56 protein-coding genes, 5 tRNA genes and 4 pseudogenes (1 of these 65 running past the window's edge) are annotated in these 57516 nt (G+C 39.0%); 28 read left to right on the forward strand and 37 right to left on the reverse strand.

The window, feature by feature from the left end:
• Positions 1-40: 40 nt before the first annotated feature.
• From F3H00_RS00925 to F3H00_RS00945, 6 genes are all read right to left on the reverse strand, one after another.
• Positions 41-1303 carry a tyrosine-type recombinase/integrase gene (locus F3H00_RS00925; RefSeq protein WP_149703653.1) on the reverse strand — a complete coding sequence of 421 codons (1263 nt, stop codon included), beginning with the start codon at positions 1301-1303 and terminating at the stop codon, positions 41-43.
• A 157-nt stretch (positions 1304-1460) separates the two neighbouring features.
• A tRNA-Ser gene (locus F3H00_RS00930) sits at positions 1461-1550 on the reverse strand.
• 58 nt (positions 1551-1608) lie between these two features.
• Complete coding sequence (locus tag F3H00_RS10265; protein ID WP_167496266.1) at positions 1609-1764, reverse strand: hypothetical protein; 156 nt, start codon at positions 1762-1764, stop codon at positions 1609-1611.
• A 32-nt stretch (positions 1765-1796) separates the two neighbouring features.
• Positions 1797-1870: transfer RNA gene (locus F3H00_RS00935), tRNA-Cys, on the reverse strand.
• 6 nt (positions 1871-1876) lie between these two features.
• Positions 1877-1963: transfer RNA gene (locus tag F3H00_RS00940), tRNA-Leu, on the reverse strand.
• A gap of 8 nt (positions 1964-1971) precedes the next feature.
• Positions 1972-2046, reverse strand: a tRNA-Gly gene (locus F3H00_RS00945).
• Positions 2047-2152: 106 nt separating this feature from the next.
• On the opposite strand from F3H00_RS00945, the gene F3H00_RS00950 reads away from it, so the two are divergent.
• The 9 genes and pseudogenes from F3H00_RS00950 to F3H00_RS00990 all read left to right on the forward strand — a co-directional run bounded on the left by F3H00_RS00950 (position 2153) and on the right by F3H00_RS00990 (position 8023).
• Positions 2153-2228, forward strand: a tRNA-Ala gene (locus F3H00_RS00950).
• 190 nt (positions 2229-2418) lie between these two features.
• The gene (locus F3H00_RS00955) at positions 2419-3639 is read left to right on the forward strand and encodes a tyrosine-type recombinase/integrase (protein ID WP_148799522.1); all 1221 of its coding nucleotides are present in this window, start codon (positions 2419-2421) and stop codon (positions 3637-3639) included.
• A gap of 7 nt (positions 3640-3646) precedes the next feature.
• Positions 3647-4309 (forward strand): hypothetical protein, encoded by a 663-nt coding sequence (locus tag F3H00_RS00960; RefSeq protein WP_148799520.1) that lies wholly within the window; start codon positions 3647-3649, stop codon positions 4307-4309.
• 261 nt (positions 4310-4570) lie between these two features.
• The gene (locus F3H00_RS00965; protein WP_103593408.1) at positions 4571-4780 is read left to right on the forward strand and encodes a helix-turn-helix transcriptional regulator; all 210 of its coding nucleotides are present in this window, start codon (positions 4571-4573) and stop codon (positions 4778-4780) included.
• Positions 4777-5046 (forward strand): hypothetical protein, encoded by a 270-nt coding sequence (locus F3H00_RS00970; protein WP_148799518.1) that lies wholly within the window; start codon positions 4777-4779, stop codon positions 5044-5046. Before F3H00_RS00965 ends, F3H00_RS00970 begins: the two co-directional genes overlap by 4 nt.
• A gap of 4 nt (positions 5047-5050) precedes the next feature.
• A complete protein-coding gene (locus tag F3H00_RS00975) occupies positions 5051-5311 on the forward strand; it encodes a hypothetical protein (RefSeq protein ID WP_148799515.1) in 261 nt (86 codons plus the stop codon).
• Between the two features lie 237 nt (positions 5312-5548).
• Positions 5549-6307, forward strand: a complete 759-nt coding sequence (locus tag F3H00_RS00985) for an aspartate carbamoyltransferase (RefSeq protein ID WP_148799511.1) — start codon at positions 5549-5551, stop codon at positions 6305-6307.
• A 644-nt stretch (positions 6308-6951) separates the two neighbouring features.
• Positions 6952-7056: pseudogene (locus F3H00_RS10450) on the forward strand (hypothetical protein); the annotation flags it as partial.
• Between the two features lie 100 nt (positions 7057-7156).
• Positions 7157-8023: a TIGR01777 family oxidoreductase gene (locus F3H00_RS00990; protein ID WP_148799507.1), complete on the forward strand. Its 867-nt coding sequence runs from the start codon at positions 7157-7159 to the stop codon at positions 8021-8023.
• A 14-nt stretch (positions 8024-8037) separates the two neighbouring features.
• Here F3H00_RS00990 and F3H00_RS00995 read toward each other — a convergent pair.
• Positions 8038-8187: pseudogene (locus F3H00_RS00995) on the reverse strand (IS1595 family transposase); the annotation flags it as partial.
• 252 nt (positions 8188-8439) lie between these two features.
• Positions 8440-8658 carry a helix-turn-helix domain-containing protein gene (locus F3H00_RS01000; protein WP_021092485.1) on the reverse strand — a complete coding sequence of 73 codons (219 nt, stop codon included), beginning with the start codon at positions 8656-8658 and terminating at the stop codon, positions 8440-8442.
• A 140-nt stretch (positions 8659-8798) separates the two neighbouring features.
• Between F3H00_RS01000 and F3H00_RS01005 the strand changes: the two genes are divergently transcribed.
• From F3H00_RS01005 to F3H00_RS01050, 10 genes are all read left to right on the forward strand, one after another.
• The gene (locus tag F3H00_RS01005) at positions 8799-9035 is read left to right on the forward strand and encodes a hypothetical protein (RefSeq protein ID WP_148799505.1); all 237 of its coding nucleotides are present in this window, start codon (positions 8799-8801) and stop codon (positions 9033-9035) included.
• A complete protein-coding gene (locus tag F3H00_RS01010; protein ID WP_148799503.1) occupies positions 9032-9370 on the forward strand; it encodes a hypothetical protein in 339 nt (112 codons plus the stop codon). The genes F3H00_RS01005 and F3H00_RS01010 overlap by 4 nt, the downstream gene beginning before the upstream one ends.
• 100 nt (positions 9371-9470) lie before the next feature.
• The gene (locus F3H00_RS10455) at positions 9471-9836 is read left to right on the forward strand and encodes a hypothetical protein (RefSeq protein ID WP_223155215.1); all 366 of its coding nucleotides are present in this window, start codon (positions 9471-9473) and stop codon (positions 9834-9836) included.
• Between the two features lie 251 nt (positions 9837-10087).
• Positions 10088-10321, forward strand: a complete 234-nt coding sequence (locus F3H00_RS01020) for a hypothetical protein (RefSeq protein ID WP_148799501.1) — start codon at positions 10088-10090, stop codon at positions 10319-10321.
• A complete protein-coding gene (locus tag F3H00_RS01025) occupies positions 10302-10580 on the forward strand; it encodes a type II toxin-antitoxin system RelE/ParE family toxin (protein WP_148799499.1) in 279 nt (92 codons plus the stop codon). Before F3H00_RS01020 ends, F3H00_RS01025 begins: the two co-directional genes overlap by 20 nt.
• A gap of 543 nt (positions 10581-11123) precedes the next feature.
• Complete coding sequence (locus tag F3H00_RS01030; RefSeq protein WP_148799497.1) at positions 11124-12248, forward strand: PepSY-associated TM helix domain-containing protein; 1125 nt, start codon at positions 11124-11126, stop codon at positions 12246-12248.
• Between the two features lie 71 nt (positions 12249-12319).
• Positions 12320-13342 carry a ribonucleotide-diphosphate reductase subunit beta gene (locus tag F3H00_RS01035; RefSeq protein WP_148799495.1) on the forward strand — a complete coding sequence of 341 codons (1023 nt, stop codon included), beginning with the start codon at positions 12320-12322 and terminating at the stop codon, positions 13340-13342.
• Positions 13332-13823 (forward strand): hypothetical protein, encoded by a 492-nt coding sequence (locus F3H00_RS01040; protein ID WP_148799493.1) that lies wholly within the window; start codon positions 13332-13334, stop codon positions 13821-13823. The genes F3H00_RS01035 and F3H00_RS01040 overlap by 11 nt, the downstream gene beginning before the upstream one ends.
• Entirely contained in the window at positions 13824-14591 is a 768-nt protein-coding gene (locus F3H00_RS01045) for a carbon-nitrogen hydrolase family protein (RefSeq protein ID WP_148799491.1), read from the forward strand.
• A 60-nt stretch (positions 14592-14651) separates the two neighbouring features.
• Positions 14652-15284 carry a protein-L-isoaspartate(D-aspartate) O-methyltransferase gene (locus F3H00_RS01050; protein WP_148799489.1) on the forward strand — a complete coding sequence of 211 codons (633 nt, stop codon included), beginning with the start codon at positions 14652-14654 and terminating at the stop codon, positions 15282-15284.
• A gap of 36 nt (positions 15285-15320) precedes the next feature.
• Here F3H00_RS01050 and F3H00_RS01055 read toward each other — a convergent pair whose 3' ends face one another.
• The 6 genes from F3H00_RS01055 to pyrG form a co-directional block, all read right to left on the reverse strand.
• Complete coding sequence (locus F3H00_RS01055; RefSeq protein ID WP_072595254.1) at positions 15321-15905, reverse strand: hypothetical protein; 585 nt, start codon at positions 15903-15905, stop codon at positions 15321-15323.
• 222 nt (positions 15906-16127) lie between these two features.
• The gene (locus tag F3H00_RS01060) at positions 16128-18080 is read right to left on the reverse strand and encodes a TonB-dependent receptor domain-containing protein (protein WP_187424092.1); all 1953 of its coding nucleotides are present in this window, start codon (positions 18078-18080) and stop codon (positions 16128-16130) included.
• A gap of 226 nt (positions 18081-18306) precedes the next feature.
• On the reverse strand, positions 18307-19881 hold the full coding sequence (gene recJ / locus F3H00_RS01065) for a single-stranded-DNA-specific exonuclease RecJ (RefSeq protein WP_148799485.1): 1575 nt from the start codon (positions 19879-19881) through the stop codon (positions 18307-18309).
• Positions 19871-19993 (reverse strand): hypothetical protein, encoded by a 123-nt coding sequence (locus tag F3H00_RS10680; RefSeq protein ID WP_262367357.1) that lies wholly within the window; start codon positions 19991-19993, stop codon positions 19871-19873. The genes recJ and F3H00_RS10680 overlap by 11 nt, the downstream gene beginning before the upstream one ends.
• A 240-nt stretch (positions 19994-20233) precedes the next feature.
• Positions 20234-20785: an NAD(P)H-dependent oxidoreductase gene (locus F3H00_RS01070; protein WP_148799483.1), complete on the reverse strand. Its 552-nt coding sequence runs from the start codon at positions 20783-20785 to the stop codon at positions 20234-20236.
• A 106-nt stretch (positions 20786-20891) separates the two neighbouring features.
• Positions 20892-22526: a CTP synthase gene (gene pyrG / locus F3H00_RS01075; protein WP_087578046.1), complete on the reverse strand. Its 1635-nt coding sequence runs from the start codon at positions 22524-22526 to the stop codon at positions 20892-20894.
• 125 nt (positions 22527-22651) lie between these two features.
• On the opposite strand from pyrG, the gene F3H00_RS01080 reads away from it, so the two are divergent.
• The 4 genes from F3H00_RS01080 to F3H00_RS01095 all read left to right on the forward strand — a co-directional run bounded on the left by F3H00_RS01080 (position 22652) and on the right by F3H00_RS01095 (position 27556).
• Positions 22652-22867 (forward strand): DUF4492 domain-containing protein, encoded by a 216-nt coding sequence (locus tag F3H00_RS01080; protein ID WP_072595258.1) that lies wholly within the window; start codon positions 22652-22654, stop codon positions 22865-22867.
• Position 22868: 1 nt separating this feature from the next.
• Positions 22869-24404: a cytochrome ubiquinol oxidase subunit I gene (locus tag F3H00_RS01085; RefSeq protein WP_148799481.1), complete on the forward strand. Its 1536-nt coding sequence runs from the start codon at positions 22869-22871 to the stop codon at positions 24402-24404.
• Complete coding sequence (locus tag F3H00_RS01090; protein ID WP_148799479.1) at positions 24397-25521, forward strand: cytochrome d ubiquinol oxidase subunit II; 1125 nt, start codon at positions 24397-24399, stop codon at positions 25519-25521. The genes F3H00_RS01085 and F3H00_RS01090 overlap by 8 nt, the downstream gene beginning before the upstream one ends.
• Before the next feature lie 265 nt (positions 25522-25786).
• The gene (locus F3H00_RS01095; RefSeq protein ID WP_148799477.1) at positions 25787-27556 is read left to right on the forward strand and encodes an aryl-sulfate sulfotransferase; all 1770 of its coding nucleotides are present in this window, start codon (positions 25787-25789) and stop codon (positions 27554-27556) included.
• Positions 27557-27591: 35 nt separating this feature from the next.
• Here the strand turns inward: F3H00_RS01095 and F3H00_RS01100 are convergent, their stop codons facing one another.
• Entirely contained in the window at positions 27592-27942 is a 351-nt protein-coding gene (locus F3H00_RS01100; RefSeq protein ID WP_107811940.1) for a hypothetical protein, read from the reverse strand.
• Between the two features lie 62 nt (positions 27943-28004).
• A complete protein-coding gene (locus F3H00_RS10270) occupies positions 28005-28145 on the reverse strand; it encodes a hypothetical protein (protein WP_187424091.1) in 141 nt (46 codons plus the stop codon).
• 319 nt (positions 28146-28464) lie between these two features.
• Here F3H00_RS10270 and ilvD point away from each other — a divergent pair, with 319 nt between their 5' ends.
• Both ilvD and F3H00_RS01110 read left to right on the forward strand, forming a co-directional pair.
• Positions 28465-30138, forward strand: a complete 1674-nt coding sequence (gene ilvD / locus F3H00_RS01105; RefSeq protein ID WP_148799475.1) for a dihydroxy-acid dehydratase — start codon at positions 28465-28467, stop codon at positions 30136-30138.
• A gap of 81 nt (positions 30139-30219) precedes the next feature.
• Complete coding sequence (locus F3H00_RS01110) at positions 30220-31788, forward strand: DNA recombination protein RmuC (RefSeq protein ID WP_149703654.1); 1569 nt, start codon at positions 30220-30222, stop codon at positions 31786-31788.
• 31 nt (positions 31789-31819) lie between these two features.
• Here the strand turns inward: F3H00_RS01110 and F3H00_RS01115 are convergent, their stop codons facing one another.
• The 17 genes and pseudogenes from F3H00_RS01115 to purB all read right to left on the reverse strand — a co-directional run bounded on the left by F3H00_RS01115 (position 31820) and on the right by purB (position 48674).
• Positions 31820-32110 carry a DUF5339 domain-containing protein gene (locus tag F3H00_RS01115; protein WP_148799471.1) on the reverse strand — a complete coding sequence of 97 codons (291 nt, stop codon included), beginning with the start codon at positions 32108-32110 and terminating at the stop codon, positions 31820-31822.
• A gap of 101 nt (positions 32111-32211) precedes the next feature.
• Positions 32212-32856: a ferritin family protein gene (locus F3H00_RS01120; protein ID WP_103600576.1), complete on the reverse strand. Its 645-nt coding sequence runs from the start codon at positions 32854-32856 to the stop codon at positions 32212-32214.
• A 93-nt stretch (positions 32857-32949) separates the two neighbouring features.
• Positions 32950-33174, reverse strand: coding sequence for a DUF2798 domain-containing protein (locus F3H00_RS01125; protein WP_148799469.1), 225 nt, complete (start codon positions 33172-33174; stop codon positions 32950-32952).
• A complete protein-coding gene (locus F3H00_RS01130; protein WP_148799467.1) occupies positions 33171-33731 on the reverse strand; it encodes an NAD(P)H-dependent oxidoreductase in 561 nt (186 codons plus the stop codon). The genes F3H00_RS01125 and F3H00_RS01130 overlap by 4 nt, the downstream gene beginning before the upstream one ends.
• Before the next feature lie 15 nt (positions 33732-33746).
• Positions 33747-35009, reverse strand: a pseudogene (locus tag F3H00_RS01135) (tannase/feruloyl esterase family alpha/beta hydrolase); the annotation flags it as partial.
• Between the two features lie 12 nt (positions 35010-35021).
• Entirely contained in the window at positions 35022-35318 is a 297-nt protein-coding gene (locus tag F3H00_RS10460; RefSeq protein WP_223155216.1) for a hypothetical protein, read from the reverse strand.
• 8 nt (positions 35319-35326) lie between these two features.
• Positions 35327-36007, reverse strand: a complete 681-nt coding sequence (locus tag F3H00_RS01140) for a putative quinol monooxygenase (protein ID WP_148799465.1) — start codon at positions 36005-36007, stop codon at positions 35327-35329.
• A gap of 15 nt (positions 36008-36022) precedes the next feature.
• Positions 36023-37459 (reverse strand): subtype B tannase, encoded by a 1437-nt coding sequence (locus tag F3H00_RS01145; RefSeq protein WP_148799463.1) that lies wholly within the window; start codon positions 37457-37459, stop codon positions 36023-36025.
• Between the two features lie 70 nt (positions 37460-37529).
• Entirely contained in the window at positions 37530-38300 is a 771-nt protein-coding gene (locus F3H00_RS01150) for an SDR family NAD(P)-dependent oxidoreductase (RefSeq protein ID WP_148799461.1), read from the reverse strand.
• Entirely contained in the window at positions 38297-38938 is a 642-nt protein-coding gene (locus F3H00_RS01155; protein WP_148799459.1) for an NAD(P)H-binding protein, read from the reverse strand. The genes F3H00_RS01150 and F3H00_RS01155 overlap by 4 nt, the downstream gene beginning before the upstream one ends.
• Before the next feature lie 29 nt (positions 38939-38967).
• A complete protein-coding gene (locus tag F3H00_RS01160; RefSeq protein ID WP_148799457.1) occupies positions 38968-40113 on the reverse strand; it encodes an iron-containing alcohol dehydrogenase in 1146 nt (381 codons plus the stop codon).
• Between the two features lie 74 nt (positions 40114-40187).
• A complete protein-coding gene (locus F3H00_RS01165) occupies positions 40188-40862 on the reverse strand; it encodes an anaerobic ribonucleoside-triphosphate reductase activating protein (protein ID WP_148799455.1) in 675 nt (224 codons plus the stop codon).
• 85 nt (positions 40863-40947) lie between these two features.
• Positions 40948-43230, reverse strand: a pseudogene (locus F3H00_RS01175) (ribonucleoside triphosphate reductase).
• A gap of 238 nt (positions 43231-43468) precedes the next feature.
• Entirely contained in the window at positions 43469-44305 is an 837-nt protein-coding gene (locus F3H00_RS01180) for a hypothetical protein (RefSeq protein WP_148799451.1), read from the reverse strand.
• Positions 44306-44377: 72 nt separating this feature from the next.
• A complete protein-coding gene (locus F3H00_RS01185) occupies positions 44378-46753 on the reverse strand; it encodes a ribonucleoside-diphosphate reductase subunit alpha (RefSeq protein ID WP_148799450.1) in 2376 nt (791 codons plus the stop codon).
• 21 nt (positions 46754-46774) lie between these two features.
• Positions 46775-47347 carry a hypothetical protein gene (locus F3H00_RS01190; RefSeq protein ID WP_148799448.1) on the reverse strand — a complete coding sequence of 191 codons (573 nt, stop codon included), beginning with the start codon at positions 47345-47347 and terminating at the stop codon, positions 46775-46777.
• Positions 47337-48674 carry an adenylosuccinate lyase gene (purB, locus tag F3H00_RS01195; protein WP_148799446.1) on the reverse strand — a complete coding sequence of 446 codons (1338 nt, stop codon included), beginning with the start codon at positions 48672-48674 and terminating at the stop codon, positions 47337-47339. Before purB ends, F3H00_RS01190 begins: the two co-directional genes overlap by 11 nt.
• A gap of 185 nt (positions 48675-48859) precedes the next feature.
• On the opposite strand from purB, the gene F3H00_RS01200 reads away from it, so the two are divergent.
• Entirely contained in the window at positions 48860-49774 is a 915-nt protein-coding gene (locus tag F3H00_RS01200; protein WP_148799444.1) for a pseudouridine synthase family protein, read from the forward strand.
• 271 nt (positions 49775-50045) lie between these two features.
• On the opposite strand, the gene rlmN is transcribed toward F3H00_RS01200, so the two are convergent.
• Genes rlmN through F3H00_RS01220 form a run of 4 tightly spaced genes read right to left on the reverse strand, consistent with a single transcriptional unit; the run spans position 50046 to position 55895 of the window.
• Complete coding sequence (gene rlmN, locus F3H00_RS01205; RefSeq protein WP_148799442.1) at positions 50046-51182, reverse strand: dual-specificity RNA methyltransferase RlmN; 1137 nt, start codon at positions 51180-51182, stop codon at positions 50046-50048.
• Positions 51179-51859 (reverse strand): purine-nucleoside phosphorylase, encoded by a 681-nt coding sequence (locus F3H00_RS01210; RefSeq protein WP_148799441.1) that lies wholly within the window; start codon positions 51857-51859, stop codon positions 51179-51181. Before F3H00_RS01210 ends, rlmN begins: the two co-directional genes overlap by 4 nt.
• Positions 51859-52614: an imidazole glycerol phosphate synthase subunit HisF gene (gene hisF / locus F3H00_RS01215; protein ID WP_148799439.1), complete on the reverse strand. Its 756-nt coding sequence runs from the start codon at positions 52612-52614 to the stop codon at positions 51859-51861. Before hisF ends, F3H00_RS01210 begins: the two co-directional genes overlap by 1 nt.
• Entirely contained in the window at positions 52611-55895 is a 3285-nt protein-coding gene (locus F3H00_RS01220) for a DEAD/DEAH box helicase (RefSeq protein ID WP_148799437.1), read from the reverse strand. The genes hisF and F3H00_RS01220 overlap by 4 nt, the downstream gene beginning before the upstream one ends.
• Before the next feature lie 106 nt (positions 55896-56001).
• On the opposite strand from F3H00_RS01220, the gene rsmA reads away from it, so the two are divergent.
• Together rsmA and F3H00_RS01230 are read left to right on the forward strand one after the other, a co-directional pair.
• Positions 56002-56844, forward strand: coding sequence for a 16S rRNA (adenine(1518)-N(6)/adenine(1519)-N(6))-dimethyltransferase RsmA (gene rsmA / locus F3H00_RS01225; RefSeq protein ID WP_148799711.1), 843 nt, complete (start codon positions 56002-56004; stop codon positions 56842-56844).
• Positions 56810-57516 carry the beginning of a ribonuclease J gene (locus F3H00_RS01230; protein ID WP_188115303.1) on the forward strand. 1423 nt of this gene lie beyond the right edge of the window, so only the first 707 of its 2130 coding nucleotides appear in the window; its start codon is at positions 56810-56812; the stop codon falls past the right edge of the window. Before rsmA ends, F3H00_RS01230 begins: the two co-directional genes overlap by 35 nt.

Consider the following 57516-nt stretch of genomic DNA (forward strand, 5'->3'; position numbering starts at 1 on the left):
TATACATAACTAGCTAAAGATATTCAATAGAATTTCATCGCTAGAGACTGGAAAATATATTTAGACCATTCATAGCTTTTAACTTTGCTTTTAGCGAGATATCCTTGGCGTATACGTCTGTCGCTAGATCGGTAGCGTGCCCGAGTAGTACCGAGGTAACATCCGTAAAACCATTTTCTAAGGAGTAATTTTTAATAGCGGACGCAAAATTTGCCCTTAGCCTATGAAAGCTTACGTTGGAGTCCGGCAAAACGGCATGAATATGTTTGTTAAGCCTTTTTCCAAGATAATTACAATCGCTTTTACCTTTTTTTATTTTCGTTAACCACTTCATATCGCTTAGACGATATATATTTTTATGTATCGGCAGCTCTCTGAATTTAACATCTCCGCCTTTTTGCTTGGCAGTTTGAACTTTGATAATTTTAATACCGTCTCGCTCGCTTACGCTACTTTCATCTAAGCTCCAAATTTCGCTAAGCCTAAGTCCAGTGTGCAAGGCAAACGCCATATAATCTTTAAGCTCTTTTTTATCCGTCTTAAAAATCTTAATCAGTTCGTCCATGCTAAAATTATCCTTCGGCGATTTTTGATCTTTGGAAATTTTAAACGAGCTTAAAAGCTTAAACGGGTTTTGAGATATAAGGCCTATTTTGATAGCATAGTCAAACATTCTACTTGCGTAGCACGTGTAGTTATTGATGGTCTTTTTGTTAAGCCTTTTATTATTTAAGAGATGTAATTGAAAATCCTCGCAGTCTTGGTAAGAAATTTGGGTTATCTGCTTGTGCTTAAAATAAATGTCAAGTGCTTTGGCTACCCTCTGATAGTATCCGGTATTTTTACTATTTGACTTCTTACTTTCGTTTTGAGCGTATCTGGATGCTATATCCGTAAATTTTATCGATTTTCGTGTTTTCTTTGCCCTATCGTTTTCTTGACATTCTTTTCTATCGATAAACATATCGTTGTCGGCTTTGGTAATCCCATAAATGCCCGATATAACTTTTTCAAATATTTCTTTATATTCGGTCGTCGGTAGTCGATGCGATTTGTTTTTAATATTTTTTTGAATGTTGCGTATCTTGTATCTTAACGGTAAATCAATAAATTTTTTGGTTTGAACAGAATTACGTCTGTTATCGGCTTCGTTTTTTATTTTTAAAGCGATGGCTTTGGCCTCAAACTCATTGTCCGTAAATAGGCAATATTTGACGGTGATAATTTTATCATTTTTCAAGGCCTTATCGAAATAGTAGTAGCTTGGTCTATTTTTGATTCGAGTTATTAATTTAGAAGTCATTGCAAACTCCTAATCTAATAAGCAAACGATGTAACAGAAATCCAAATTCGGTGTAACAAAATAAAATCGTCCGAAATTTGAGACGAAAATATGGTGATATAGGCTACTTAAAAATGCTGAAATACAGATATCTGAAGATATATTTTAAGAGTGGTTGTGGCCGGGAGATAGGGATTCGAACCCCAGGAGGCTTTCACACCTCAACGGTTTTCAAGACCGCCGCTTTCGACCGCTCAGCCATCTCCCGAATTAAAGATTTGTGATTATAACCAACTTTGCTTAAAATTTACTATAATCTATAAAATTTACTCTGTTTTTTCTTTAATATATGTAGCTCCATCATTTATCTTTTCTTTGGTCCATTCTTTAGCATTATGAGTATCTTCTTTTACACCATGCCAAGTATTTGAACAACCAGCTACAAAAAAAGCTATACAAGCTGCTAAAAATAAATTTCTCACTGTTATTCCTTCGAGTAGTTATTTTTGAAGTTTGGAGGCGACACCCGGATTCGAACCGGGGATCAAAGCTTTGCAGGCTCATGCCTTACCACTTGGCCATGTCGCCATATCGTGGTGCCCGAGACCGGACTTGAACCGGTACGGTAAAAACTACCGAGGGATTTTAAGTCCCTTGCGTCTACCATTCCGCCACTCGGGCTAAGTTAATGGAGCGGGAAACGAGATTCGAACTCGCGACCCCAACCTTGGCAAGGTTGTGCTCTACCCCTGAGCTATTCCCGCGTTAAAGTTTGTAATATTATCCAAAAATTGCTTAAAATTTTATTTTACTAAAACTAATTTCAAAATATTGTAAGGCATAAAAAGATAAAATATCAAAATCCACTTTGGGGTTATAGCTCAGCTGGGAGAGCGCTTGAATGGCATTCAAGAGGTCGGCGGTTCGATCCCGCTTAACTCCACCAACAGACGTTTTCAGGGGTTTTCAAACCTTGTCAAAAAAAGCTTTTCAAAACCCAAGTTTACGGCTTTTACTACTTTTTAAGCTCTCATCTCTTATCATTGCATTTCATCTAATATCACTCTTTTGAGTGTATATCTGAGTGTAAAAAAATATTTTTCTAACTTTTTACACTCAAAATTAAGGGTTACGAAATGGCAAGCTTTGCGAACGATTTAGCACTAAAAAAATTTACACTTAAAAATAAAATTCGTGAGTGGATAAAAGATGACGGAGTGAAATTTTTATATGTGCTTGCATATAAAACCAAAAAAGAAACTACCAAGACCTTTTATTTCAAATATCAAGAGAGCGACGAGAAGCGAACGACAAAACAGATCAGGCTAGGCAAATATCCAAGCATTACGCTAGCAGAAGCAAGAACAAAAGCTTTGGAGCTTGAAAGGCTAAGAAATAGGGGCGAAGATTTACAGCTAGCCACAGCAAAGCAAAAGGCTATCACGTTTAAAGATGTAGCCGATGAGTGGATAGAAAAAGAGCAGAGCAAAAGCCTCGTATCGACTAAGAAGCAAATAGGGCGTGTAAAAAATCATCTCATCTTTTATTTAGGCAGTAAAGAGATAACCGCTCTAAAGCGTAGAGATTATATGCAAGTAATCGAGCAGATACAAGCACAAGAAATCAAAAAGGGCATAACACACGAAACATCAGAGCGAACATTTAGGCTACTTCGCAAAATCTTAGATTTGGCAGTAAATAAGGGCTACATCGAACACAATCCAACACGAGATATTATTTTTAATGATACTTTTAAGACCTCATCAAATAACCACTACAAGGCAATAACCGAGCCAAGCAAGCTAAAAGAGCTATTAAGAGCAATGCAGGACTATCAAGGCTCGTTTTGCACGCAGCAGGCGTTAATATTTGGCGTGCATACCTTTTTACGTAGTGCAAACGTGAGAGAACTAAAATGGCAATACGTGGATTTTGAGAATAATTTAATCACGTTTCCAGCCGAAGCGATGAAGTTAAGAGAAGTTTTTTATATGCCTATCAGTAAGCAAGTAAAGAAGCTTTTAAAAACAATGCTGGAGCATAAAAGGGGCGATTTTGTCTTTCCTAGTGGCATAAGTGCGACAAGACCGCTAAGTGATAGCACCCTCAACCAGGCGATTAAGCGGTTAGGCTTTGGAGATGAGATGGTATTTCACGGCTTACGCACGACAGCAAGCACCCTACTAAATGAAAACATCAAAAATCACGGCTTTAGTAGCGACGTGATAGAGCTTTGCCTAGACCATAAAGAGCGAACGAGTGTAAAAGCAATTTACGATCGAAGCCAAAGGCTGGACGAGCGCGCCGAGCTTATGCAATGGTGGAGCGATTATTTAGATAGTTTAGAAAAAGAGTAAAAGAACAATGACAGAGAACAAAATTGACTTAAATGAATTATTAGAAATGGAGAGGAATAAAATAATGTTAAAAGATGAGTTATTAAATTTTTTGTCGCGATATGCAAATAGATACCCACAATTTCAAAGCGAGACTAGCATTTATGAGTTAAAAGAAAGTTTAATTTTTTTAAAAAATTTTAATACTGAGGGCAATTCTTACGTAGATTATTCCGCCAAATTTACCATAAATAAATACATTCAAGATTTAGAAGCCATAGCCAAGAAAAAAGAACGCAAACAAACAAGAAATGAACGCCTACTTAAAAAAATCGAAAAAGCTATTAATACATTATATGATATAAAAGAGGATTTTTTTATGGGTGAAGATATTGACGAAGAGGACCAAAAGGCTATGTATCCTGATGAGATAAAAATGCGTAAAAACATAGATGATTTAATATACGCACTTTACTTAAAAATTGATTGTTATGAAAAAGATGAAAATATTACGCCTACAATAGCAAACAAAAAATTTGATAAAGCTTTTTTTGAACTTCTAAACGAAAGAAAAAAGAATAATATTAGTCCCATAGAGTTAGCCAAAGCAATAACACAATTAAGGGTTACTATAAGAAATATTTTTAACAATAAGCCAAATATACGGATAAAATCCGACAGAGAAGCATAAAAAACACCTCTAAAAATTTCTTACATCAAAAGCAATGTAAGAAATTTATTTTTTACATTAAAACTAATGAAATTTTTTAAAAATCTACATTAAAAAATAAACATCTTTTATTTTTCTAACATCGATTTTAACGCCACTTTTACACTAGCTATTAACATTTTTATTTATTAATATTCTTACATCAAATCAACTTAAGCATATCAAGCTTGCAAGCATTCAGGCTTAACCATTTGAGAAAAATTACATATAAAAGGATTAAAAATGCAAAACAAAGCCCTACTAAATTCAAAAGAAACAGCGGAGTTTTTAGGCATAGGAGTATCAACACTTTACAGATACAAGAAATCAAGCGACTTCCCAAAACCTATCATTTACACAAATCAAACTATCCGCTTTAAACGTGATGACCTCGAAGCCTTTATGTATAAAAAGCAAGGCGGAGCGACACCAGAGCAAGGGGGCGAAAGATGAAGCCCCTAAAACCAAGATACGATAAGTTAAGCGAAGAGGATTTTTATTTAGGCTTTATGCTAATAGTAAAAGAGCGAATACCAAGCCTAGCCGAAGCCATAAGCAACGACGAGATAAGCGAACAAACAAAGCAGGCGTTAGATGTAGCCCTTAGCTTTTACGATACATCGCTACAGCTAGCAAGAGAGATTAATGGACTAGAGGACGAAATACGACGGCTAAATTTTAAGCCGTCGAGTAATGCACCTCAACGCAAGAAAGGTTAATAAGATGAAACTTCAAATTACAACAGCAGGCAAAGGCGGAGCGATAATCGCTATCGAGCCTCAAAAGATAAAAGAATTTACTAGCCATTTAAGAGCTTATGGCGTTTCGAGTGTGAAAGAAGCACCACAAGGGCTAATAAATATGGCTTACGACCTATTTTACATCAACAAAAACCTAAGAAAGCAAGTAAGAGAACTAACGGAGCAAGGATACAACGATGAATACAAGCAAGCACAAAACAACGATATTAAAGCTAATAGCTAAATATGGCAAAGTTACCGCCTCCGAATGCTTACACATAAGCAACGCTAATCAGTATTTAGGCAGATTAAAAAGCGAGGGAGTATTAAAAGACGAATGGATGAAAAAAGAGGGTAACCCTCAGCGTTTTAAAGAGTGGAGCATTAAAAACACACCAGAAGCGAGGGCAAAAGCTAATAAATATTTAAAATAAAAATAAAAAGGGTGGAGCTGTTAGCCACCCTTAACAAGGTTACAAACGTGGATATTTTAGCAGAAGTTGAGAGCATTATCAACCCAGCCGAGATTAAAATTTACATTGACACGATAAGGGCTACATTTTACAAAAAAGCTATCATTCAAAAGACCCATAAAAAAATCGACCTTTTAAAGTCAATCGCTCGAAAGTATGGCAAAAAATGGCTAAAGCTGGATAAGCAAACAGCAAAAGCCGTCAAGATAGAACGCCGTTATGAGTTTCGAGATTATGAGATAGTTAATATTTATATGCTTAGCGATTTGCCTATTTTCTACGCTACATTAAAAAACGCAGGCAATGAGCCACAAAAGGCGTTATTTGAAGTTTATGGACTTAGGCAATATAACAAGACACCTCCACCCAAAGAATTAATAGCGGAGCTCCTAGGCGTGATAAATAACGTTTCATCGCTTGACCTTTGTTTTGATAAGGATAGCCCCTTTAACCTTGACCCTTTTTGTGATGAGGTTATTAGCTTTGAAAATACCAAGTATCTAAAAAACAACGATGTATTAACCAGGGTGTATTTTTATGACAAAGCAAAAAAGAATAATCTAAATTTGCCTATCTACCGAGCCGAAGCCGTAGTAAGCATAAATCCCAAAAGCAAAGATAACCCCTTGCCACTCAAACAAAGGCTAAATTTGCAACTCCCATACGCCCTAGATGAGTTTAAATCCATACTGGATAAGACCACTAAAGAGCAAGACACGATCAAACCCTACAAGTCAAAAGAGAACAAAAGAGAGCTAAGAGCATAACCAGCCGAGATTTTGGCTCGTTACCTCAACACACGGATATTTTTATGCGTTAGCCTAATTTTTGGCTTACGTAGCAAAGCCCCCTAAATGTGAGCTTTGTCCGTCCCCTTAAAATTAAGGACACGAGCCGACCCCTAAAAATAGGCTATCCGTCAAACTAGCGCTAACAATGAAACCCAAACAACCCTATTACCAAAGCTTGAGCCTTGTAAAAGCTCCATACGTTAAACGTAGCCAGCTTTAAAAGATGACCTAGATTTAATCTACCTCATCGCTTTACAAAAAAATAAAAACGGCTTTTAACCTTAAGCCAAAATAGCCCTTTTTTTGCTTGCTTAAGTTTTTATAAAAAAGGGTATTGCAGAGATTGCCACCGCTTGCCATATTTTTAACGTTTTTTGTCTATCTTTTAAAATCAAAAATCAAAGCCAGCACCGAGGGGCTAGAGCTTAGCACGTAAGCCATGCACGAGCGAAAATCACAATTTAAGAAAACGAACGTATAGTGTGCCCTTGTAAAACTACCCTACAATGACCTTTTTGTTACAAAAAATCTCCCTTTATCCTTAAGTGAAAAAATTAATTATCAAGGGGGCTAAAAATATTTACATTAAGGTTAAAAATGAGAAATTTTTTTACAAAAAAGTGAGATGGGTTAATTGCAAATTTACAGAAGCAAAGATTGATTTTATAGACTACAAAGACACTTCACTTTTAAAGTATTGCTTGTCAGAGAGATTTAAAATCATGCTTGGTATAATCTAAAAAACCAAAAAAGGATGAACTTCTTAAAATACACGCTTTGAAGCAAAGTGAAAATTGCAATTAAGAAAATTTGATAAGGACAAACTTGAAAATAGCGATAAATGGCACGAGTGGTTTTGTTGGCTCAAATTTGTGTGAGTTTTTAGCTTCAAAAGGGCATGAAATTTTAAAAATAAAGCGTGAGATTTATGCAGATATTTCAGCTTTGACTGAGATTTTGCAAGAGTGTGATGCTCTAATAAATTTAGCTGGTGCAAACATCTCGCAAAGATGGAGTCAAAGCTATAAAAATGAGCTTTTTAATAGCCGAATTGCAAGTACGAAAAACCTTGTTTTGGCACTTTCAAAGACTTCAAAAAAGCCCAAAATTTTCATCTCAACTTCGGCGGTTGGCATTTATGAGCGCGGTTTAATACACGATGAAAGTTCGCAGAATTTTAATAAAGGATTTTTGGGAAAATTGGCGGTGGCTTGGGAAAATGAAGCGTTAAAGGCTAGTGAGCTTGGCGTGAAAACGGCGATTTTTAGGCTTGGCGTAGTGCTTGGCAGAGGGGTTGATGGCAAAACGGGCGGTGCTTTGGCTAAGATGTTACCGATTTTTAAGCTAGGTCTTGGCGGCGTTTTGGCAGGCGGAAAGCAGAGCTTTTCGTGGGTGCATCTGGACGATTTGCTAAAAGCTTATGAGCTTGTGCTAAATCGTGAAATTTCAGGTATTTTTAACCTTGTTTCGCCAGAATTTGCTACCAATGAAAGCTTCACAAAGGCCCTTGCAAACACACTTAAACGCCCAGCCATTTTTAATGTCCCAAGCTTTGTTTTGCAGCTAAAATTTGGCGAAGGCTCGGCGATATTGCTTGAAGGTGCAGATGTGCGACCTGTAAATTTACTAAAACAGGGCTTTGAGTTTAAATTTGGTGATTTAAACGCTGCTTTGAGTGAAATTTTAAGCTGAGATTTTTTAAAGGCTCAACAAAACTTAAGCAGATTTTCTCTTATCAATTTTAGTAGTTTCTGATATAAGTTTTCCTGTGTAGTTTTAGTATCATATTTAAATTCACATTCCTTTAAATGTAATAAGAAATTCTCTTTCCTTATCCCTTTAAATAGCGTAATTTTGAGCTGGGGGAATTAAATACCGGCAGCTTTTTTAAAAGGGCGTATCTAGTTAGATCAAAAACGCCCCTAAATGTTAAAGAATATCGTATTTTACGTAGTTAGAGCCAAGATCAAAGTTGAGCTGGGTAAGTTAGATTTAGGTAGCTTTTAAAGGATGTCATCACAGCTGACACCCTAGGGTGCGTCTGTGTCACCCCTATCGGTAACACGTGTAACGTTACATGTAACGGACCAACTCGTTACAAAATGATATTAATCCTCTTTGTTTTCTATCTCATCAAATATCGCTTTTATTTCGTCGTAGCGTTTAGCTTTGATGTAGCTAATTAAAAAAGGCTCTACCCAATAAGGGATATTTTGAGAACTACCCCAATTATTTACGGACGAGGGTAAAACTCCAAGCAAATCAGCAAAGCCCTTTTTTGATAAATTTGCACGTTTTAATAAATCATTAAATTCTTTTTTATCCATTTTTACCCTTTTATATAATTATTTAATTAGCTAATAATATCAAAATATCATTAAAAAAGTATATTAAGACTTGACAATATATTTAATTAAGTATATAATTCACTAAAAAAATACTTATTTACATATTTAAAGGAGCAAAAATGAAGTTAGTTTTTAACGAAATCAACAAGAATTTTGAGTTAGGCGTTGAAATAACTTGCGTATTAAACCAAGTATCAACGTTAATGCTAGCACTAGCAAATAAACACGAGAGCATAGACGACAATGAGAGGCTAAACGCTACTTATTTGCTAAGTGGCATTTTGCTCGATATTGCCTCAACGCTTGATGATTATGCACTAAAAGACACAAAAGCGACTAAGGAGCAAAGAAAATGATGGCCAAGAGATACGTAAAGTTATACGAGCTTGAAAAGGCTCGTAGCTTTGATGAGCTAATAAGCACACTAGAGCAAAGCCAGGACGTTAGCAGAGATGAAGCCATTTATCAAGCAGGTGCTAAGGCGTGGCTATTCGTAGATTATTACATTAACGAACTCAGGCACGCAGAAGCACAAGTAAAGCACTTGAAAAGACAGCTTGACCGCCTAAGCCCTGGTGATAAAAGCAAAGAGGACTTTAACAAAAATAATCCCTTAGAAGCCAAAGGGATTTTTAAATGGCACAAGCCCTTAAAAGGTGCGAGCTTGCAAAACGATATGCAAGCAAGCTAATATAATCTAAGGGGGCGAGGCTAGCCCCTAACCTCATCACTTCACGAGAGGGCAAACAGCCTTTTGCATAAAATACTGAAAAAATCAAAAGGCTAAATCAATGCTACCAAAAGAGCTTAATACGTTAGATACCTTTTTTAAAATCCTTGATAAGTTTTACCCAGACTGGGAGAAGCGAGCAGATGATTATTATTTAACCGAAATAGCCTTTTTAATCCTAAGGGTCTTTAATAGCCCTTACACGGATGAAACTATTATTAACAATTTACGAGTTATGAAAGTGAGTAAATACGATAAAGAGCTAGCCAAAATTTACGCTTTGCCACTAGAGGCTTACACGTGGATTATGCAAAATAGAATGAAGCCAGATAGAGCAAAGGCGAGCGTAAAACGATATGTAAAAAATGCGATGCAAAATGGATTTTGCAAAAATGCGAAATGGAGCAAGCATAAAACAGCAAAATAACGGCGAAAAATGAGCACAGGGCGGACGAATAAAACCCGATTTTATCGAAGTAGCCCCAAGCTAGGCGGAAAAATTGAGCGCATTTTTGAGCGCAAAAAACGAACGCCTAAAAAGTGAATACTATGCGAATACTGGCAAACACGTAATAAGCGTATAAAGATTGCAATTAGTGAATAAAAGTGAATACCAAAATAGAACGTAAGCCACCTTTTAACAATACAAGCTAAAATAATCAAAAGAAAGGGTTACAAATGCAGACATTAACCATACGAGCAGACGAAGCACTAATAAGCCAAATAGTAGCAATAAGTAAGGCTCTAGCTAATACGACTAATCAAAAGCTAATTATTGATGACGGCTATGCAGACGAGCTAAACGCACGAGCCGATGAAGCCAAACAAGGCAAAGGGCTAATAGACGAGGCTCGAGCACGCAAGATGATAGAGCAGATAAAAGACGGCGAATATGCACGTAAAATTTCATAACCGCTTTTTTGACGAGCTTAACACAATAAAAGAGTTTATTGCAAAGGATAGCGTAAATAGAGCCAACAGCTTTGTCGATGATGTTTTTAATAAGTGCTTGGATTTAAAAGATACACCAACAGCTCATAGACTTAGCCAAAAAGTAAAAAAGAATAATGCTAGAGATTTAATATTTAAAGGTTATGTAATACCTTACTTGATAGATGATGAGGTTATTTATGTGCTAGGCATTTACAAGGCTAACGAGTGGGAAGTGTGAAACGTAATAAGGCGGTAATGTTTCACAAAATAACCTTAATTAAGTTTTCGAGCAAAAAGGGATAAAAAATTACTAATCCTTAAGCCAAAACGACCACTTTAAGCGTCCGAAACTTAAATCATTTAACTTTACAACTTTGAAACCACCTATTTTAGGCGCTTATGATAGTTTTGTATTGAAAACTAAACTTTTCATAACCAACAAATCAAACACTTGAAGCTTAAAAAGCTAGAGTGTATAAATAAGTGTAAAAAATATTAATTTTTTTCTTGTAAAAAGTCGATAAAAACGAGCTTTAAAGCTAAAATCATTTTCCGCTTAACTCCACCATAAATCTAAATACATCTATCATTATTTATACCTTTTGCAAAAATAACTTTTTACAAAAAAAGATGCCAATATGTAAAAATTTAATGAATAATTGATATCAAGACCCTTATCAACATTAGTAAAAGTTAATAACTAAAAAATAATTTTATAAATTTTTATCTTGCTTTAACAAAAAATAAAATAATATTCGCTATTAAAATTCAAAGGAAAAAAATGTTTTTAAAACGAGGAAAAATCATCTTCAACATCCACCTAATAATTGGACTAATTGCGGCTATTCCGCTAATATTCATGACTCTTTCAGCACCATTTGCGTCTTATAGAGAAGAGATCAAAAGTGCAATAAATAAAAATTTTATCAACCTAGTTCCTAGCGAAAAAACAAATTTAAGCTTAAATGAACTCCTAGCTAAAGCAAAAAGTGAGATTCAATTTGATACGCTTGAAAGCTTACAAATAGGTGGAGCAAATGAAGCTTATCGTATAAGCATTACAAAGGATAAAAAACAATTAAATTTCTTCATAGATCCAAGAAGTGGCGAAGTTATTAGCGAGGACTGGGGTGAAAAAGCTCGCGTGGTGATCCTAAGCCTTCATAGAAATTTAGGCTTTGCCCTGCTTGATAGCAAAGTCCCAGCCAACATCGGCAAGCAAATAGTTGCGATTAGCTCCATCATCATGGCTCTGCTTGCCATCAGCGGCCTCATCCTCTATGCTCCGGCGATCAAGCGAAATTTCCTAAGTTCGCTAAAAATCAAGCCAAAAGCAAAGGGCTACGCCTGCTTTTACAACCTCCACACGAGCCTTGGCACCTACGTGGCGATCTTGCTTGTAGTGATGTCACTAACTGGACTTTACTGGTCTTATGGCTGGGTCAGAAGCAGCGTAAATAGTATATTTTTTGATCTAAAAACAGCTCCAATGAAAAAAAGTCTACCACAATCAAATTTACTCCCAATAAGCGACGAGAAATTTAAAGAGATCGAGACTGCGGAGCAAATTTTTAAAGATAACGTCACACTAGAGCTAAAATCGCTCACGATAAACGTGCCTGAAAATAACCAAAGCACCTACACTATAAACTACGAAACAAGCGAGAGTCAAGTGGGCAAGCTAAAGCTTGACGCTAGCGCTGGCAAGATTAAAGAAAACAAGCTTGTTAGCAAGTCTGAGAGCATCCCAGAGGCAAAAAAGGCTGGTCGCAAAGTACTTAGTCTACACACCGGTGAGATGTTTGGCGAGATCGGTCAGATCGTATTTGCAGTATCATGCGTGATCGCAGTTTTACTGATCATAACTGGATTTTTAATGACCATAAAAAGGACCAAGGCACTCTAAATAAAAGTAAATTTTTACCTTGCTTTGGGTAATATTTTAAGAAATTTTTACCACAAACAAGAGAGAAATTTATGAACAGAAAACGCATTTACAACCCAAGTTCAAATGAAAATTTGACCGACAGAAGAGTCTTTAACGGCAACCCACACGGTATTTTAAATTTCACCAAGGCAAAATACGAATGGGCGTTAAAGCTTTGGGACCTCATGGAGGCAAACACCTGGTTTCCAAAAGAGGTCGACACCACAGACGACGTGCGTGACTACGCCTACAACCTCACGGAGGCCGAAAAGCGCATGTACGACCTCGTCTGGAGCCAGCTCATCTCGATGGATAGCTTCCAGACAAACAACCTAGCTGACAACATCAACCCTTACATCACCGCACCAGAGATCAACGCTGTGCTAAGTCGCCAAGCCTACGAAGAGGCAAACCACAGCAAGTCCTACGCTGTCATGGTCGAGGCGATCTGTGACAACACCGACCTCATCTACGAGATGGAGAAGCACGACGATGTATTGCGTGAGAAAAATGACTACATCTCAAGCGTATACCAAGAGCTTGCAGGTGAAGTGACTGATGAGAAGCTACTTCTTGCGATGGTTGCAAACCAAATTTTAGAGGGCATCTACTTTTACAGCGGCTTTACAGCGATCTACGCTCTAGCGCGTGCTGGCAAGATGCTAGGCTCAGCCCAGATGATCCGCTTTATCCAACGCGACGAGATCACGCACCTGCTTTTGTTTCAAAACATGATAAATTCAGTCCGCAAAGAGAGACCTGACCTCTTTACGCCTGAGACTGAGGCGAAAATTTATGATATGTTTGAAAAAGCTGGAAATTTAGAGATAAAATGGGGCAAATACATCACTCAAAATCAGATAATGGGCTTTACAGACGATATCATCGAGCAGTATATCCACTATCTCATCGACCAGCGCCTAGTTGCGATCGGCCTAAAACGCAAATACAACGTAGCTCACCCTATCAAATGGGTCGATGACTTTGCGAAATTTAACGATCAAAAGTCAAATTTCTTTGAAGCAAAGGTGACAAACTACAGCAAGGGAAGTATCAGCTTTGATGACTTTTAAAAAAGGCATCTTAGCCCTTGCCTGCGTGCTTTTTGTGGGGTGTGCGAGCAGTAGCAGCCAGAGGGCGATTGACATAACAAATAAGGATCTATTAAATAGTTTTAACCCTTACATACTTGTCAAAACAGACGAAACCAAATATGCCATCATCTACCAAAGCATGCCAGCTGGCGATATCCAGCCAAGCCTTGCGCCTATTGGGTCGGCTCTTTTTGTCGATGTTTTAAAGCAGATAAATAGGGTATGTAACTTTAAATCCGCCGACCTAAAAGAGACTAGAGTGGTATATTTTGACGATAAAACCTCGTTTTCGTATGAAGTCTGGGTCTTTAACGACCCGCTTTCAGAGCGTGATAACAAGACTACGGCCATAACAGTTTTGCTAAAGCCAACGCCTGAAATTGGCGGGACGGATATGGATTTTAGAATTCCGGAAAATTGCCATGCGCCAAAGCAAACTATATTTGTATTTGGAAAATAAATGAGCGAAATTTTAAACCTAATAAGCCTAACTTTAAAGGCAAAAAGTGCTACCGAGCGGCTAGATGAGCTTGCAAATTTAGTTGAAGTAGCGCCTGAAAACTCGCTTCTGCTTGCAAGTGAGCTTTGCATCAGCGGATATGACTTTGACGGTTTTTTTGCTGGGGCGAACAAAGCGATGCTTGGTGGCATGATAGGTAGCTTTGATGCGATGCTACTTGAGCGCTTGCAAGAGGCACTTAGCCCAGATAAATTTCTTGGTTTTACGCACCTTACCAGCCTAAATAAAAGCGCAGGGCTCGCTCAAATTTCAAATTTAGCCCCACACCAGGCAAAAATTTATAATGAATTTTTGCTTCTTAACTCAAATAACGTCTTTCATTCACAATTTAAGGCTGAGCTCTTTAGGCCAAATTTGGAGCACGAGATCTTTGCTGCTGGCGAGGTAAGCGAGATAAATGCTTTTAATTTTAAAGGGCTAAAACTTGGCGTGCTGATATGCTTTGAGCTGCGTGATAGCAGGCTCTGGGCGAAGCTAAAAGGATGCGACATCATCATGGTACCAGCCATGTGGGGTAAGGCCAGAGAGGATGCCTACCTTAGCCTTTGTAAGGCGCTTGCCATTGCAAACAACTGCTACGTCATGATCTCAAGCTCACTTGATCTAGAACGTGCTGGGATCTTTTTGCCAGATGGCACGCTAGAGCAAAGCGCGGTTTTTGACGCAAATTTGATCACACAGATAAAGAAAAATTTAGGGCTTTTATAAATTTTAAGATAAGCTTTAAATCGTATAATAACGATTTAAAATTTGTTTAGGAAAGAAATTTTGACCCAATTAGAAGCGATAAAATGCCAAAATTTAGCTAGCGACATAGCCGACGAGATCACGCTAAGCCCACTTTTATTTGACGCGATATCAACAACTGAGCGTGAAATTTTTGTACCCATCACCGCCCATGCTTATAAGCTTGACGCGCAGCCAATCCTTGGCAACCAGTGGATCAGCTCGCCGCTAACCGTGGCAAAGATGACAATGGCACTAGAGTGCGAAAATATGGACAACATCCTAGAAATAGGCTGCGGTAGTGGCTATCAAGCAGCGATACTAAGCAAGCTCGCGCATAGAATTTTTAGCGTCGAGCGTATAGAGAAACTAGCCATGGAGGCCAAAAAACGCTTCGAGACGCTAAAGATCAAAAACGTACACGTAAGATATGATGACGGCAACAATGGCTGGCGAAGCTACGCACCATTTGATCGTATCTTGCTCTCGGCAGCTGCTGATGAGATCTCGCCAAATTTATTTAAGCAGCTTAAAAATGGTGGAATTTTAGTAGCTCCAATGAAAAAAGATGGCAAGCAATTTATTGCTAAATTTAAAAAAGATAAAGATGGAAATTTAGAAAAAGAGTACTTAGATGAGTGCCTTTTTGTGCCACTTCTTGAAGGTAGAGAGTAGCCCAAAATTAGGCAAAGCCTAAGCCTTGCCTAAATGTTAGAATTTATAAGTATAGCCTGTATAAATCCCTATAGTTGTATCTCTTAACTGAGCTCCGCTATTTTTCTTATAAAAAGTCTTATCAGCTTTTAAGCCAAACTCGATCGCATTATGTTCGTCAAATGAGTAGATACCTCCCGCTTTTGCGCCAACTAGCAAGCCTTTGAAATTTTTCTTACTTGTTTCGTTATTAAATCTCTCTCTAACGCTCAAGTAGCCAAGACCTGTATATCCACCAAGAACAGCTTTAAAATTTTCAGTGATACTTGGTGTATAATCAACACCGCCTAGAAATTTATGTTTACTCCATTTCGCGTCTGATTCGCCAGCATTTTTCCTGGCTTTAAAGTCATAATAATAACCGCCATACGCTCTATAGCTGTCAAAATCATAACCACCATAAAAGCCAAGACCATAGTGACCTTTTTTGAAGTTATTTTTCTCACTACTTGCTATGTTTTTTGTTTTGATTTTTGAGTTAAACGAATAATCACCCTCACCACCAACAAATGCACCTTGAGCTAGTGCAGCTGAGCTTACCAAAGCTAGAATCAAGCTTGATTTTACAAGTAAATTTTTCATACCTCTCCTTTAAAAAATTTCTGAGATTTTACATCTAAGCTTTTAATCTATATAAAATTTAAATTTAATAAGAAATTTTATACCAAGTGCCAATTTATTGCTAATGGTAAATGTAGTAAGCGTGAGTATTGTTAAGAATATAAGAGTAAAAATACTTAAATTTGGCACAGCTTTAGGGCAAATCCTAAGCCCGTAGCCATGCCAAATTTATTAAGTTACGCCCTAAAAATGCACTTTAAATTTCGCCCAAAAGCTTCTGCCCGGCTCATAAAGCCTCGTACCGTTTGGGATAGTCTCGTATCCTGCGATACCACCACCGTAGCCGCCTTTTGAATTATGATAGGCGTATTTGGCGTCGTTTAGGTTTTCCGCCGCTAGCAAGAATTGATAATTTTTGTATTTATAGCCCGCGCTTAGCCCCAGCGTCCAAAAGCTATCGCTCTTGCCCAGGTCCATGCCGCCCACATCGCCGTAGCCTTTTTGCGCGCGGTTTTGCGACGCGTTAGCGTAGAAGTCGGCTTTGACGAACCAGTCTGGCTTTTCTAGGCCGGCGCTTAGTTTAAACGTTAGGGGAGAAACCTTAGGCAGCGCGTCGCCGTCTTTTAGGCCGCCCGCGTTTTTAGTCACCTTGCCGTAGACGTAGGATACGCCGGCACCCAGTCTAAATATATCAGCCAGTAGCGTATCGCCCTCGATTTCGCCGCCGTATAGTAAGGCATCGGTATTAAATACGTTTGATGACATGCCCATAGGACTATATTTTATCATTATGTAATCATCCATCTTCGAGACGAAGAAATTCGCGTTTAGCTCGTAGTTTTTGTCTTTTAGCACGGTACCGAAGTCAAGCTGAGTGTTTCTTTCTTTATTTAGCTTGAGATTGTCGTCTTTATTCGTTTCCCAGTGATCCGGTAACCTCTGCGCATGACCTAGTCCCGCATAAAGCGTTAAATTTTGCAGATATTTTTCGTATCTAAAAAAGCCGGAGAATAAATTTTCGCTCCTACTTTTATGCGTTAGTAGCTGCTTTCTTTCGCCGACGTCTAGCCTAAGACCGCCGAAAAGTCCGTAGTCGTTTTCAAGGACGTATTCATTTTGAGTGTATATAGTTTTATACGTTACCTTGCGCTGTTTTACATGCGGCTTTGATAGGGCGGCGTCCATTTCGGCTTTAGATACGCCGGCTCCGCCCGTTCCGGCGCCTCGCCACTTAAAGGAGTCTTGCGAATAACCGGCGCCGATGAAGCTGGTTAGATTATCGAAATTTAACTCGCCTTCTAGCTTAAAGCCGTACATATCGCGTATCGGGTGACTGATGCTATATCCCTTGCCGCGCCCCGTGCCCGGTACCACCGGACGCATGGTGAAGTTGTCCATTATGTGATCGATTTGATGATAGTACGAGCTTAGTCTAATCCTGTGCTCACCGACGTCTTGTTCAAATTTTAGTCCGAAAGACTTGCGGTCAAACTGCACGCCGTCCCTCATCCTGTCGGCATACGCCGCTTCTCCATTACCCAGGTCCGCGCTTAGCTGCAATGCAGTAGTTTCCGTGGGCGTTAGCGTACCCACGAGCGAAACGCTGTTGCGTTTATAGTGCGTATGCATTTTCTGTCCGTCGCCGCTTTTATAATCGCCGCTCTGGTAGTGTCCGCCGGAAATTTCTAAGCTGCCCAGCTCGTTGCCCGCCGCTACGTCTGCAGCAGTTTCAAATCTTCTAAAACTGCCGCCCAGCACGCTTACGTTTCCTCCGAAGCTCGGTTTTGATAGCCTTGCTATCTCTCTATCGAAAAATATACCGCCACTAATGAGCGCGCCGTATCTGACGTCTTGCGGGCCTTTTACGATGCGAACCGAGCTGTAGTTTTGAGCCGAGATGTAAGTGATTGGCGTATCCATGCGCATACCGCAACCGCCGTTTAGCGTGCTACCGTCGATTAGCACCGGCAGTCTAGCCGCCGTCTGCGAGCGGTAATAAACCTCGCTGCCGCCTCCGCCCTTGCGCTCCATAGTAAAGCCGCTCAAATTTAAAAGCGATTTAGCGATGTCGCCGTTTTCTAATATCGCGCCTTTGCCTACTATTTGAGCCTTTGTCGGTTCGTCAAGAACGGACTTTTGTATCTTTGCGGAAACGGTAACCGGAGCCAAGTCTATCGTTTCTTCAGCACCAAGCATTAAATTTGGTACTAAAGCAAATGCTAAAACGTAAGAAATTTTTATGTTTAATCCTATGAAATTAATATTTATATAACATTAATTTTACAATACAGAAATTTGACTCAAATAGTATTATTTTAGTTGGACTGCATTAAATATATAAAGAAACGATTTTGGTAAATTAAAACCGAAGCAATCTCGGTTTCATTAAAATTTTAGCATTATAAAACCGAGATAAAAAAATTTATAAAATCTCTTTTATGAGTAGCTGTGGAGTAACAAGTCCGCGGAATGAATTTTTTGATATACAAAAGATAATATCTATCATCTCGCCAACTCTAGCATGTCTTGTAAAGTTAAAAAATAGAGCCTCAAGTGTTTTATTATCCTTTTGCAAGATGAGCTTTAGGTGATTTTGATCTCTACCTATAAGTCTTTCGTTTTTAACAAGAGCATTTTTTATCTTAAAGACTGGGCGAGGATTTTTCTGTCCGTATGGCTCATAAAATTCTAAAATTTCAAGCAGCTCAAAGTCTATCTCGCTTGGCATTATATCGCCAAGTAGCTCGTCCGAACTTTTGCACTCTTGCATATTTAGACATGAGCAGCTTTTATTTATCGCTTCTTTAAATTTCACCAAATTTTCAGGCACAAGTGTAAGTCCAGCCGCTCCTTTGTGACCGCCGTAGCTTGTTAGTAAATTTTCGTGGCTTGCTATAAGAGATAAGATATCAAGCTTACCAATACCTCTAGCACTACCTTTTGCACGGCCTTTATCGATGCTAAAGACAATAGCTGGCTTTGCAAAGTGCTTTGCTAGGCGGCTAGCTACGATGCCTATCACACCCTCGTGCCACTGCTCGCCCCAAGTGATGATGACTTCATCGTCCTCTTTTACGTCCTTTAGCGAGCACTCAAAGAGTTGGCGCTCCTCCTCTTTTCTGGAGTTGTTAAATTCAATGATCGTATCAAGGTAGTTGTAAGCCTCTTCGATGCTCTTTGCGCGCAAGAAGTTAAATGAATTCATCGCATCGTCCATGCGTCCGGCTGAATTTATAAGCGGAGCTATAAGAAAGCTAATATCATCGCACTCAAATTTTTCCTTACCATAAAACTCTTTTATAGCATGAAATGCGGAACGCTTAGACGCATTTAACTTACAAATACCAAGGCGAACAAGCATTCTATTCATATCTCTTAGCTCCATCATATCAGCGATTATCGCGATAGCTAAAAGCTCTAGAAATTTGCTCATATCGTAATTTAGCCCAAAAACATCCTTTAACGCTCCAACCAAATACCAAGCAACCTCAGCACCACAAATTTCGATATTTGGGAAGTTGCAGTCTTCTTGTTTTGGATTGATGATCGCATAAGCTTCTGGGAGAATGGCTGGTGGCATGTGATGATCAGTAATGATAAGATCGATGCCTTTTTCTTTACAGATAATGGCCGCATCGTTTGCAGAGATGCCGTTATCAACGGTGATAATCAAGCTTACATCAGCTGAGAGTTCGTCTATTATCTCAGGATTTAGCCCATATCCGTCTTTAAATCTATTTGGAATTTTTACTAGGTAGTCTTTCACGCCAAGATCATCAAAAAACTCAGCCAAAATTACGCTCGAAACAACACCATCAACATCATAATCGCCCACAATGGCTATGCGCTCGTTTTTCTCGATCGCTTCTTTTATGCGATTAGCGCCTTTGTATATATCCTTTAAGGCACTTGGTGTCGGAATTTCACTAATTTTTTTATGTATGTCGTTACAAAATCTATGCGCTAGTAAATTCCTTATATCCTCTTTATTTAGCATGGTTTTGGCAAGAATTTTTAAAGAACTTGCCAACTTTATTTAATGCCACTTGTTCACTTAAATTTACACCTATATCGCCAAAAATTTGGCTATAAAAATACTTCTTTTTCATCGCAATCTTTCGTCTTTATTTTGAATGCTTGGATTATATCTTTTTGAAATTTAATTTCTTATAATTTTAAATGAAAGTAGGATTTTAGGGCTAATAGCAAGCTTAAAAGCTTTGCTAAATTGATAGTCTTTACAAATTTAACGCGCCAAAAATAGTAAGTATTAGCAAAAATTTATACAATTAAATTTATAAATTTTTAAATGCTTTATGCCATAAAGTTTAAACCATTTTTATAAAAATTTATTCCAAATTTCTCAAAAACTCCGCGTATTCTATAGCGCCGCGTTCTATTTCGCTGTCGTTTGATATGTAGTCCACGCCCGGAGTCTCCTCGGCGCCGTAAAATGCGAAAAAATCGCGGTAATCGGCGTGAAAATAGTATTTAAACGCAAGCTCAAACGGCGTAAGAACCTCGCGCAAGCTAAAATGATAGCGTCCTTGCGGGCGGTAGTCGCTCTTTTTGATGCCTGCAGTCACGGCTAGCGCAACCTTGCGGCCCGCTATGCCGTCCGAGCCGCGTCCATAGGCAAAGCCGTGCGTCATCACTGCATCGATCCACGATTTTAAAATCGGAGGGCAGGAGAAGTTATGAAGCGGAAACTGCAAAACGAGGGCGTCGTGGGCCCTGATGAGCTCTTGCTCGCGCGCGGCGTCGATGTCACCGCCCCCGTAAACCCGCGTCAAATCATGAACGCTAAAGCGCTGCGGCTCTTTGAGAGCCTCTTGTAGCAGGCGTTTGTTTATGACCGAGTTTTGGATATCAGGGTGGGCTAAGATGATTAGAGTTTTCATTTTTCTCCTTAGAAATTTATAGAAAGAAGTGGGGATTTATTTGATAAATAATTTAATAAAAACAGCAAAATTTTAAAAGAATTTTTAGAGCCAAATGGCTCTAAATTTAAGATTTGACGTTTTCTAAACTTGCCTTTATAAAGCCTAATATCACAGGATTTGGTTTAGTTAGACGGCTAGTAAACTCAGGATGACACTGCACGCCCACAAACCACGGATGGCCTTTTAGCTCGATAGCCTCTATCAGTCCATCGCTCTCACCGCTTACCAAAAGACCATTTTTCTCAAAAATTTCTTTATATTTTGGATTTGCCTCGTAGCGGTGGCGGTGACGCTCTTTTACACTCTTTGCATTGCCATAAATTTCAGCTAGAAGCGTCTTTGGTTTGATGTCGCAGTTATATGCTCCAAGCCTCATCGTGCCGCCAAGTGGGCTTGTGTGCGTTCTTATCTGTTTTTTGCCGTGAGCGTCGATAAAGCTATCGATTAGATAGATGATAGGATTTTTGCACTCTTTGTCAAATTCCATAGAATTTGCATCTTCTAAGCCTAAAACATCCCTTGCAAACTCAATGAGTGCTAGCTGCATACCAAGGCAAATTCCAAGATAAGGGATCTTATTTTCACGAGCAAATTTTATAGCCTGCATTTTGCCTAAAACGCCCCTTTCGCCAAAGCCGCCAGCGACCAAGATGCCATCAACGTCTTTTAAAAGCTCATTTACATTGTTCTCTTCTATCTTTTCGCTATCTATCCAGCGTAAATTTACCCTAGCATCCAAATTTGCTCCAGCATGGATAATGCCCTCAGTTAGGCTCTTGTAGCTCTCTTTTAGATCGATGTATTTACCTACAAATGCTATTGTAGTTTCATTTGTTGGAGCGATTATTCTTTTTACTAGGCTATCCCACTTTGCCATGTCTGGTTTTAGCTCATTAAAGCCTAAATTTTCAGCGATTGGAGTTAGTATGTCTTGCTTTAAAAATGAAAGTGGAATTTGATAGATACTTGCGCTATCTAAGCTCTCTATAACGCAGTTTTTCTCCACACCACAGCTTGCTGCGATCTTATCTTTTAGCTCGCGGTTTAGTGGCATTTCAGATCTGCAGATGATGATATCTGGCGTTATACCTATACGTCTTAGCTCGCCTACGCTATGCTGGGTTGGCTTTGTTTTTAGCTCGCCAGCTACTTTGATAAATGGCACAAGCGTTAGGTGGATATTTAGCGCTCTTTTTTTACCAACTTCTACTCTTAGCGCTCTTATCGCCTCTAAAAATGGCAAGCCCTCGATATCGCCAACGGTTCCGCCGATCTCAACGATGAGTACATCTTTGCCCTCGCCTGCTTTTTTGATACGATCAACGATCTCGCCAACGATGTGAGGGATCACTTGTATAGTCTTTCCAAGATAGTCACCACGGCGCTCTTTTTCGATAACCGAGCTATAAACTCTACCTGTTGTGAAGTTATTATCCTGACTTAGGCTCTCATCTAAAAATCTCTCGTAGTGACCAAGGTCTAGATCTGTTTCAGCGCCATCGTCTGTGACAAAGACTTCTCCGTGCTCAAGCGGGCTCATCGTGCCAGGATCTACGTTGATATATGGATCAGCTTTTAAAACACTTACTTTTAGTCCGGAATTTTTTAAAAGAGTCGCGATAGACGCAGCTGCGATGCCTTTTCCAAGTGAGCTTAAAACTCCACCTGTGATAAAAATGTACTTCGTCTCTTTTGCCATTAAATTTCCTTAAATTTATTTATTTTTTAATTGCGGATTATACCCCTTAAATATTTAGTAAGGCATTAATCGTATAAATTTTAAAAATTATTCTTTAAGTCTTTTTGTTATAGACTTCAAAAACTATGATAAAAAACTACTTAAACATCATTGCCTCTTTATATATAGAGGGCTTTAAAAACATGAAAATAGGCAAGAAATTATGGCTTCTCATAATAATAAAGCTTATCATTATGTTTGGAATTTTAAAGGTCTTTATCTTTGACGAGACTCTTAATACCAAATTTCAAACCGACGAAGAAAAAAGCGAATTTGTAATTCGTAATTTAATAAAGGAATAAAATGTCTGAGATGGATTTTGTTGACTGGTCTAGGGCTCAGTTTGCGCTGACTGCCATTTACCACTTTTTGTTTGTCCCACTTACTTTGGGGCTAAGTTTTATCATCGCCATTATGGAGACGATATATGTTAAAACCGGCGATAAAGTCTGGCTTGAGATAACGAAATTTTGGCTAAAGCTCTTTGGTATAAATTTCGCTATCGGCGTTGCTACTGGCATCATCATGGAGTTTGAGTTTGGTACAAACTGGGCGAATTACAGCTGGTTTGTCGGCGATATCTTCGGTGCTCCTCTTGCGATCGAGGGCTTGCTCGCATTTTTCATGGAGAGTACATTTTTTGCCATTATGTTTTTTGGCTGGGATAAAGTCAGCAAGAAATTTCACCTGCTTTCAACTTGGCTTGTCGCGATCGGTTCAAATTTAAGCGCGCTTTGGATCTTAATCGCAAATGGCTGGATGCAATATCCTATCGGCATGAAATTTAACCCAGATACCGCTAGAATGGAGATGGAGAATTTCTTTGAAGTTGCGCTAAATCCTCTTGGAATTAGCAAATTTTTGCACACAGTAACTAGCGGCTACACCATCTCAGCTATCTTTGTGATAGGAATTTCTGCTTGGTTTTTAATCAAAAAACGCCACATCTTGCTAGCTAAAAAAAGTATCGTGGTTGCTAGCGCATTTGGCCTTATCACATCGGCATTTTTGCTACTTAGCGGTGATGAGAGCGCATATTTTGTAGCTCAAAAGCAGCCTATGAAGCTAGCTGCGATGGAGGGACTTTATAAGGGCGAGAAAAACGCTGGCTTAGTTGCCGCTGGTATTTTAAACCCAGCTAAAAAGCTTGGTGATGACGTTGATCAATTTTTACTTGAGATAAAAGTACCTTATGCACTTGGCATCATGGCAAACAGAGAACTAGACTCATTTACACCAGGTATAAATGACCTACTTTATGGCAATAGCGAGCACAATCTAATAAGCGTAGAAGAGAAGATGGCAAAGGGCAAAGTAGCTATTGAAGCTCTTAAAAACTACAAAGAGGCTAAAAAAGCAAATGACGAGAGCTTGATGAAAAGCTCACTTTCAAATTTAGAAAGCAACCTAAATTTCTTAGGATATGGCTATCTTAAAGACGCAAAAGAAGCTGTACCGCCAGTTGCGCTTACATTTTATAGCTTCCACATCATGGTTGCACTTGGCACTTACTTCATAGCTCTTTTTGCTATTACGCTCTATCTAAATCTCTCAAGAAAATATAAATTTGAAAACATAAGAGCATTTTTGTGGATCTGCCTCTTTACCATACCGCTTGGCTACATCGCAGCTGAAGCTGGCTGGATAGTAGCAGAGGTCGGCCGTCAGCCTTGGGTGATACAAGATCTCATGACCGTTGGCGTAGGAGCTACAAATTTATCTGACTCAAATGTGAAAATTTCATTTATATTATTTGCTGTTTTATTTACGGTCTTGCTAATTGCTGAGATCAAAATCATGCTTAAGCAAATAAAGATAGGATTTAACGACCATGCATAGTTTAAGCTTAGAAAATTTACAAATTTATTGGTGGTTTATAGTTAGCCTTCTTGGCGGACTTTTAGTCTTTATGATGTTTGTTCAAGGCGGTCAGTCGCTCATCTTTAGCCTTGGTAAGGACGAGCTTAAAAAAGATATGCTCATAAATTCTATCGGTAGGAAATGGGAGCTTACATTTACAACGCTTGTTATGTTTGGAGGCGCGTGCTTTGCGGCATTTCCGCTATTTTACGCTACTAGCTTTGGTGGCGCTTACTGGGTTTGGCTGGCTATTTTATTTTGCTTTATCGTCCAAGCTGTAAGCTACGAGTACCGCAAAAAGCCTGATAACTTCTTAGGCGCTAGAACTTATGAAATTTTCCTTTTCATAAATGGCTCACTTGGCGTTATCCTTATCGGTATGGCTGTTAGTACATTTTTTAGCGGAAGCGACTTTGTGCTAAATGAGCACAACTTTGTTGAGTGGAAAACTCCTTTTCGCGGTCTTGAAGCATTGGCAAATCCTTACTTGTATTTGCTTGGCATAGCGATGTTTTTCTTATCTCGCATAGGTGGCTGCTTATATCTTATGAACAACATCGCTGATGGCGAATTTATACAAAACGCTAGAAAGCAACTGCTTATTAACACCGTGCTATTCTTACCATTTTTTCTAGGATTTCTTGCTTGGGTGCTTACAAAAGATGGCTTTGCATACGACGCAAATGGCGTAGTTAGCCTTGTACCTTACAAATACGCTATAAATTTGATCGAAATGCCTATCGTTGGCATATTGCTTCTTGTTGGCGTTGTTTTAGTACTTGTTGGAATTTTCCAAGGGGCATTTACAAAAAGCATCCGTGGAATTTTTGCTTATGGCGTTGGCGTAACACTAGCTGTGACTGCATTATTTTTGATAACAGGCCTAAATGGCACAGCATTTTATCCGTCATTTAGCGACCTTTCTAGCTCGCTAACTATCAAGAATGCAAGCTCAAGCCACTATACGCTTGGCGTTATGGCCTATGTTAGTTTGCTAGTGCCAGTAGTGCTTGCTTATATCATCGTCGTTTGGCGAGCGATAGATAGCAAGAAGATCACGCAAGACGAGATCAAAAATGATCATCACGCATACTAAGGATAAAAGATGTTAGAAGCAGGAATTTTTTTGATACTTTGGCCAGTGACACTATTTGCTAGCTATAAATTTGTTCTTTTTTCTCTTAAGAAATTTGACGCAAATAACTAAAATTTAGGGGCGTTTGCTCCTAAATTCTTCTTTTTATTTTTACTCTTTAAAACGACTCTTTTATAAATTTATTTAAGCCACTTTTCATATAAGCGTTATTTCCGTGTGAAATTTGGGTAGTAAGATATCATTAAATTTTATTAAAGGAGCGAAAATGAGCAAGAATTTCTTAGGTTCTGTTGCCCTTGCGGCTGTTTTGGTTAGTGGTCTTAGTATAGGCATCACGCCACTAGAGGCTGGAGTACTGGCTCATCACGTGAAGGTTCAAGGCGAGCTTGGGTCAGTCTTTATAAATCCTTACGACGTATCGCCGCTAACTGCGGTTATAGATAGGGCTGGCAAAGATATCAAAGATATCCATGTCAAAGTAAAAGGCAAGCCAGATGGTGGCATCGATATCGACTACAACGTCTCAGAGCATGCTTTGCTTACGCATGATGGTGTGCCTATTTGGGGGCTTTACCCTGACTATCTAAATGAAGTAGTCGTAAGCTACACATTTAACGGAGCTAAAAAGGTAGAAACATATAAAATTTACGCCCAGCCTATCGTCACATATAGCCGTGATTTTAGATTTTCTCACATGCAAAAGACTCGCGTCAAAAAGGTCGATCCTGCCTTTAAAAACAGGCTCTATCTCATAAACAACACGATCACAAGCGTCTATAAACCACTTGATTGGAAAAATGGCGGAGCTGCTAGTTGGAACGACTTTACCGAAAACTACATCGTAGATACCAAAGGCGAGGTTAGATGGTACCTTGACTATCAGAAATTTTACGACCGCAGCGAGCGCAGAGTGATGGATGGGGGCATGATGATGGGCTTTCATCAGCTAAAAAACGGCGATATCAGCTTTGGCATGGCTCAAAGATATCTAAGATATGACCTTATGGGAAAAGAAATTTATAATCGCCCGCTTCCAAGAGGCTACATCGATCTAAGCCATGAAGTTATGCCATTAAAGGATGATCACGCACTTCTTAGGGTTGGTAAATACAACTACCACCACAAAGATGGCAAAATTTCTCACACCATAAGAGATCACATCATCGAGGTCGATAGCACCGGTAAGGTGGTCGAAGAGTGGGATCTAAATGAAATTTTTGGCAACAACGTCTACCGCAGCAACCTCATAAAAGCGCTTGATGCAAGAGCTGTTTGCCTAAACATCGATATGGACGCAAAAGAGATAAAGATAAGTGATGATCAACCATTTGGCGACATCACCTCTACTGGTACAGGTAGAAACTGGGCTCACGTAAACTCTATCTCATATGATGAGAGCGACGATAGCATTATCCTCTCACTTCGCCACCAAGGCATAGTTAAAATCGGCCGCGATAAAAAAGTAAAATGGATATTAGCTTCGCCTGAGGGCTGGAGTGAAGAATTTAAAGCCAAAGTGCTAACTCCAGTCGATAGCAAAGGCAATAAGATAAAATGCGAAAACTCAAAATGCGAGGGCGAATTTGACTGGTCATGGACTCAGCACACCGCATGGCTAACACCAAGATATGACAACAAAGGCAGCATAAAACACCTAAGCGTATTTGACAATGGTGATGCAAGGGGCATGGAGCAGCCAGCCTTTAAAGAGGATAAATACTCTCGTGCGGTTGAGTACAAGATAGATGAGAAAAAGGGCACAGTAGAGCAAACTTGGCAGTTTGGCAAGGAGCGTGGCTTTGACTTTTACAGCGCAGTCACCAGCAACGTCGAGTGGCAAAAGGATAAAAACACCTACTTTATCTCAAGCTCAAACGTAAATTTGCTTAAGCCAGATAAGACTATCAAAATGGTTTTAGTAGAGATCGATCCAAAGACAAATGAGGTCAAATTTGAGATGGATGTAGACTCTGCGTCAAGAGATGATGTTGCTTATAGAGCAATGGTTATTGATCCGGAGGTATTTAGTTATTAGCAGTATCTGGTGTGAGATTTTTCTCGCACCAGCTTTTAGTTGTTGTTTTGAAATTTATAGATTGCTTCTTTGATTCTAGTAAGGTTAAAATTTATCGCTCGCTCTAGTTCTGGCAAGTCTATATCTTTATCCGCTTCAAAAGCTTTTACCATATCGCTTAGCTCTTTTGTTTCATCACTTGCAAGAACTATGCTTTTAAAATTATCATCATCTATCTGGTCAAATTTTAAAAAGATCGATACAAATTTATCTTTCAAAATTTCTTTATTTAGCTTTCTATTTTCCAAAGCTTTCTTTGTTCCACCATTTTTATTACAGGTTCTAAATATCGAATCTATTGTTTCATTCACTTCATCAAGTAAAATTTCTGTTTTTTCACTTTGCATATAAAACTCTCTTAACTATAAATTAAATTTAAAATAAAAGCTAATCGCTCTTGTTTTGGAGATTAGAAGTTGTTTTGCTTCTTCGCGTAAAAAGGAAAAATTAAAGTTGTATTTGTGAAGTTATTTTCATAAAAGTTTGTGCCAGAATTTAAAATTTTAGTTTGCATTGGCATCACTTTTATGCCCTCTGTTTTTGTGATCATTTTCTCATCCTTGTTAAAAAATTTTATCGCATTGTATAAATTTTCATAAGTCTTGTAAATTGTACCAAGGTACAATAAAGCCCTATAAATCAATATTTATAACACATTGATAATATTTTTACGTTATTATTTTGCATACTGCTTTGATTAAAATTACCGAAATTTCGTAGCTATTTAGCTCATCCTTTTTGGATAAATTTTAAAAATTTAATGTGTTATTTATGTAATAAAAAAATTTTTAAATTTGCAAAAAAATTTTTAAAATCTTTGATACTTTATATGTGATAAAATCCTCTCAAATTTTAAAAAAGGATCAAATTTGAGAAGCGACATAATCAAAAAAGGCTACACAAGAGCTCCACACCGCTCACTTTTGCGTGCGACCGGGCTAAAAGACGATGACTTTAATAAACCCTTTATCGGCGTTGCAAACAGCTTTATAGAGATCATTCCAGGCCACTTTTTCTTAAACAAATACGCGCAAATTTTAAAAGATGAAATTCGCAAAAATGGCTGTATTCCATTTGAGTTTAACTGCATAGGCGTGGATGATGGCATCGCGATGGGGCATGGCGGCATGCTATATAGCTTGCCTAGCCGCGAAATCATCGCAAACTCGATAGAAACTGTGATGAACGCTCATGCACTTGACGCACTTGTTTGTATGCCAAACTGCGACAAGATCGTCCCTGGCATGGTTATGGGCGCTTTAAGGGTCAATGTCCCAACTGTGTTTGTAAGCGGTGGCCCTATGAAAAAAGGCTACACAAAAGATGGCAAGCCGATAGATCTTGCGACTGCGTTTGAGGCGGTTGGTAAATTTGAGACCAAAGAGATAGACGAAGCCGAGCTAAGAGATATCGAGTGCAATGCATGTCCAAGCGGTGGTAGTTGCAGCGGTATGTTTACAGCAAATTCTATGAACACACTTTGTGAAGCGATGGGCATAGCGCTCCCTGGCAATGGCACTATCCTTGCACTAACCCCAGAGCGTGAGGAGCTCATCAGGCAGGCTGCTCGCAGGATCTGTGAGATCGCACTTGATGAGAAATTTAAAATCAGAAACATACTAAATGAAAAAGCGATCCGCAACGCGCTTGTCGTTGATATGGCGATGGGTGGTAGCAGCAACACCGTCCTTCACATGCTAGCTATCTCAAGAGAGGCTGGCGTAAATTTAGATATCAAAGAGCTAAATAAAATCAGCCAAAACATCGCTCATATCGCTAAAATCAGCCCAAGTTTGCCAAACGTGCATATGGAGGACATCGGTAGAGCTGGTGGCATGAATGCAGTGATAAAAGAAATTTCACGCAGAGATAATGGCATGCTAAATTTAGACAATCTCACAGTTAGTGGCGAAACTCTGGGAGAGCGTGTAAAGGTAAGTGACATCAAAGATGAAAACATCATTCACAAGGTAGAAAACGCCTATTCACAAGTTGGCGGACTTGCCATTTTATTTGGAAATTTAGCCGAGCAAGGCTGTGTCATCAAGACAGCCGGCATCGTTGGCGAACGTAAATTTAGCGGCAAAGCCGTCTGCTTTAACTCACAAGATGAAGCAATAGCTGGCATCTCAAGCGGTAAAGTAGATAAAGGCGACGTCGTCGTCATCCGCTATGAAGGCCCACGCGGGGGACCTGGCATGCAAGAGATGCTAAGCCCTACTTCACTCATCATGGGACGAGGCCTTGGTGCAGATGTAGCGCTCATCACAGATGGTCGCTTCAGCGGGGCGACAAGGGGTCTAAGTATCGGTCACGTAAGCCCAGAAGCGGCTGAAGGCGGCATGATAGGCTTGCTACAAGATGGCGATATCATCGATATAGACGTTGATAAATACGAGATAAACGTTCGCCTAAGCGAAGCTGAGATCGCAAAGAGAAGAGCGGAATTTAAGCCAGTTGATAAACCGCTAACATCTCGCTGGCTAAGGCAGTACCGCAAACTAGTCACAAACGCAAGCAACGGAGCAGTTCTAGAAGCATAAAAAATTTATTACAAAAGCAAGGAGTAGCCTCCTTGCTTTTGTAAAAATATTAAAATTTCTTCATTTTTTTAAGGATACTAAATGCAACAAGATTTCTATTTTTATGCTGCCATATTTTTAGGACTACTATTTTTGATTGCGATATTTGTCATCTATTCATTTAATAGAGACAAACTTGAGCTAAAGAGAAATTTGACACAAAAAGAGCAAGAAAATTTTGAAATTTCATCAAATCTAACAAATTTAGTATCTAAAAATAGTGAAAATCTGCAGCTAATCAGTGAGCAAAAAGCAAGACTTGTGTCAAATCACGAGCGAATAGACGAGCTCATCCGTGAGATCGATGCACTAAAGACCAAAATAGCACAAAAAGACGAAGCTGAAGATGCAATGGAGTGCGTGATAAATGAGCTTAAAGAGAGTATCGGTACAGCAAATGAAAGGGCCAAGAATAACGAGGCAAATTTTACTGCAACACTAGCTGAGCTAAATCAAAACAAAAATGCTTTAGCTGAAGCGAGTGAGAGAGAAAATAGATTAAAACGTGATATGGCTGTGCTTAGAAATGAAATAGAAGCAAAAGAAAATAGCCTAAAAGAGCAGGAGGCAAATTTATTAAAAGTAAAAAATGAGTTAAATCTGGAATTTTCTAATCTTGCAAATAAAATATTTGAAGAAAAAAGTGCAAATTTCACACAAAATAGCCAAAATTCTTTAGATCTTTTACTAAAGCCACTAAAGGAGCAAATTTCAACCTTTCAAGAGCGCGTAAATGCAGTCCACGACGAATCCGTTAAAGGCATGAGCGCACTAGGAACGCAGATTAAGCACATAAGTGAGATTGGTATCTCGATGTCAAAAGAGGCAAACTCGTTAGCCACTGCATTAAAAGGTAGCAATAAAACACTTGGAAACTGGGGTGAAATACAGCTTGAACGCACATTTGAGGCTTCTGGACTTGTAAAAGATGAGCATTACTTGACACAACAAAATTTCAAGAACGAAGAAGGCAAACGTCTTATTCCTGATTTTATAGTAAAGATACCAGATGGCAAACACCTAATAGTTGATTCTAAAGTCTCACTTATAGCTTACGAAAAGGCTATCACAGCCAGCAACGAAGAGGAGCTAAATTTAGCATTGAAAGAGCATATTGCTTCTATGAAAAATCACATAGATAGCTTAAATAGTAAAAATTACGGCGAGATCGTACCTGATAGCCCTGATTTTGTATTGATGTTTATACCAATTGAGCCAGCATATATCGAGGCTATGAAATTTGATAGTTCACTTTTTGACTATGCGTTTCAAAAGCGCGTAATACTAGTATCTCACACTACGCTTATGCCTATTCTTCGCACAGTGGCAAATTTATGGCGTATAGAGCGTGGCAATGAAGAGGCCAAAAATATCGTAAAGAGTGCGATTAAAATTTATGATAAAGTCCGCAATGTGGCCGAGCACATGAATAGGCTTAGCAATACACTAAATACTGCAAATAAACATTTTAACGCCCTTGCATCAAGTTTTAGTGGTAGAGATGGTCTTATTAGTAGACTTGAAAATTTTAAACGCTTGTCTCCAGACGATCAAAAAGATATAGAAGTAAAAGAAATCGGTGTAAATAACAAATTAGAAAAAGAGGATTAGGATATGGCTAGAAAAACTAGCCATAAAAAATTTATTTTAAAAGACCTTGTTTTTTCATTTGTTCCATTACTTGAGCAAACATCTCTTTAGCTTGTTTGCAAGTAGCGTCTTGTTGCTCTTTTGGAAGTGCAGCAAGTTGGTCCATTGATTGCTTCTTTTGGTCTTCATAAATTTTTACTTGTTGATCTTGACCAGCTTTTTTGTAAGCTTCAACCATCTTATCGATGTCTGAGAAGTATGATTTGCAAGTATCTGTAAGATCTGCAGCGTTTAGGCTTAGTGCAAAGCCAAGAGCAGCTAAAACTAAAAGTGATTTTTTCATCTCTTTCTCCTTGTGAAAATTTGAAAGGATTGTATCATTTTTATAATATTTTATGGCTTAAATTAATAGCCAAGACAAGAGTCTTGGCTATTTTTGGCTTTTTAGCCTAGAAATTCGCGTTTGAAATACTCTTTTGGAGCTTTGCAAAGTGGGCAAGCACCTGGAGCTTTTTTACCTCTGTGAACGTGTCCGCACACCTCACAAACCCAGATATCTTCCTCATCGCTCTCAAAAAAGCCCTCTTCATCAAGCATCTTTTTAAGCTCTAAATACTCTCTTTCATGCTCTACTTCAACCTTGCCGATCGCGTTAAATAGCCTCTCAACATCTCTTAGCTCTTCTTCTTTTGCGATCTTTGCAAAGTCTGGATACATCGTCGTATGCTCGTAGTTTTCGCCAGCTGCAGCGTCAAGTAAATTTTTATCCATCTTATCGATCGGATCATTCATTAGCTCATGATATTTTTTAAACTCAGCTCTTGCATGCCATTTTTCATTTTCAGCTGCTTCGTAAAAGTGTCTAGCAATAGCATGATATCCTGCTTCTTTGGCTAGATCGCCGTAAAGCTCATACTTATTTCTAGCTTGTGACTCGCCAGCAAATGCCTTCATCAAATTTACCGCTGTTAAATTTTCAGTGATGCATTTCATCTCTTCGCCACAACAGGTTAGTGTACCGCCGCCAACCTTTTGCACCTCGATCTCGTTGCCGCATTTTTCGCATTTGTATGTTTCGTACTGTCTCATTTTGACTCCTATTTTGATAAATTTTGAGTGGATTATAACCAAATAATTAAAATAAGTAAATAATAATTTTTATTGATAACGTATATTATTATTTTATTTTTTACACAAAATTTGTGTGAGTTTTGTTACAAATGGAGAGACTAGCAAAAGCACAGGATACGCCACTACAAAGGCTTTTACATAAGCAATTAGCCAAATTTTCACAAAGCCATCAACAAAACCAAGGTTTAGATATGTCAGCACAAATGACATAAAAAAAGCCATAAATGCTGACATTATAAACGCAAAAACATATTTATAAAATTTTACTGGTATCATGAAATTTTGCCTATCAGCTCCCCTAACCTTTTTGCGTGATCGAGCGCCTTTTGCCTCATCAAAGCAAGCTTTGCCTCATCGTGCCTGCTCTGATACGAAAGCCCTCCGCTATAAACATATCCTGCAAATTCCATTCCGCAAGTATTCGCTAGAGCCTTAAGTGGCGGCAAAAATTCCTCTATCTCATAGCGCTGAAGTGCTTCTTTTTTATAAAGCTCCTCAGGCGCACCAGAGGTAAATGAAAGCACTAGCTTTTTGCCATGTAGCTTATCTCCCTTACTGCCATGAGAGAAGCCATGAACTAGCACATCTTCAAACCACTTTTGTAAAAGTGACGGCACACCGTACCAGAAAAATGGATAAACAAGCACGATCACATCAGCCTTTACTAGCTTTTCTTGCTCGGCTTTTACATCGATAGCGTAGTTTTTATAAAGCTCACTTAGTATGTCAAATTTAGCCTCTGGCACCTGCTTTTTTAGCTCACTCAAAATTATCTTATTTGCAAAAGAATTTTCAAGGTCAGTGTGACCTGATACAACTAAAATTTCACTCATTTTCTCTCCTTAAATTTACTTGCAAACAAAGCTACTTGCCTTGCTCGTGTCGCCACCCACGTATGTAGCCATCTTTGGATACGCACACACCAAAAATTCCTTGCCAGCGTAGCTCCTGCTCTTTGCTAGCATGCTCTTTGGCGCTTCGTCCTTTTCGTGCCACGCTTCAAGCGCACTAAGAGGATCGACGTCATCTATGCCGTTTCCGCCACCGCAGTGGTTCATCCCAGGTAGCGCAAAAAATGCCGCGAAATTTTGGCTATTTTCATTATCAGCCTCTAGCTTTTTAAACCAGTCCCTTTGATCTTTTGCCGAAAAAACTGGGTCTGAGACGCCAGTTACTATGATTAGCTTACCGCCATTTGCGCTAAATGTGCTAAGGCTTGTTGAGATAGCGTCATTTATCGCTGCGGTTTCGAAAGTCTTTGGCGTGTCTTTGTCAAAGTCAAAATTTATCGTGTCAAAATTTGGTTGCGCGGGCGTTAAAAAGTAGTAATTCACCGAGCCGCTTGAAAGCGTGATATTTCTAGCGTTTGGCTTGACGCTTTGTGAGTCGCCTAGCTTCCACTGCCTCCAGCCCTCAGCGCTCACGCCTGAGTCGTAAAACCAGCCACTATAAATTTGCTCGCCCTTGCTGTTTTTGGCTCCGTTAAAGATTTTCTCTATCGCCTCTATCTTTTGCTTCTCTAAATTTAGACTTTTTGGATCAAATTTGCACGCTTCCCACGCATTTATGATCCCATCTTTTAGCCCGTCTAAGGCATCACATTTTTCTAGCACGGCGTGGCTTAGCTTCTCAAGGTCATTCTTAGTTAGGGCATTTGCGAAAATTTTCTCGCCTTTTTCATTTTTAGGTGCTATCTTCATAAGGGCTTGGTTGTCCCACTGCTGAGCGATAGCCGCGCGAGATAGCCTAAAGCCAGGGTTTGCAGCGATGACACCGTCAAATTCTAGCGGATAACGCTGTGCCGCTATGAGTGCTGCCCTGCCGCCATTTTAGCAGCCCATGAAGTAGCTATGTTTTGGCTTTTTGGAGTATGCGGCAGCTAAAATTTGCTTAGCTGCGTTTGTAACCTTGCCGATCGCCTGATAGGCGTAGTCTAGCCTTGCTTGCTGATCTAGCCCAAACTCAGCCGTTGGTTTTGGATGTCCTGAGTTTGTAGTGACGACCGCGTAACCTCTAAGAAGCGCTGGCGTGGCTGTGCTTGTGCGTATCGGCACTGCACCAAGAGCAGGCGCTACAAAGCCGTCCATACCGCCTCCACCTTGAAACAAAAACTTCTCATTCCACTACTCTGGCAGCCTTAGCTCGTAATCAATCGCATACTCTTTGCCGTCACTTCCGGTGCGCTTATAGAGTTTGCCATGCACCACGCAGTGAGGCTTTGCTTTGATATTATTTTTACTGCCACCAGTTAGCGCAGACATCTTATCGGCTGATACTTCGCCACTCTCATTCCACACCGCATCTATCATCTCGTTGTTTAAAATTTTCACATCTTTTAAACTCTCACATCCTGCCTTATCAAGGGCAAAAGCCGTGCTGCTAACAAGCGCTAGTGCGCAAAAAAGTGAAATTTTCTTCATAACATCTCCTAAAATTTTACCTTACTAAATGAGGTCTCGTTTTTGAGACCAAAGCCGTCAAATTCGTCTATTAGCACAGCTCGCTCTTTGGCGTAAGCTTTGTAGTTTTCGCTGTGACGGTAGCTCTCAAAGCTAGCTTCGTCTTTGTAAATTTCAACCAGCACCCATTTGTTTGCCGCGTCCTTTTGACTAAAGGCAAACTGCGCGTAAGCGCCATCATCTACGCTTTTTTGTATATATTTTTTGATGATCTTTTCAAATTTCGCATCACTTTTTGCCAAAAGGCTTAAATTTGTGATGTGAAAGTAGGCATCTTTTAGGCGCTCTGGCGTTAAATTTTTTGAAAACGCAGCCCGTTTTTTCACGCTTATAGCCTTTTTGCTAGCTAAAATTTCAGCGCTTGCGCTTGCAAATTTCTTAAAATGAGCTGAGCTTATATGCTTTTTATAAGCCGCCTCGTCCTCGTAAAACTCAAGCACGTAAAATAGCTCCGGCTTACTCTTTGCGCTCATAAAAAAGATCGCCTGCGTGCCTGGCTCACTCTTTGAGCTTAGTATTTTTTCCCTGCCAAGCTCTTTTAGCAAAGTCTTATTATTTGGCGTTGAAAGCAGCTCGTGTAAGCTCACTTTCGCCTCCGCCCCAAAGGCAAAAACCGCCAAAATCGCTAGTAAAAATAGCTTTTTTATCATCAGATTTCCTTAAATTTATTTCTCAACCACTCTTTTCATCCAAGCAAAAAGCTCGTCTAAGTCATAGTCGCCGCCATGTCCTTGTCCCCAGACCGCTTCAAAATCAACCTCTTTGCCAGTATTTTTAAGCGAAAGTGCAAGCATAGCAGGCACGGCGAGGGCTAGATCGGTGTCGTTTGTGCCCTGCCTTATGCGGTAAAATTTCGCCGCCTCTTTATTTTTAGTGTAGTTCATCGCATTCATCATCTTTATGACACCAGCCTCCGCCATCTTGCCACCACCTCGCTCTTTTGCAAATTTAGTAAAGTGCTTTGCGGGCGTTTTGCTATCACCAAATAGATCGTTTTCAGGATTTTCCAGCGAAAGCCCGTCAAAGGCAACCACCGCTTTGGCGCGTTTTAGCGAAGCGATGAAGTCTTCTAGCTTAAAGGTATATCCAAGCTGACAGCCTTGCGTGTCAAGCGTGATAAATTTAGGTGTGAGTGTATTTTTATCACCACTCTTTGTAGCTGTAAATGCTCTTGAAAGCAGGGCGTTTATATACTCTTTGAAACTGCCCTCGCCATTTTCATCAAGGCTTAGCGCGTGGCCTTTGGCGTCTTTTAAATTTAGTGAGTTTAGATAGGCTGGGAATTTACTCTTTAGCTCGCGTGAGAGCTCTTTTTGCGTGGCGTTTAGCTCGCCTGTGATAGTCTTTGGCTTTTTGCTTCTGTCGTTAAAAGAGCTCGCGTCAAAGCTTGAAAAGTCTATCCTTTCAAATTTATCCAAATCCCCAAACATCCACTCATACGCCTCGTCCTCATGCTCTAAATTTGTAACAGGGCAGTAGGCTGAGACGGCATAAATTTGATCGTCCGCCTTCGCAGCGCCTAGCTCGTCAAGATATGGCTCGTACTCTTTTGCGTTTGCGCTAGCGCCAAGCAGTGCCGACATCGCGCCGCCTGCGCTCGTGCCGTTTGAGATGATCTTATTTGCGTCGCCTGGCATAAATTTATCGTTAAATTTTAGATATCTAACGGCCGCTTTTAGATCGACTATCACAGCTGGGGCTTTGCCGATGAATTTCTCGCCATCTTTTAGCGTCCTGCCTCTAGCGCCAACGCTTGCCACGACGTAGCCTCTAAGAAGCGCTTCAAGAGTGGCATTTGGCTTTTCGTTTTGGATTTCTGGTTTTTGTGGTTTGGCGCTCATGTAGCCACCTATGCCATTTGGCATAAAGATAGCGCTCTTTTGGTCGCTAAATTTCTCCTCTGGCACGTAAAAATTTAAGACCTCGTAGTCGCTAACTGGCTTTGCCACATAGACTATGCCTTCATAAGCTCTAAATTTAAGCGTCCTCTCGCCAACTTGCACGCTTTTTAGCTCAAATTTCTTTTCATCAAATTTAAGCTCACTACCAAAGCAAGTACCTACTAAACAAACCCCTAAAATAGCAACTCTAACGCCTTTCATGATCTGCCTTTTTGTTTTGTCCTACTTTTTGCTTTACCAGCCTTGGCGTAGGCTACCAGGGCTTTAGCACCTAGTTATCTTTTGGCTCGTATTTGATAGCGTAGTCAAATTTTGGCTTACTTAGACTAAACTCAAAGCTATCTCTATCCACCGCGCCAACGCAGTAATGGCTATCATAAAGTCGAAGCAAAAACTCCGCCATCTGCTCGCTCGTGTGATACTTTTTAAACGCCTTGTCGTAGTCGTAGCTCTCTTTGCTAGTTGCCACCATGCCAAATTCTGTCTTTGTGGCAGCTGGAGCTAGCACTTTTGCTTGCATCTTTGCCTGCTTATCCTGTGCTAGCTCGTGGTAAAGCCCCTCGCTAAAGGCACTTACGAAAAATTTGCTAGCGCAGTATGTGATGGCGTTTGGTACGATCTTATAGCCGCCTATCGAAGAGATGTTGATGAGCTGCGTATCTTTGTCTTTGTATTTTTTAGTAAAAAGCGTTGAGAGCGTGACAAGAGCGATGATGTTTAAATTTATCATCTGTGTGATTTTTTCTAAATTTTGCTCGCCGACCTTGTTATAGTAGCCAAAACCAGCGTTATTTATAAGCGCTTTTAGCTCATATTTTTCTAAATCACACCAAAGAGAAAGAGCATTTTCTTGCTTTGAGAGATCGCAAAGCTCTATCACCACATCGACAATTGCAAATTTAGCTATCTCGCTTTTTAACTCCTCTAAAAGCTCGCCACGCCTTGCAATAAGGATCAAATTCTCCCCGCGCCTTGCAAATGCCTTTGCCGCAGCCGCTCCTATGCCTGAGCTTGCTCCGGTGATGGCGATGTATCTTTTCACTTCGCGTACTCCATCGGGCTATAAATTTTCACGCCCTCGCTGTGGTCATCTTGTGCTACTTGCACGATCACTTTAGCGATATCAGCCGCCCTCATCGGACGATACTCGTCAAAAAAGCCTTTTGGGATAAATTTAAATGCCTTTATCGCTAGATACTCGCCAAGTCTAAATTCTTTCCTTTCAGCCTCGATAAGTGGTAGTCTAGCAATATGAAATGAGCTATATCCAAGCTCTTTTATCTTTGCTTCTGCTTGGCCTTTTGCCTTTAGGTAAAACGAGCCTGACTTTCTACTAGCACCTGCGGCCGAGAGCAAAACAAAGCGTTTTGCGCCGCACTCCAAGCCAAATTTCGCGAAATTTAGCGGATAGGTCACATCGACTTTATAAAACTGCTCTTTGTGCTTTGCCACCTTCATCGTCGTGCCAAGTGCGCAAAAGACATCATCAGCGATAAATGGCACCTCATCTTTTAGCTCGTCAAAATTTACTATCTTTACTTCAAGCTTTTCATGAGTAAATTCTAGCTCATGCCTAGCAAGGGCGATAACCTTACTATAATGCTCACTCACACATAAATTTTTTAAAATCTCACTTCCCACAGCGCCACTGGCTCCTGCTATAAGGGCGATCTTTTTCATATCTTTCCTTTGTAAAATTTAGATAAATTCTATCTCGCTAAGGCAAAAATTTCACTTATTGCCTCTTTTGTATAAATTTGCTCCAAGCCCCTGCCCTTGGCGTAGTCATAAACTAGCGCCATAATCTCGTCTAAATTTGACTCATCAACGCCGATCTCGATGAGGCTTGTTGGCGTGCCGATCTTGCTAAACCACTCTTTTAGCTTTTCAATGCCTGCGTCTGCGTCATTCACGCCAAAAATTTCCTTGCCAAAACGCTTAAATGCCTCTAAATTTCTACTCTTATACCACTTCATCCAAGCTGGCATAACGACACTTAGCCCAGCTCCATGCGCGCAATCAACCACCGCACCTATGGCGTGCTCGATCATGTGATTTGGATAAGAGTAGCCAGCCGTGCCAACGTAAGTTAGGCCATTTAGCGCCATCGTAGCAGCCCAGGCAAACTCGCTTCTAGCGGCGTAGTTTTCTGGCTCTTTTAGTAAAATTTCTGTTGTTTTCATGACGGTTTTGATGTTTGCTTCAATGTATAAATTTATGATCTCAGGCTGAACGCTCGCCGTAAAGTATCCCTCGATGCTGTGAGCGATGATGTCTGAAGCAGAATAGACCAAGTACTCTTTGCTAACGCTTGCTTGAAGTAGTGGATTTATCACTGAAACTTTTGGGTAAAGACATGCTCCGTGCATAGCAAATTTTTGTTTCGTGGCTTCATTTGTGACGACTGAGCCGCCGTTCATCTCTGAGCCAGTTGCTGCAAGCGTTATGATGTCAAAGATCATAAGCGCTTCGCTTGGATCTTTACCGGTAAAAAAGTCCCAAACGTCGCCATTATATTTAACTCCAGCAGCTACCGCCTTGGCCGTGTCAAGCACCGAGCCACCACCTATGGCTAGCACACTATCGACACCTTGCTTTTTAGCTAAATTTATAGCCTCATTTACCTTGCTTAGCACTGGATTTGACTTCACGCCGCCTATCTTGCAAAACTCGATACCATTTGCACTTAGACTCTTTGCTGCGACATCAAAAAGGCCATTTTTTATGACCCTATCGCTGCCATAGATGATAAGCGTCTTTTTAACGCCAAATTCTTTCATGTATTTGCCGATATTTTGCTCTTTGTCTTTGCCAAATTCTATTTTTGTAGGGTTTAAAAAGCTAAAATTTTGCATAGTTTCTCCTTATTAGTTTTAATGATTATAGTTTTGCAAAGCAAAAATTTTTGTTAAAAATAATGAGTAGAAATTTAAAAATTTCTTAGTTTGATAGGAAGTTTCGAGATGATTTTTTTCGGATCAAAGCTACTTTTGGCATCAACCAAATTTCCAAAATTTTCACCTGTGCTAAGGAATTTTTGCAAATAATAATTGCCTCTATATCCAAGGTCATAAAGAATTTCAGACATCAAAGAAATATCTATTTCGTTTAGAAAGTCTGCATGCACGGTTGTTCTTACTTCAAAATCGAAATTTATCTCAAGCAGATATTTTAGTGTGCTAATAAATTTTTCATATAAATTTGAGCCAGTTACGCCCACAAATTTCTCTTTTGGCGCTTTAAAATCAAGCGCGATATAGTCAATCAGCCCTTCACCTATCGCCTCTTTTAAAATCTCAATATGAGAGCCATTTGTATCGACCTTTAGGCAAAAATTTCTTGACTTAACCTCTCTTGCAAGTTTTAAAAACAAAGGATTTGCCGTGCATTCGCCACCGCTAAAGACGATACCATTTAGTTTGCCTATGCGGCGGTCTAAAAAGTTACAAACCTCATCCATTTCTATATTGCCATTTGAATTTACAACTTCTATATTGTAGCAATACACGCATCGCATATTACAGCCTGCAAACCAAACTACCGCAGCCACTTTGTCTGGATAATCAAGCGTAGTAAATGGCGTTATACTAAAGACTTTATGCAAATTTGTGGACCTTTTGAGATTTAAAAGGCACAGAAGATTGTGCCTTTTTTATTTGAGTTTTTTATATTTTTATTAGCTGCGGTGATTATCTTTTGCAGCAACTTGCGTATTCGTCAAATTTAATACGCTCTTTATGCTCGCCTTTTTTACCAAGGTTAAAGCTCTCAACTGGGCGATGATAACCCATAACACGAGTATAGACTACGCATTTTGTGCGTTTGTCTTGTACTTTTTCTAAAATTTCTTTTTCTGTCATTTCCTCTCCTTATTTGGAATTGTTTTTCTCTTTTTCTATTAATTCTGCATCACAAAGTGGACAAAATTCATGCTCTCCAGCAATGTATCCATGTTTTGAACAAACACTAAACACAGGCGTTATCGTGATATACGGGAGTTTGTAGTTAGAGATTATGCTCTTTACAAGCTCCTTGCAAGCTTTAGGTGAGCTGATCCTTTCTTTCATATAAAGGTGAAATACTGTGCCACCGGTGTATGAAGTCTGAAGATCATCTTGCAAATCAAGTGCCTCGTAAGCATCATCTGTAAAATTTACTGGAAGCTGGGTTGAGTTTGTATAGTAAATATTCTCTCCCCCACCTGCTTGGATGATGTCTGGATAGCGCTTTTTATCCTCTTTGGCAAAGCGGTATGTCGTGCCCTCAGCTGGAGTCGCCTCAAGGTTGTATAAATTTCCAGTCTCTTCTTGAAATGTCCTTATCTTATCACGTAAAAACTCGACCATCTCAATAGCAAAATCGCGTCCAAATTTTGTTGAGATATTCTCCTTGTCATTTGTAAAATTTCTAAGAAGCTCGTTCATACCATTTATGCCAATCGTGCTAAAGTGGTTATTAAAGTGCTTTAGATATCTAGCTGTATAAGGATAAAGCCCTCTGTCATACATCTCTTGGATAAATTTGCGCTTTTTTTCAAGTGTCGATTTAGCAAGCTCTAAAAGATAGCTTAGCCTGTTATAAAGTGCGACTTTATCGCCTTTGAAGTTGTATCCTAGGCGAGCTAAATTTATAGTGACAACGCCGATAGAGCCTGTCATCTCAGCACTACCAAAAAGACCGCCGCCTCGTTTTAAAAGCTCTCTTAGATCAAGCTGCAAACGGCAGCACATAGAGCGGACATGTCCTGGTTTGTAGGCTTTTTCGTTTTCTATCTTGTTGCCATTTTCGTCATAAGTGTATTGTGAGCCGATAAAATTTTGAAAGTAGCTTGAGCCCATTTTGGCGGTGTTTTCAAAGAGTACATCCGCTACTTCACTATCCCAGTCAAAATCCTCTGTGATATTTACCGTTGGTATAGGAAATGTAAAAGGCTGTGAGCACTTATCGCCAGCTGTTAAAACCTCGTAAAATGCCTTATCTATGCGTGCCATTTCAGGCTCGAAGTCCTTGTAGGTCATATCGATCAAATTTTTTCTGCCACGCTCGTTTGCTTTTTTCAAAATTTTCTCGTCTTTTACGTTTGTAAAGAGGTGTATATCATCACTCGTTGGGATCTGATCTCTTAGGTCGCTTGGGCAAGTGATGTCGATAGTAACATTTGTAAATGGACTTTGTCCCCAGCGTGCAGGCACGTTTAGGTTAAAAATAAAGCTAGTTATCGCCTTTTTAATCTCAGCGTCACTTAGATCGTCTTTAAAAACGTAAGGCGCAAGGTAGGTATCAAAGCTAGAAAAAGCTTGAGCGCCAGCCCACTCGCTTTGCAAAATTCCTAAGAAATTTGCCATTTGATAAAGCGCCTCTCTAAAGTGCTTTGGCGCTTTGCTCTCAACTCTGCCACGAACGCCGTTAAAGCCCTCATTTAGCAAGGCTCGCAAGCTCCAGCCAGCGCAGTACCCTGTAAGGCAGTCAAGGTCGTGGATGTGATAATCGCCATTTCTATGAGCAAGACCTTCTTCTTTGCTATAAACAGCGTCTAGCCAGTAATTTGCTATGACTTTACCGGCAGTATTGTTGATGAGTCCTGCATTTGAGTAGCTTGTGTTTGAGTTTGCAGAAATTCTCCAGTCAGTACCGTTTATATACTCATTTATCGTTTGGGTTGAGTTTATGTAGGTCGTATCTTCGTTTAGCCCTAAAATTTGCTCACGCTGAAGCTTGTGGGTATGACGGTAGAGCATAAAGCTCTTTAAAACGTCGAAATATCCGCTATTAAATAGCTCTTTTTCGATCGCATCTTGGATGTCTTCGACTGTTATCGCACTTGATTTTTGAAAGATATCTTGGACAACATTTGTAAAAACTTTCTCATCATAAGCTAAATTTTCGCTAGCAAATGCTTTTTTTATCGCATCTACTATCTTATATGCTACAAATTCTTGTCTTGTGCCGTCTCGTTTTAAAATTTCACGCATCGCCCACTCTTTCCGATTTTTTTAATATGGAGTTTTAAAGTATAGGACAAGAAAGCTTAAACAATAGATAACTATTTTCTTTTGTTTAATAATATTTATCAAAAAATATAAAATTTTAGAAAGTTTTCTTAAGTGATATATTCACTTTATTTAGAGTATATAATATAAATTATTATTTATTATATTAATTTTAAAAACTAATTATTTTTTATAAAATAATTAGGCTAGACTAATACTATTATAGTTTCGTATCTCTTTGCTTTTTTAAATCTAAAATAGCCATTTTTAAAACCTGAAAAGCAACTTTAGCCGTTTGGTCGTCAGGTTTAAAATTATTAGCCATCTGTTCCATAGGATGTATATAGTTTCTAAAATCTCTTAATTCGTGTGAAAATTTTTTAGTATCTTGAGACAAAATCCCTATCCCGCCAGATACATCTATCATTTCTGCTAGTTTCCAATCTTGAAAAGGTTTCACTTTACCAGTTTTGTCTTTTGGAGATTCGTTATATACATTAAATTGTTTTGGATTTTTTAGCATAAAGTTTAACAAAAGACATTCTAAGATACTTCCACATAGTATAATTGCTGACATATATGCACCGATACCCAAGCATTTATCTATCTCTGTAACTCTATACTCCAAGACCTTTTCTAGTCCATAATCCAAAGTTAAATCTTTAATATTAATGTCATCAAATTTTTTCTTTAATAATTCATCTTTCGAATCTATAGTATTTTGAATACCAAGAAGCCTATTGGTGATTTTTATGCATTCACTGTAAATTTTTTCGTTAAATTTAATCCTTCCGCTATCAACATTAAATTTATAGCGTTCCAATAAATTCTTTAATACTCTTCCATTTACTGCGTCGCTTTCAGTTTGCCAAAAGGCTCTTAATTTTTTGGCTTTGGAACTTCCATAAATGTTATATTTAATAGCATGTATATCGATTCCAGTGATATTTTGTATAAAATCGTAAAAAGTCCGATCAGTAAAATCTAAAACATAGCCAGTATCCATTTCAAAAAGCGTTTCTAAATATCTTTTTTCAATATCTGTTAAGCTGGACAAAATAATTACCTTTTGTTTTTAATGTGGATACAAAAGATACCTATGGTAAAAAGTCATAGATATCCAATAGATTTACTGACATCCCTCGCATTCGATCGAACGGTCGGCCACGTCGTTTAGCTTTTCGCTATCTGGGCTTTCAGAGCGTAGATAGTAGGTTGATTTTAGTCCAAGCTCCCATGCAAGCGTGTAAATTTCACTTAGATAGCCGCCGCTTGCCTTGTCTAAACTCATAAAGATATTTAGACTTTGACCTTGGTCTATCCACTTTTGGCGGATCGCGCCTGCTTTTATCAAAATTCTTTGATCAAGCTCATAAGCTGGTGTGTAAAACTGCCAAGTGTCAGGGCTGAGATTTGGTACGACATTTGGGATCATACCGCTTAGGTTGTGCTCGAACCACTTGCGTTTATAGACTGGCTCGATGGTCTGAGTAGTACCAACAAGGATTGAGATCGAGCTAGTTGGAGCGATCGCCATTAGATAGCCGTTTCTCATGCCGTCACGCTTGACTTTTTCTCTTAGCTTGTCCCAGTCGCAGACATTTTCGTCAAATAGCCCGCCTTTGTCGTTTAAAAGAGCCTTTGCGTTTTCGTTCGCGGTGTCTATTGGCATGATGCCTTTGCTCCATTTTGAGCCTTCAAATTTTGGATAGACGCCCTTTTCTACGGCTAAATTTGAGCTAGCATAGATCGCGTTGTAGCTTATGTTTTCCATTATGCTGTCTATCAGCGCCAAGTGCTCATAGCTGCCCCATTTTACGTTTTTCTCAGCTAGCATTTGCGCCTCGCCCATGACGCCAAGGCCGATCGAACGAGATGATAGGTTTGTGTGTTTTACCTTTTTGTGAGGGTAGAAATTTAGATCTATAACGTTATCAAGCATTCTAATAGCTATCGGCACGACACGCTCGATGTCCTCTTTACTATTTATCTTGCTTAAATTTATACTTGCAAGGTTGCAAACTGCCGTTTTGCCCTCGATGCTCTCTTTTTCTACGATGAAAATTTGCTTACCTTTTAGGCTATCAAGTGCGCTAAGCTTTTTGGCTTTTTTAGTTATGCCACTATCTACAGTGACGTCTTCCTCTTCGTCAAATAGCTCCTCGCCGCCATCTTCATAAGTGATCTTGATCTTATAGTAGTTTGGCGCTGTGTTTTGGAAAATTTCGGTGCATAAATTTGAGCTTCTGATAATGCCCTCGTGGTCGTTTGGATTTGCTTTGTTGGCATTGTCTTTAAAGCATAAAAATGGCATGCCAGTCTCAAAATAGCTAGTTAAAATTTTCTTCCAAAGCTCTTTTGCAAGGATGGTGTTTTTCTGGATATTTTCGTCGTTTTCATACTCCAAGTATCTCTTCTCAAACTCCTCACCATAAAGGTCGCAAAGGTCGCTCACTTGAGCTGGGTCAAAAAGGCTCCAGCGGCCATTTTCTTTAACACGCTTCATAAATAGGTCGTTTATCCAAAGCGCAGGGAAAAGCTCGTGTGCACGGCGTCTCTCTTCGCCTGAGTTTTTACGAAGATCGAGAAAATCGCTCACGTCCATGTGCCAAGGCTCGATATAAACAGCGATCGCGCCCTTTCTAGTGCCTAGTTGATCGACCGCTACTGCGATGTCGTTTGTCACTTTTAAAAATGGGATGATACCGCCGGCTGCGTTTTTGTGTCCGTCGATACTGCCGCCCATCGCACGCACCTTGCTCCAGTCCCAGCCGATACCGCCACCAAATTTTGAAAGTAGCGCCATCTCTTTGTAGCTATCAAAAATGCCCTCAATATTATCAGGCGTGCTACCTACGTAACAGCTGCTTAGCTGGTGGCGTGTAGTCCTTGCATTTGAGAGCGTTGGCGTGGCTAGCATCACTTCAAATTTAGAGATGAGATCGTAAAATTTCTTCGCCCAACCTTGGCTGTCTAGCTCATTTTGCGCAAGAAACATCGCGATCGCCATAAACATATGCTGTGGAAGCTCGATTGGCATGCCATTCTTATCTTTGATGAGATAGCGGTCATAAAGTGTTTTGATACCAAGGTATGCAAACTGAAGGTCGCGCTCTGGCTTGATGTATGCATTTAGATCCTCAAGATCGTACTTCTCTTTTAGCCCAGGGATGATGCGGCCTACTTTTTCGCCCTTTACGAGATAGTCTTTTAGGTGGTTGTAGCCGTTAAAGCCAGTTACTTTGTGATAAAGGTCGAACAAAAATAGTCTCGCAGCGACAAATGTCCAGTTTGGACGGTCGATGTCGATCTTGTCAACTGCTGTTTTTATGAGAGTTTGCTGGATTTCCTCGGTCGTTATCATATCTCTAAACTGGATTTTCGCGTCTACTTCAAGTTCACTAAGACTTACATTGCTAAGGCCAAAAACGGCTTCATTTGTATATTTTTTAATCTTACTTATATCAAGCTCTTCGGTTCTTCCATTGCGTTTTATAACTTTCAAATTTTTTCCTTATCTATAATTTTATAAGCCAAGTCCGGCAAAATACGGCAAACAAGCAATAAAGGCATCAACAGATTTATCGCCAAGCCATTTGACGACTTCCATTAGCTTTGATTTTTTTTCTTGATTGTCTTTGCAATATTCAAGCTCACTAAGTATTCCTTTTAATTCATACTTTAAATTTTTAGCAAAAATCTCATCTGGAATTTGATCTATTTTTTCCATCGTATTTTTGATACTAACATTTTGAGTGATATTGGCTTTAGCTGTATTTGTATTATCATTGTGTATTGTGACCGAATTTAAAGGGTTTGTCACTGTTGCATTACTATCTTCATCTTGAAGCTTTGCAACTAGGACACATAATTTGTTAATAAAACATTTTAATGCCTTGGGATATCCTTCATAAATAGTCTTACCGGTATCAAGATCTATTATATAATTGGATGAAACATGTATATTATAATCTCTGTATTTATCTTCTAAATCATATAAAAATTCTTCTATTTCTTCATAGCTTTTATTTTTTGATAAAACACTATTCGCAGCACTTATATCATCTTTTATCAGTTTAATTTGTTTTTCATTTTTCATCTATAAACACCCTTTTGAAAATCCCGTCCACGTGCCTAGAGTAATAAGCGTAATCAAAGCACTCTTTGATCTCATCTTTGCTAAGGCTCTTAGTTAGGTCTTCGTCGTTTAGCAAATTTTGCAAAAATAGGCTGTGACCTTGCTCATCGATCGCTTTTTTGCCCTCTTGCAAGTCTGCCCAGACCTTCATGGCATTGCGCTGAACGATCTTGTAGGCATCCTCTCTAGAAATTCCACGCTGCGGTAGTTGTAAAAGCACGCGCTGTGAAAAGACTAGTCCGCCTGTTAAATTTAAATTTTTCATCATATTTTCTGGATAGACGACTAAATTTGCTATCAAATTTTTGATACGAACCAGCATAAAATCAGCCGTGATAAACATATCTGGCAGGATAAATCTCTCAACAGAGCTGTGGCTGATGTCGCGCTCATGCCAAAGGGCGACATTTTCAAGTGCTGGTGTGACATATGAGCGTAGCACTCTGCAAAGGCCCGTGATGTTTTCGCTAAGGACTGGATTGCGCTTGTGTGGCATAGCACTTGAGCCCTTTTGTCCTGGGCTAAAGTACTCCTCAGCCTCATAAACCTCGGTCCTTTGGTAGTGCCTAATAGCAACTGCGATCTTCTCGCAAGTAGAGGCTAAGATAGCGATAGCGCTTACCACATGGGCGTAGCGGTCGCGCTGGATCACTTGGTTTGACGCTGGGGCAGCTTTTAGGCCTAGCTCCTCGCATGTTAGCTCTTCAAATTCCATCGGAACGTGGGCTAAATTTCCCATAGCGCCTGAGAGTTTGCCGTAGCTGATCGTATCTTTTGCGTCCTTGATGAGCTTTAGCGCCCTTGCGATCTCGTCGTACCAGATGGCAAGCACGAGGCCAAAGGTTATCGGTTCGCCGTGGATGCCGTGGCTTCTGCCGACCATAAGCGTGTGCTTGTGCTCGTTTGCTCTGTTTTTGACCGCCTGCATAAACTCCTCGACGTCGCTTATGATGAGATCTAGGCTCTCTTTCATCTGAAGTGCGACGGCTGTGTCGATGCAGTCGCTTGAGGTCATGCCGTAGTGCACGAACCTGCTCTCCTCGCCAAGGCTCTCGCTGACGCTTGTTAAAAATGCGATGACGTCGTGCTTTGTCGTCTTTTCTATCTCGTCGATGCGAGCCACTTCAAATTTAGCATTTTTGCAAATTTTCTCGCAATCGCTATCACTTATGAAGCCAAGCTTATTCCAAGCTTTAACGGCAGCTTTTTCTACCTTGAGCCAAGCGTCGTATTTTGCTTGTATGCTCCACTTTTCAGCCATCTCTTTGCGTGAGTATCTTTCGACCATTGTTGAACCTTTTATGTTAGTTTGCTTTTGTCCTGAAATTATAAATTTGGCTTTTTGAGCCAGAAATCACGTCGTGTAATTTCTCTAAATTTAAGTTTTGATTATATAAAATCCGGGCTGAAATATCGGTTATACGCTTATAAATTTGGGCTTAAGATAGCTCGCTCTTTTTTAAAGGATTATTTTTGCCCTACGTAAATAAATTTATCGCTACTGCAGATCACCAAAAAGCTTACGAAATTTTGCTGCAAAATGGCTTTATCATGAGCCAAACCCAGCGCCTCATCGATAAAGGCAGGCTGATCTGCAATGGCAATGCCGTGAGCGAGAAAAATGCCATATTGTGCGGGGATGTATTTCTGATTGACTATGAAGCAGAGCCAAAGGGACTTAAGCCTATCTTTGAATGCGAGAGCTTTGCGGTATTTGACAAGCCAAGCGGGGTGCTCAGTCATCCAAATGGCAGGCACTGCGAGTACTCGCTAAACGATGAAATTTACACACTTTTTGGGCGAGATGCGAGCGTAGCACATAGGCTAGACTTTGAAACAAGCGGCGTGATAGTCGTTGGAAAAGATAGAAATTCCACGATAAAACTAAAGAAAATCTTTGAAAATAGAGAGGTTTCTAAAAGCTACATCGCGATGGTGCAAGGCAAGATCGAGCGAGAATTTACGATCGATGCTAAGATGGATCTGGCAAACAACTACGACGATGTGAAAATGCGAATGCAAATTTGTGAAAATGGAAAAAGTGCGGTGACTAAAATTTTGCCGATCAGATATTTTGACGATATCGATACGACTTTGGTTCAGGCTATTCCTCTCACTGGCAGGCAGCATCAAATTCGGTTGCATTTGTTTCATGTGAAACACAAGATCCTTGGTGAACCACTTTATGGTTTGCCACGTCCGCAGATCGAAAAAATTTTAGATAAAGAGATGAGCGAGCGTGAACGGATAAATTTAACTGGTGCAAAAAGGCTCTTGCTTCACTCGGATGAGATTTCTTTTAAATTTGATGAAATTTTTTACACCATAAAAAGCAAATTTGACGCTGAAAGCGAGTTTTATAGATTTGCAAAAGAAGGTTTACTTTAGTCTAAAATTTTTTAATAAATTTCTATTTCTCATAAACCTTTACCTGTTTTTGCCAAAGTTTATCACTTTTAGATACCACAATGATAATTTTGTAGTTTATGTAATTAATGCTCCACTTTATTTCTTTATGAGAGCTAGATTTTTTCTTAATATTAAGGCTTAGAATTTATGCCTATCTTTTTCATCTTTTAAAACTTTTAAAATAAGCCCTAATCCGAGTAAAACCACAATAGCAACAAAGATTATTTCGGCTATATCAAGTGCACTCATTCTAACTCACACTGGTTTGACTATTATCTTCAAGCGAATGTGTTTTTAAATTTTTATCGCTGGAAATAGCTTTAAATTTTGCATTTTCATTGCGTTGTTTTAATTGCCCACAAGCCGCACTTATGTCAAGGCCTTTACTCTGTCTGATCGTACAAGTGACGCCATGATCTCTTAGATATTCTTGAAATTTTAGCATGCTGGTAAGCTCAGGTCGTCCAAATTCACTGCCCTCATGTGGGTTAAAATATATAAGATTTACCTTCGCTTTTATGCCATGAAGTAATTTTACCAACTTTTTAGCATCACTCACGCTATCGTTTAAATCCTTGATAACAAGGTATTCAAACATCACGCGCTTGCGCATATCGATAGGAAATCCCCTAACAGCATCCATAACAGCCTCGATATTATATGCCTTATTTATCGGCATTAGACGACTTCTAAGTTCATTAGTAACAGCATGAAGCGATATGGCCAATAACACACCAAGTTCCATCTCGCCAAGCTTTTTTATCTGGCTACCAAGGCCACTAGTTGAAACGGTTTGACGACGTGGAGATATGGCTAGACCCTCGTTAAGAGCTAAAATTTTGATCGCTTTACTAACGTTAGTAAGATTATCGAGTGGCTCACCCATGCCCATATAAACGACATTTATGCGTCTTTCATAAGGTATTTTATTTTCTCTTTTTATCCATAAAATTTGTCCCACAATCTCGCCTGCAGTCAAATTTCTAACAAGCCCGCCCTTTGCTGTTAGACAAAAAGCACAGCCCATTTTACAGCCAACCTGCGAACTAACACAAACCGTATAGCGAGCATGACGACTGATCTTTCCATTCTCATCACTTATCTCCTCTTTCATCGGTAGCAAAACGCTCTCTATCTTTAGCCCATCTTTTAGCTCAAAAAGATACTTGATCGAACCATCACTACTTTGCTCAAATTTCACACATTTTAAAGGATCGATATAAAATTTTTCAGCTAGATCTTGGCGCATATCTTTAGGTAAATTTAGCATTTGGCTAAATTCGGTTGCGTTTTTCTTATATATCCACTCGTAGATTTGTGTTGCTCTAAATGGTGGAGAAACTAACTCTTTTAGCTCATCAATACTAAGATCAAGCAAATTTATCACATATTTTCCTTTATATATTTTGTTAGAATTTTCTTGGCCTCTGCGTGATTTTTTATAAAATCAGTATGTGCATTTTTATTACAAAAATTTGTCGCTACGAAAATTCCATAAGCTGGAATTTTAAAAATTTGAGCTACTTTTAGAACAGAAAAAAACTCCATATTTTCTAAAAAATAGCCTTTTTCAAATATCTTATGAGCCAAATTTTTGTCTGTCGTTATGAAATTTGATGAATTTGTTTTGACAGTTCCACGTGAAACGATAGAAGAAATTTCACACTCAATCGGTGAATAAGATCTATTTTCTATGCTAGAAATTTCGATATTTGCTCCAACCGAGCTTTCATAAATTTGCAAAATTTCACCATCTTTGTATAGACCAGCCGAACCAACAAAAACTATCTTTTCTGGCATCTGGTATAAATTTCGCTCAGGATTTTTTGAAAAAATTTGGCTTAGATTTTGTAGCTCTAGATTTGATGAGTTTGCAAATTTAGCCTCGATCTTTGTAAGGTAGTGTGGATCAATATTTTTTAAATTTATACTCTTTTCATCTGCTCCCACGCATGATCTTTTTTGCAAAAACTTTGTCAAATTTATCGCCATATCGACTAACCCCACACCCATCGGCAAGGCAAAATCAAAAATTTCGTTTTTTCCAGCTGAGATAATTAACATCAGAGCCTAACCTCAACGCCATTTGCTTTGAGATACTCTTTTAGCTTTTTTATCTCAATCTCACCAAAGTGAAATATCGAAGCTGCCAAACACGCATCAGCCCCGGCTTCAAAAGCCTCTTTAAAGTGCTCCATCTTACCAGCGCCGCCACTTGCGATAGTTGGTATAGAAAGCGTGCTAAAGATCTTTATTAGCTCAAGGTTAAAACCTTGTTTGACACCGTCATTGTCCATAGAGGTTAGCAATATCTCCCCTGCTCCACGCGACTCAACCTCTTTTGCCCAAACAAATGCATCTTTTTTAGTATCGATCCTGCCGCCATTTATAAAAACACTATAACCATTCTCGATCTTTTTAGTATCGATCGCAATTACGACACATTGCGAGCCAAATTTCTTAGCTGCCTCATCAATCAAATTTGGATCTTGTATAGCGGATGAATTTAAGCTTACTTTATCGCAGCCAGCATTTAAAAGGTGTGATATATCATCTAGCGTGCGTATACCGCCACCAACTGTTAGTGGGATAAAAAGCTTACTTGCGACCTTTTTTACGACATCAACTATCGTATCACGCCCAAGATGAGAGGCAGTGATATCTAAAAAGCAAAGCTCATCGGCACCCTCGTCATTGTATCTTTTAGCTATCTCAACAGGATCTCCAGCGTCGACAAGTCCTACGAAATTTATACCTTTTACAACTCTGCCATCTTTTACATCAAGGCATGGGATTATGCGTTTTGCAAAATGATTCAAATCTGTCCTTTATCTATTTTTCTAGCCGCTACCTCAAAATATGGCAAATTAGACCAATTTTCTCGGTTACCAACTATATAAACAACCTCTTTTGCTCTTGTTAGTGCTACATTTAGTAAGTTTGGCGTACTAGCAGCCCATGCTCTAGCACCTTTTGTGGCACCACCAAGAACAAAGATAACAACATCAGCTTCTTTGCCTTGCATGGTGTGAATAGTACCAGCCCCTTTTAAATTTTTACAAACATCTTTAAAAGGTGTTATTATTTTAACACTATCTTTTAGCTTAGCTAGCTTACCATCTAAAAGCTCTTTAACGATCATGCCTTCAGCTTTATTATAATTACCTATCCATTCATCACTACTAACATCAATCCATTCTGTTTTGATATTAGGATCACTAAGTTTACTTTCACTACTTCTACCAAGTATCATCATCTCATCATATGTTGTTTCGTTTGAAATTTTAAACATAGGGTTGGCGCACCTTCTATGAACGATAAGTGGCGAACCAACCCAAATGGACTTACCCTCTCCTTTTATATATGTACCAATATTTTGTACTTTATCGGCTCGAAGTTGAACTGATGATTTTAGTAGATTAAACTCATCCTTTGCATCGCAGTAGCGTAAAATAGCATTATTTAAAGCTGGTGGTAATGTTACAACAGGCTCAAGTTGAAGTGGATCGCCAACTACAACAGCCATGTTCGAGCGAAGCAATGCACCTAACGCGCTAGTCAAATTTGCCTGCCCTGCTTCATCTATCAAAAGCAAGCCTATATCGCCATTTAAAAGGTCTTTAAAAGTGTTATTAAACGAGGCAAAAGTCGAGCTAACAACTGGCGTTAGTAAAAATAATCCTTTGATTATCTCACGCCTGTCTTTAGACTTAAGACCGTTTTTTTCAGCCATCTTTTCATCATTAAAGATAACGCTAACAGCACGCAAATTTGCCCTAACAGCCTCTTTGCAAGCAAAAATAGTAGCTTTATGCAGATTAAGCGCTTCTTTAAAAAGCTTGATTCTTGCCTTAAAAAGCTTCGTCTTGTGGGATTTCTCATCAAGATCACGTTCCATCATAAATGGCATACTCTTTTGTATTTCTTCATTACTCTGATTAAAACTACCATTTAAAAAGCTATCAAGCTCTTCACTTCTACCAATTAATTTTTGACGTCTAATAAAGTCATCATTAAGCTTGTTTAGATGGTCTATCTTGGTGTTAAGTTCTAAAATTTTCTCTTCAAGCTGAGTTATTTGAGCTTTTAGTTCGTTTAATTTTACTTCACTCTTCTCTTTGTTTTCACTATTTTGCTTGCTTGCTTTCAAATTTTGCTCAGCTATTTGGCGATTTATCTCACTAACTTTTTGCGCTTCATTGTTATATTTTTCAAAAGCTTGTGTCCTTAAAATTTGCTGGAAAATAAAAAATGATGGCTTTGGAGGCGTACTGAGATACTCTTGTAAAATTTCATTTTGACCAATAAGTTTTGTTAGCTCGTTAGCTTCAGCTGCCTTTTGCTCTAGCTCATTTTTGCTCAAATCTAGCTCATCTATTAGTGGTTTTAAAAGCTCGTCTATTTGCTTTGCTGAATTATAGTTATCAAGTCTTTTATCGATATTTATAAGCTCACTATTTATACTTTTTAGCTCCTCTTCTTTGATCCTGATCTCGCTAAAAAGTAGATTTACTTCATGTAGGGCTTGATTAAATTTCTCCTTTGCCTCGTCGTAATCATCAATTCCTTCGCCAGTAGCCAAGTATTTGCCAAGCCCCATTAAAAAGCCATCTTGTTCTATAAATTCTTTAAATTCTTTTGAAATATCTTCAAACTGACTATGTGTTTTTTCGATCTTTACGCCATTAATCGCATTAAAAACAAAATTTGACTTGTTTTGCTTTGAGCCAAGTGCCACGCAAAACAGCCCCCAGGCTGGCTTTGATATAAATGACTTCTCGCCAAATTTAGTCTTTTCATCAGCAGAAAGTAGCCTCGTGGCTATAAATTTAAAATAATCAATCTCATCCGCATAGTCCCCTATGCTCTTTAGTTGGCTTAGCTCCTTACTCAAAATTTCAACTGCGCCGTTATTACAAGAGCTAACGACCATCTCGTAGCCCTGAAGTTCTTTATTTAGAGTGAAATAAAGCACCTTATCGCTACTATCTCGAACTGGTGCAAAGATATCATGTCTGCTCATTTGCGCGAGTTTCATCGCTCTAAGCGTAACGACTTCAGCCATTACGTCTTTTAAAAGCGTTGTTTTACCAGTCCCTGGAGCGCCATTTACGCTATAAATTCCACCACTTCTTTCTTTAAATTTTTTAATGATGTTATTAACAGCAATTTGCTGTGAGAAATTTAAAGCAAAGTCGCTAGCAAAGGCCGATCTTGGATACTCTTCTGCTTTAAAAAAATCTCTAACAAGCCTTCTATTTTGCTCATCTCTTACATCAAGTCTTTCAAATTTATTCTCACTGCCATCATCCAAAAACTGATCAGTTAGCTCATGCGTCCTGCCTGACTCGTAAAATTTGATAAGCAAATTTATATCATCTATAAAAAAGCTATTTAAAAGGCTATCATTTTCTTTAAAATTTGGATTTATGATCTTTACTTCAAGCCTTAAGAAATCATTACAAAATGGTGTTTTAAGTGCACTTTTTAGCTCATCGTTTATAAGCTTTATATATTTGCCAAATTCCATTTTTTCTTTATAGATAGATAGCTTATCTTTTATGCGCTCACACTCTTTGCTAAAATCACTTTGGCTTATCTCTTTTAGATAATCTAGGCGAGCCATTGCCCAAGGAGCTGTTGAGATAAAAAGATCATCAGATGAGTTTGGTGTAAAAAACGGAGTTAAATCATCATCTAAATTTACATCTTTTAAAGTAAAATTTTGGTCATCTTTACAAAATACCAAATCACCAGCGAGCTTAAATTTATAGCAAAACGCCTTATCAAAGCTCGTTTGTTCAGAGCGTAGTTCCTCTAAAATTTGCTCTTTTTCAAATTTAACATTTGCTAGCTTTGATATATAAATAGCAAGTAAGTCAGTCTCAAAAATGCCACCATAAATTGAAATTTCTATACCATTTTTTAAAAGCGAGCTATCAAATGCTCTTAAAATTTGTAGAAATTTCTCATCAAAATTTGCGATCTCAAGGTCTATTGATTTTTTAAATTTGGTATTTGTCTTTTTTGGCTCATCTAAGGTTTTTGGCTCTAAATATTGTGATAATAAAAAGTATTTTAAGGTATTTGCTTTGCTCAAATTTATGCCCTATTTCGTTATTATTTAGTGATTATAGTCCATTTTATATATGATTAAACTAAACTTGTAATCATTGTATAAGTAATTTTTGGCTAATATCGCGGCTATGATAAAGGCAAAAAAGCACTTTGGACAGAATTTTTTACAGGACAAAGCGACACTAGATAAGATCATCCAAGCGATACCCAATGACGTAGAAAACGTTGTTGAGATTGGGCCTGGCTTAGGTGATTTGACATTTAGACTTTTGCAAATTTACAAGACGACCTGTTTTGAGATAGATTGTGAGCTGTTTCAAATTTTAAAGGCCAAATTTGCAAATGAGATCCAAAATGGACAATTAAAACTTTTTTGTAAAGATGCATTAGAGCAGTGGCAGCAAGAGGGCGGACTAAGTAGCCAGAACTACTTCTTAGTCGCAAATTTGCCCTATTACGTTGCGACGAAGATGATCTTAAATGCGATAGATGATGAAAAATGCCTTGGCCTTATCGTGATGATACAAAAAGAGGTTGCTCTTAAATTTAGTGCAAAGAGTAAGGATAAAGAATTTAGCGCTTTATCGATCCTCGCTTCACTTCAAGGCAGGTGTGAGCTTTTGTTCGATGTGGATGCAAAGCTTTTTAATCCACCCCCAAAGGTCACATCCTCAGTCATCAAACTACAAAAAACAAAAAAGATTTTTGGCAAAGACGGGATTTTCAAAGATGCAAAACAATACGAGGCTTTTAAAGCATTTTTAAGAGCTGCGTTTGCTTCGCCAAGAAAGACACTTTTGAAAAATTTATCTACAAATTTTGACAAAAATGCGTTAGAAGAAATTTTTGAAAGCCTAGGCTTAGCTCAAAATTTACGTCCACACGAGCTAGATGTCGATTCTTATCTAAAAGTATTTGAAAGATTAAAGGAAGATAATGAACGACAAAAACGAAGAGAAAGTTGTAACTAACCAAAGCAAAAACAACAAAAGACGAAGATTTAGACCAAAAAATAAACCAAAACAAGAGGGCGAAACTACCGAGCAAGCTTCACTAGCAAGCAAAAGCGTAATAGATAACTTCTTTGCAACAGAGCAGGCTGAAACTGAAACGCACGCCGAGCCAAAGAGCCAAAATTCTCGCCCAAAAAAGCCAAGAAATAACAAAAATCAAAACAAAAATGGCGAAAACAATAAGCCAAAAGAGCAAAAACAAGAATCACAAGAAACAAAAACCAAAACACAAGAACAAAAAGAAAAGCCTAAAAAAGCTAAAAAGCCAAAGAAAAATTTACCTGCAAAACTAAATGGTAATGAACAATGGCAGCAAGATATCGCAAGTGCAATGGTGGCAAACAAGGTCGTTCACGAGCTTCGTCTGGAGCCGATGAAATATCTAAACTCAAGTGAACATAAAATTCGCATAACTCCACTTGGCGGTCTTGGTGAGATCGGCGGAAATATGACGATATTTGAGACCGATACGAGCGCGATCATCGTTGATATCGGCATGAGCTTTCCAAGCGAGAGTATGCACGGCGTGGATATCCTCATCCCGGACTTTGACTACGTTCGCAAGATAAAAGATAAGATAAAAGGCGTCATTATCACTCACGCACATGAGGATCATATCGGTGCAGTGCC

Source organism: Campylobacter concisus (genome assembly GCF_902460845.1).
GTDB classification, from domain to species: domain Bacteria; phylum Campylobacterota; class Campylobacteria; order Campylobacterales; family Campylobacteraceae; genus Campylobacter_A; species Campylobacter_A concisus_X.

What these genes read in the sequence shown, in the direction of transcription:
- F3H00_RS00925 (WP_149703653.1), bottom strand. Translation starts at nt 1,303, where the DNA reads ATGACTTCTAAATTAATAACTCGAATCAAAAATAGACCAAGCTACTAC.
- F3H00_RS00955 (WP_148799522.1), top strand. Translation starts at nt 2,419, where the DNA reads ATGGCAAGCTTTGCGAACGATTTAGCACTAAAAAAATTTACACTTAAA.
- F3H00_RS00960 (WP_148799520.1), top strand. Translation starts at nt 3,647, where the DNA reads ATGACAGAGAACAAAATTGACTTAAATGAATTATTAGAAATGGAGAGG.
- F3H00_RS00965 (WP_103593408.1), top strand. Translation starts at nt 4,571, where the DNA reads ATGCAAAACAAAGCCCTACTAAATTCAAAAGAAACAGCGGAGTTTTTA.
- F3H00_RS00970 (WP_148799518.1), top strand. Translation starts at nt 4,777, where the DNA reads ATGAAGCCCCTAAAACCAAGATACGATAAGTTAAGCGAAGAGGATTTT.
- F3H00_RS00975 (WP_148799515.1), top strand. Translation starts at nt 5,051, where the DNA reads ATGAAACTTCAAATTACAACAGCAGGCAAAGGCGGAGCGATAATCGCT.
- F3H00_RS01000 (WP_021092485.1), bottom strand. Translation starts at nt 8,658, where the DNA reads ATGGATAAAAAAGAATTTAATGATTTATTAAAACGTGCAAATTTATCA.
- F3H00_RS01005 (WP_148799505.1), top strand. Translation starts at nt 8,799, where the DNA reads ATGAAGTTAGTTTTTAACGAAATCAACAAGAATTTTGAGTTAGGCGTT.
- F3H00_RS01010 (WP_148799503.1), top strand. Translation starts at nt 9,032, where the DNA reads ATGATGGCCAAGAGATACGTAAAGTTATACGAGCTTGAAAAGGCTCGT.
- F3H00_RS10455 (WP_223155215.1), top strand. Translation starts at nt 9,471, where the DNA reads ATGCTACCAAAAGAGCTTAATACGTTAGATACCTTTTTTAAAATCCTT.
- F3H00_RS01020 (WP_148799501.1), top strand. Translation starts at nt 10,088, where the DNA reads ATGCAGACATTAACCATACGAGCAGACGAAGCACTAATAAGCCAAATA.
- F3H00_RS01025 (WP_148799499.1), top strand. Translation starts at nt 10,302, where the DNA reads ATGCACGTAAAATTTCATAACCGCTTTTTTGACGAGCTTAACACAATA.
- F3H00_RS01030 (WP_148799497.1), top strand. Translation starts at nt 11,124, where the DNA reads ATGTTTTTAAAACGAGGAAAAATCATCTTCAACATCCACCTAATAATT.
- F3H00_RS01035 (WP_148799495.1), top strand. Translation starts at nt 12,320, where the DNA reads ATGAACAGAAAACGCATTTACAACCCAAGTTCAAATGAAAATTTGACC.
- F3H00_RS01040 (WP_148799493.1), top strand. Translation starts at nt 13,332, where the DNA reads ATGACTTTTAAAAAAGGCATCTTAGCCCTTGCCTGCGTGCTTTTTGTG.
- F3H00_RS01045 (WP_148799491.1), top strand. Translation starts at nt 13,824, where the DNA reads ATGAGCGAAATTTTAAACCTAATAAGCCTAACTTTAAAGGCAAAAAGT.
- F3H00_RS01055 (WP_072595254.1), bottom strand. Translation starts at nt 15,905, where the DNA reads ATGAAAAATTTACTTGTAAAATCAAGCTTGATTCTAGCTTTGGTAAGC.
- F3H00_RS01060 (WP_187424092.1), bottom strand. Translation starts at nt 18,080, where the DNA reads ATGCTTGGTGCTGAAGAAACGATAGACTTGGCTCCGGTTACCGTTTCC.
- recJ (WP_148799485.1), bottom strand. Translation starts at nt 19,881, where the DNA reads ATGCTAAATAAAGAGGATATAAGGAATTTACTAGCGCATAGATTTTGT.
- F3H00_RS10680 (WP_262367357.1), bottom strand. Translation starts at nt 19,993, where the DNA reads ATGAAAAAGAAGTATTTTTATAGCCAAATTTTTGGCGATATAGGTGTA.
- F3H00_RS01070 (WP_148799483.1), bottom strand. Translation starts at nt 20,785, where the DNA reads ATGAAAACTCTAATCATCTTAGCCCACCCTGATATCCAAAACTCGGTC.
- pyrG (WP_087578046.1), bottom strand. Translation starts at nt 22,526, where the DNA reads ATGGCAAAAGAGACGAAGTACATTTTTATCACAGGTGGAGTTTTAAGC.
- F3H00_RS01080 (WP_072595258.1), top strand. Translation starts at nt 22,652, where the DNA reads ATGATAAAAAACTACTTAAACATCATTGCCTCTTTATATATAGAGGGC.
- F3H00_RS01085 (WP_148799481.1), top strand. Translation starts at nt 22,869, where the DNA reads ATGTCTGAGATGGATTTTGTTGACTGGTCTAGGGCTCAGTTTGCGCTG.
- F3H00_RS01090 (WP_148799479.1), top strand. Translation starts at nt 24,397, where the DNA reads ATGCATAGTTTAAGCTTAGAAAATTTACAAATTTATTGGTGGTTTATA.
- F3H00_RS01095 (WP_148799477.1), top strand. Translation starts at nt 25,787, where the DNA reads ATGAGCAAGAATTTCTTAGGTTCTGTTGCCCTTGCGGCTGTTTTGGTT.
- F3H00_RS01100 (WP_107811940.1), bottom strand. Translation starts at nt 27,942, where the DNA reads ATGCAAAGTGAAAAAACAGAAATTTTACTTGATGAAGTGAATGAAACA.
- F3H00_RS10270 (WP_187424091.1), bottom strand. Translation starts at nt 28,145, where the DNA reads ATGATCACAAAAACAGAGGGCATAAAAGTGATGCCAATGCAAACTAAA.
- F3H00_RS01110 (WP_149703654.1), top strand. Translation starts at nt 30,220, where the DNA reads ATGCAACAAGATTTCTATTTTTATGCTGCCATATTTTTAGGACTACTA.
- F3H00_RS01115 (WP_148799471.1), bottom strand. Translation starts at nt 32,110, where the DNA reads ATGAAAAAATCACTTTTAGTTTTAGCTGCTCTTGGCTTTGCACTAAGC.
- F3H00_RS01120 (WP_103600576.1), bottom strand. Translation starts at nt 32,856, where the DNA reads ATGAGACAGTACGAAACATACAAATGCGAAAAATGCGGCAACGAGATC.
- F3H00_RS01125 (WP_148799469.1), bottom strand. Translation starts at nt 33,174, where the DNA reads ATGATACCAGTAAAATTTTATAAATATGTTTTTGCGTTTATAATGTCA.
- F3H00_RS01130 (WP_148799467.1), bottom strand. Translation starts at nt 33,731, where the DNA reads ATGAGTGAAATTTTAGTTGTATCAGGTCACACTGACCTTGAAAATTCT.
- F3H00_RS10460 (WP_223155216.1), bottom strand. Translation starts at nt 35,318, where the DNA reads ATGAAGAAAATTTCACTTTTTTGCGCACTAGCGCTTGTTAGCAGCACG.
- F3H00_RS01140 (WP_148799465.1), bottom strand. Translation starts at nt 36,007, where the DNA reads ATGATAAAAAAGCTATTTTTACTAGCGATTTTGGCGGTTTTTGCCTTT.
- F3H00_RS01145 (WP_148799463.1), bottom strand. Translation starts at nt 37,459, where the DNA reads ATGAAAGGCGTTAGAGTTGCTATTTTAGGGGTTTGTTTAGTAGGTACT.
- F3H00_RS01155 (WP_148799459.1), bottom strand. Translation starts at nt 38,938, where the DNA reads ATGAAAAAGATCGCCCTTATAGCAGGAGCCAGTGGCGCTGTGGGAAGT.
- F3H00_RS01160 (WP_148799457.1), bottom strand. Translation starts at nt 40,113, where the DNA reads ATGCAAAATTTTAGCTTTTTAAACCCTACAAAAATAGAATTTGGCAAA.
- F3H00_RS01190 (WP_148799448.1), bottom strand. Translation starts at nt 47,347, where the DNA reads ATGAAAAATGAAAAACAAATTAAACTGATAAAAGATGATATAAGTGCT.
- purB (WP_148799446.1), bottom strand. Translation starts at nt 48,674, where the DNA reads ATGGTCGAAAGATACTCACGCAAAGAGATGGCTGAAAAGTGGAGCATA.
- F3H00_RS01210 (WP_148799441.1), bottom strand. Translation starts at nt 51,859, where the DNA reads ATGTTAATTATCTCAGCTGGAAAAAACGAAATTTTTGATTTTGCCTTG.
- rsmA (WP_148799711.1), top strand. Translation starts at nt 56,002, where the DNA reads ATGATAAAGGCAAAAAAGCACTTTGGACAGAATTTTTTACAGGACAAA.